Origin of the sequence: Eoetvoesiella caeni (assembly GCF_003315175.1) — a bacterium.
Lineage (GTDB): Bacteria > Pseudomonadota > Gammaproteobacteria > Burkholderiales > Burkholderiaceae_B > Eoetvoesia > Eoetvoesia caeni.
This window is the reverse complement of record NZ_QNRQ01000009.1, coordinates 1-57,671: the sequence shown is the minus strand read 5'-3', so window position 1 is coordinate 57,671 and position 57,671 is coordinate 1. Positions and strand designations below refer to the sequence as shown.

Sequence of the window (57,671 nt, the reverse complement as noted above, 5' to 3'; positions counted from 1 at the left end):
GCAAGCAAGCTGGTGCTGCATATGCAGCAGGCGAAACGGATTTTTGCCGGAGGCGCAAGCGCCACCGTTTAGCAAGCCCGTTGGTAAATTCAGATTGCGCGAGCCCTTAACCCACTCGATGCATGGTACATACAGCGGGGGATATCCCCCAACTTAAAGAGTAAAGAGGCACATTATGGCTTTCTTCAAAAAAGGCAAAGAAAAACGCAAGTTCACTCAACAGAATCCGCTGTTCAAGCGCCGCAAGTTCTGCCGCTTCACGGCAGCCGGCGTCGAGCAGATCGACTACAAGGATCTGGATACTTTGCGTGATTTCATCCAGGAAAACGGCAAGATCATTCCTGCACGTCTGACCGGCACCAAGGCTCATTATCAGCGTCAGCTCGACACAGCTATCAAGCGTGCGCGCTTCCTGGCTCTGTTGCCTTACACCGATAACCATAACTAATTCCGAGGCCTATCGTCATGCAAGTCATTCTGCTTGAAAAAGTCGTCAATTTGGGTAATCTTGGCGAAGTCGTGCGCGTTCGCGACGGCTACGCCCGCAATTACCTGATCCCCCAAAAAATCGCCCGCCGTGCTACCGATGCAGCTCTCAAAGAGTTTGAAGCACGCCGCGCCGAAATCGAAAAGCAGCAAGCTGAAAAGCTGGCCGCCGCGCAAACCGCCGGCGACAAGCTTAACGGCTTTACCCTGAAGCTCAGCCAGAAGGCTGGCGTGGACGGCCGCTTGTTCGGTTCCGTCACTACCATGGACATTGCCGCCGCTCTGGTCAAAGAAGGTTTTGATTCAGTCGTCAAGTCGCATATCCGCTTGCCTGACGGCGCCATCAAGGCCGTTGGCGAGTTCCCCGTGCAAGTTGCCTTGCATGCGGACGTAGTGTCCGACATCAACGTGGTTGTCGTGGGCGAGATGGCTTAAAGGCTGTCCGGCGGCGTGGTACATTGCTAGTTCCTGGCCGTGTTCCACGTCCCGCTATAAAAAAAGCCCCCACGCGTCACCGCTGCGCGGTTCGCTGCCCCCCGAGGGGGCGCTTTTTATCTCGGGGCGCCCATCAGTAAAAAAATGCCGGCACTTGCCGGCATTTTTTATTTTGCTAGACTGGCGGTCCATACGGGCCGCAAGGCGGTCTATTTTGTCTTATACAGCAGGTTCTCAGGGGTACTCATTTTGGACAACAAACAACTATCCGGCGACTCACAACTGGATTATTTGCGTGTTCCTCCGCACTCCATAGAAGCCGAGCAGTCCGTGCTTGGCGGCTTGCTGCTCGACAATGCCGCTTGGGACCGTATTTCCGATGTCCTGGGCGAAGAGGACTTCTACCGCTTCGACCACAAGATCATTTGGCAGCATATTACCCGCCTCATCGGGCTGGCGCGTCCGGCCGACGTGGTAACCGTGAACGAATCGCTTTCCACCGGCGGCAAGGCCGACGAAGTAGGGGGGCTGGCCTATCTGAATGCCCTGGCCCACAACACGCCCTCGGCCGCCAACATCCGACGCTATGCCGAAATCGTGCGCGAGCGCTCCATGCTGCGCAAGCTGGTTTCGGTAGCCGATGAAATTTCAGCCGCCGCATTCAACCCCAAGGGCAAGGAAGCGCGGCAGTTGCTCGACGAGGCGGAATCGCTGGTCTTCCAGATCGCGCAGGAAGGCTCGCGCGGCGTGTCGGGTTTCCAGGACATCCAGCCGCTGCTGACCCAGGTCGTCGAGCGCATCGACGAGCTTTATCACCGCGAAGGCGATTCCGATATTACCGGCGTGCCTACCGGCTTTACCGATCTGGACCGCATGACCTCGGGCTTGCAGGCCGGCGACCTGGTCATTGTGGCCGGGCGTCCGTCCATGGGTAAAACCTCGTTCTCCATGAATATCGGCGAGCATGTGGCGATTGAACAAGGCTTGCCGGTTGCGGTGTTCTCCATGGAAATGGGCGCGGTGCAACTGGCCATGCGGATGGTAGGTTCGGTGGGCATGCTGGACCAGCACCGCATGCGTACCGGCAAGCTGACGGCCGACGATTGGCCGCGGCTGACGCACGCCGTCCAGCAGGTGCAGGAAGCGCAAATTTATATCGACGAGACACCCGCGCTAAGCTCGATGGAAGTGCGTGCGCGCTCGCGCCGGCTGGCGCGCCAATGCGGCCAGTTGGGGTTGATCATTATCGACTACATGCAGCTCATGTCGGCGAACTCTTCCGGCGAGAACCGGGCAACTGAAATCTCCGAGATCAGCCGTTCGCTCAAAGGCTTGGCCAAAGAGCTCAATTGCCCGTTGATTGCCCTGTCGCAGCTTAACCGCAGTCTCGAGCAGCGTCCCAACAAGCGCCCCGTCATGAGCGACCTGCGCGAGTCGGGCGCTATCGAACAAGACGCCGACCTGATTCTTTTCATTTATCGCGACGAAGTCTATAACCCCGATTCGCCTGATAAAGGCACGGCCGAGATCATCATCGGCAAGCAGCGTAACGGCCCGATCGGCAGCGTGCGCCTTACCTTCCAGGGCGCCAGTACCCGTTTCTTGAACTTCTCGTCGGGCATGGGCGGCGGCATGTAGCTGCGTTTGGGCGCGTCCGGCGGTTCAGGCCGCCTCAGGCGTCATGGTCATGGCAAGTTCGTACGCCGCTCGCAGCGAACTGGGGTCCGCAATGCCCTGGCCCGCAATATTGAATGCCGTGCCATGATCGACGCTGGTGCGTACAAACGGCAGTCCGACCGTTACATTGACGCCCTGGTCCACGCCAAGGTACTTGACCGGGATCAGCCCCTGGTCGTGGTACTGGGCTACCACGATATCGAATTCCCCCTGTCGCGCCCGCATGAATATGGTATCGCCCGGCCATGGTCCGCTGGCGTCCATGCCTTGCGCACGGGCTTGCTCGATGGCCGGCGTTATCACTTCGATCTCTTCGCGGCCGAAGCGGCCACTTTCCCCCGCATGCGGGTTCAGCCCCGCCACCGCGATGCGCGGCTGGGCGATGCCGGCCTGCCGGCAGGCCGTATGAGCCAGGCGTATGGTGTTCAGCTCGGCGTCCGGGGTAATGAGCGCGCTTACCTGCGCAAGCGCTACATGGATGGTGACCAGGATGACGCGTAGTTCGGGATTGGCCAGCATCATGGCGTAGTGCTTCGTGTTGCTGCGTTCGGCCAGGATCTCGGTGTGGCCGGGGTAGTCGATGCCGCCCGCCTGCATGGCCTCTTTGTTCAGGGGGGCGGTAACGATGGCGCGCAACTGCATGCTTTGCGCATCGTCGATGGCATGGCACAGGTATTCGTAGGCGCCCCGGCCGGCCAGTGGGTTGAGTCGCCCCAAGGGCAAGTCGGCGGGCAACGGCTCCCAGCGGTTCAATACCTGGATCAGCCCCGGCTCAGCGCTGGCCGCGCGGGGTGAATCGATCTGGGCGGCCTTGAACCGATCGCCTAGCTGCAGGCGCTGGATCGCAGCGTCCAGGATGCCGGCGTCGCCATATACCACTGCAGTGCCGGGCAGCCCCGCGGCAAACAGCTTGACGATGATTTCAGGGCCGATGCCCGCAGCATCGCCCATGGTGATGCCGACAGGTTGGGGGTTGGAGGCTGAGCTTGGATTCATGATGGCAACCGGACGACTGGCTCGAAGAAGAAACGCCCGGGACGAGGTCCCGGGCGGCATGGACGCGGCAGCGGGTTATAGCGCTTCGCTGGCGTAGTCGGCCAGGCGCGAGCGCTCGCCGCGTTGCAGGGTTATGTGGCCGGCGTGCGGCCATCCCTTGAAGCGGTCCACTACGTAAGTCAGCCCCGAACTGCCTTCGGTCAGGTAGGGCGTGTCGATTTGGGCAATATTGCCCAGGCATACGATTTTGGTGCCGGGGCCGGCCCGGGTGACCAGGGTTTTCATTTGCTTGGGCGTGAGGTTTTGCGCCTCGTCAATAATAAGGAACTTGTTCAGGAAAGTGCGGCCGCGCATGAAGTTCAAGGACTTGACCTTGATGCGCGAACGTATGATTTCCATGGTTGGGCTTTTGCCCCATTCCTGGCCGCCGTTGGCCGATGGCATGGCCTCGTTGTTGCCGGTGCCCAGGTGCAGCACTTCCAGGTTGTCCTCCAGGGCACCCATCCAGGGCAGCATTTTTTCTTCTTCGGTACCCGGCAAGAAGCCGATATCGTCGCCCACCGGCACGGTGGCGCGGGTGATGATGATTTCGGTATAGCGCTTGGTCTCCAGGGTTTGCGTCAGCGCCGCGGCCAGGGCCAGCAGCGTCTTGCCGGTACCGGCCTGGCCCAGCAGCGAGACGAAGTCGCAGTCCGGGTTCATCAGCAGATTCAGGGCGAAGTTCTGTTCGCGGTTGCGTGCCGTGATGCCCCAGACGTTGTTTTTGCCGTGGCTGTAGTCGCGCAAGGTGGCAAGCACCGCGCTTTTGCCGGTGACTTCCTTGACCTGGGCATACAGGGGGAGTTCGCCTTCGAAATAGACGAACTCATTGACGATGAATTCCGAGCATAAGGGCCCGGTAACGCGGTAATACGTTGTACCGCCTTGCTGCCAGGATTCTACGTCCTTGCCATGCTTGGCCCAGAAGTTTTCAGGCAGGGGCATGACGCCGTCGTACAGCAGGTCCGAGTCGTCAAGGACATGGTCGTTGAAATAATCTTCTGCGTGCAGGCCCAGCGACAGCGCCTTGAGGCGCATATTGATGTCTTTGGAAACCAGGATGATCTGTCGCTTGGGCAAGGTTTCCTGCAGGGCATGGACGACATTCAGGATGATGTTGTCGGCCTTGCCGTGCGGCAGTTCGATGGGAAGCTGGGAATGCAGCGCCGTGGTCTGGAAGTGCAAGGAGCCCAGGGCTTCCACATTGCCCAGGGCGTCAAGCTCCAGGCCGTTTTGCACCGCGACGGAAGCGCCTACCAGCCCGTCCAGCGAACGGCTGACCTGGCGCGCGTTGCGAGCGACTTCCGACATGCCCTTTTTTTGGTGGTCCAGCTCTTCAAGCACAATCATGGGCAAGAAGATATCGTGCTCTTCGAACTTGAACAGTGAATTGGAGTCGTGCAGCAAGACATTGGTGTCCAGCACGAACAGCTTGCGCCGGGCCACCGGCAGGCGGGCTTTCTTTTTGGGGCGCGCACCGCTGACCACTGAAAGGCGGGGCGATTCGGCCGCCGGGGTCGGAGCGGCCGCGGCAGGGACTACTTGCTTTGCCGCCGGCGTTTTCGGGGCGGGAACTGCTTCACGGGCACGTTCGGCACGGTATTGCGCGTCATCGGCGCGAACAAGGGTTCCCATGCGTGCGGGCAGCTTTGGTAGCGGCATATGGTTTGTGCTCCTGTGCGTATGTTGAGTCGCTGCGAATGAAGGATGGGCTGGCCCGGAACTTACTCGGCGTGGTCGTGCAAGGCTTGCAAGACAGCCTGCACATGGCCGGGCACGCGCAGCTTGCGCCATTCCTGGACCAGCTTGCCTTCAGGGTCGATCAAGAAAGTGCTGCGTTCGATCCCTCTTACCTGTTTACCGTACATGTTTTTCATTTTGATGACGTCAAAGAGCGTACATAAAGTTTCTTCGGGGTCCGCGATAAGCGGGAAGGGCAATTCCTGCTTCTCGGCAAAGCCGATGTGCGATTTGAGCGAATCGCGCGACACGCCAATAACCGTGCATTCCGCCGCCAGGAAATCCTTGTAGTTATCGCGAGAATCCTGCGCTTCGGTCGTGCAGCCGGGGGTATTGTCCTTGGGGTAGAAATACAACACGGCCCAGCGGCCTTTGAGCGCCTGCGGGCTGACCTCGCCCTGGGTGCTGTGGGCGGTGAAGTCGGGGATGGGTTGTCCAACGGAAACTAAGCTCATGGTTTACGGCTCCAGCGGCAAAAGGGCGGCGACCACGCGGCGCCCCTCGGCCATCAAAATATTGTAGGTACGGGCGGCGGCCTGCGTGCTCATGGCTTCGACGCCGATGCCCAGGTCCAGCAGGCCCTGTGCTATGTCGCGAGCCAGGAATCGTTGTGTGCGGCCGGTGCCGATAAGAACGACTTCGGGGGCATCGGCCGGCTTGCCGGCAGGTGCGCCGTCCAGAAATGCCATGGGATCGGCCTTGGCCTGCCCCAGGCCGGCGGCCTGGCGCAGCAGCTCGGCGGTGATGTCTTCGGGTTTTTGAACGTCCCAGCGCTGGATACTGCCTTCCGGGCTGAAAAACACCGCGTACTTGAACGTAACGGCGTTGATTTCAATGTAATCCTGACCGTAGGCGGTCACGGTGTTCATGGCTGGATTCGATTCGGCTTGTAGTTGCACTGAAAAACTCCTGAAGTCGGTTTGATGATAGCGCAATTCCTGCCATCGTTTAAACTACTGGGTTAATTGCCTACCTCCATCCTCCCAAGGATCCATGATGACCAGCTTTCCCCGCATCGAGCGCTTGCCCCCTTATGTTTTCAACATCACAGGCGAGCTCAAAATGGCGGCGCGGCGGCGTGGCGAGGACATCATCGATATGTCCATGGGCAACCCGGACGGCCCTACGCCCAAGCACATCGTCGACAAGCTCATCGAGGTCGCCAGCCGGCCCGATACGCACGGTTATTCAGTGTCCAAGGGTATTCCGCGCCTGCGCAAGGCCATTTCGGGCTGGTACGAGCGGCGCTACGGGGTCAAGATCGATCCCGACACCGAAGCCATAGTCACCATAGGGTCCAAAGAAGGGCTGGCACACCTCATGCTGGCTACGCTGGACCGCGGCGATACCGTCCTGGTGCCCAATCCCAGTTATCCCATTCATATTTACGGCGCGGTCATTGCCGGGGCCAACATCCGTTCGGTCCCAATGGTGCCGGGCCTGGATTTCTTCGAGGAAATCGAGCGCGCGGTGCGCGAAAGTATTCCCAAGCCCAAGATGATGATCCTGGGCTTTCCCAGCAATCCCACGGCGCAGTGTGTCGAACTGTCGTTTTTCGAGCGCGTCGTGGCGCTGGCCAAAGAGCACAACATCCTGGTCGTGCACGACCTGGCCTATGCCGATATCACCTTCGACGGCTATGTGGCGCCGTCCATCATGCAAGTGGAGGGCGCCCGCGACGTCGCGGTGGAGTTCTTCACCATGAGCAAAAGCTATAACATGGCCGGATGGCGCATCGGCTTCATGGTGGGCAACCGCGAACTGGTCAATGCCCTGGCGCGCATCAAAAGCTATCACGACTATGGCACCTTTACGCCCATCCAGGTTGCGGCCATTGCCGCCCTGGAAGGCCCCCAGGAAGGCGTCGCCAAGGTGGTCGAGCAGTACCGCAACCGGCGCGATGTGCTGGCCAAGGGGCTGCATGAAGCCGGCTGGATGGTCGACATCCCCAAGGCCTCCATGTACATCTGGGCGAAAATCCCCGAGCCCTACCTGAAGATGGGCTCGCTGGAGTTCGCCAAGAAGGTGCTGGACGAAGCCAAGGTGGCCGTTTCGCCCGGCATCGGTTTTGGCGAGTACGGCGATGCCTATGTCCGTTTCGCCCTGATCGAAAACGAGCAGCGCACCCGACAGGCGGTGCGCGGCATCAAAGAGATGTTCCGCAAAGATGGCTTGATCAAGCAGAGCGCTTGAAGATATTGGCGAAAATAGTGCGTCCCCTCTATACTTCTTCATAGATTGTCCGTTAGTCGCCTGCGCCGTAAACGAAGAAAAACGAGGTGTCCCCATGTATGATGACTTGAACGAGTCGCTGCTGTTCATTCTTTTCGGAACACGCAGCCCTTTTTGGCAGCTGTCGGCCGATAGCGACGCCTTGCAGCTTGAAGGCGTCAAGGGAACGGCAAACATGGTCGTGGCCCTGCCGCCCGAGCAGGCCGAGCAGATCCGCGCCTTCACAGGCGTTACATCGCATCTGGACGTCGACGTAAACCTGTACGGAGAGCACCAGAAGCTAAGTCTGGTCGGCAAGAAGAACGGCAGCGCCAGCTGGTCCGGAACGGCTTCGGACTACATGGATACGCCGGCAGTGGCCAAAGACCTGACCCATGGCCTGGAATTTGCCGAACAAGTCATCTCGGAAGTCAATTCTCTGGTCGTCATCATCGACCACAACAGCAATATTCTGCGCTTCAACAAGCTGTGCGAAGAAGTCACCGGCCTGCGCGAGCAGGACGTCATCGGCAAGAACGCGCACTCCTTCATGCCCCCGGCCGAGCAAGGCCCGTCGCGCGCCAATATCCACAATTTTTTCCAGACCTCGTCGTCATACGAAGTCGAGCGCGAGATCAACACGCTTAACGGAGTCCGCAAGATTCTTTGGCGCAACAAGTTCGTGCATAGCGGCAGCGGTCCCAACGAACGCTATCTGGTCTGCTCGGGCACCGACGTAACCGAAGAGCGCAAAGCGCAGGCACGCCTGCTCGAGCTTGCCACCGTCGACATGCTGACGCGCCTGCCGAACCGCCACGCCATCTACGAAAAAATCGAGCTCTACCTCGAAGAATCCAAGCAGTTCGGCATCCTGTTCCTGGACCTGGACAACTTCAAGCAGGTCAACGACCATTACGGGCACCTGGTCGGAGACCGGCTGATTCAGGCCGTGGCGCTGACCTTGCGCGATTGCATGCGGCAGGGCGAGACCGTAGGCCGGCTGGGCGGCGACGAATTCCTGGTCCTCATTGAGAACACCACGGGTCCTTTGCTTGAAGAAATGGCTCAGCGCATTACCGAGCGCCTGAAGGCGCCTATCAATCTGGGCCTGATCGAAGTCTATACCGGTTGTTCGATCGGCATAGCAATGTGCCCCCAACACGGCGACACGCTGGAACGGCTCATCCGCAGCGCCGATACCGCCATGTATGTGGCCAAAGACGCCGGCAAGCGCACGTATCGCGTTTTTTCCTCCGAAATGGTCGACAAGGCCGCCGAGCAGGTGTGGCTGGACAGCAATTTGCGCAAGGCTTTGGTGGCCACCGACCAACTAAGCCTTTATTACCAGCCCAAGATTTGCCTGAAAACCGGTGTGGTACGCAGCGTCGAGGCCCTGGTACGGTGGGATTCGCCCGAGCGCGGCAGGTTGTCGCCCATGCAGTTCATTCCCTATGCCGAAGAGTCCGGCCTGATCGTTCCATTGGGCAAATGGGTTATGCAGACCGCGGCAAAACAGGCGGCGCAGTGGCAGGCCCAGGGGCTGGACATCCGCATTGCAGTCAACCTGTCGGCCCGCCAATTGTGCGACTCGACCATAGTCCAGGATTTTGCCGACGCATTGCGCCAGGCCGGCCTGATACGCTGCCTCATCGACCTGGAGCTTACCGAAAGCTGCCTGATCGACGAAACGCTGGCGCATGCTCTTATCCTGCAGTTCCGCACCATGGGCGCCCAGGTGCACCTGGACGACTTCGGTACGGGCTATTCTTCTTTGTCCAAGCTGGCGCGCCTGCCGCTGGACAGCATCAAGCTCGACCAAAGCTTTATCAGCTCCATCAACGAAGACCTGACCTCGCAGGCGGTCGTGCGGTCCATGGTTGCCGTTGCGCAGCAGCTTAATATCCAGGTGGTCGCCGAAGGCGTCGAAGTCGAGGACCAGGCCGACTTTCTCAAAAGCATCGATGTCGATTCGGCACAGGGCTATTTGTATGCCAAGCCCATGCCGGTCAAAGAGTTCGAAGACTGGCTGACCAACCGCAAGAAGCTGCGCCTGGTCGCCTAGGCGCTATCGTACCGGCGGGCGCAGGCGCCGATTCATTCGGCGTTGCTCGTTTCCGTTTCGGGCAGCGGTAGAGGCTTGCTGGTGCGCCGGTTTTGCAGCATAACCAGCCGTTCCATGTAGGCCAGATCCTTTTCTTCCAGCGCAAAGGCCGCTTGCGCCCAGTCTTCGGCAATTTCCATCAATTCCGCCCTATTGACGGGCAGGACGCGGGCTCGCGCGCGGAGCATGGCCCGGATGCCATTCAGCTTGGGCCGGATCACGTCGATGAAAGTGCGTGTCGCTTTATATGCGTTGCCTGGTTCGAACACGCCGTCGATCAGTCCTTTGTCCAGATACCATTCGGCCATATGGGGCTCGCCGGTACTGATAAGCTGCTCGGCCAGCCTCATGTGGGATTTGCGGGCAACCAAAGAATAGGCCCCCATGCCCGGGAATAGGTTGAAGGCAATTTCCGGGAACCCCATCTTGGCATCTTTTTGCGCCAGTACATAGTGATGCGCCAACGCCGCTTCGAAGCCGCCGCCCAGCGCCGTTCCTTCGACCATGGCGATGGAAATTGCCCCGGTTCCAAATCCGGTCATGGCTTCGTATACCGCGTCTATGCAGGCGCGGGCATACGAGACCAGATAATCGCGGTCGCCGGCCCGGATGTGCGAGGCAAAAAGCTCCAGGTCGCCGCCGACATTGTAGATATGGGGCACGGTCGAACCCGTAACCCAGAAGTCGATGCGCAGGCCTGAATCGCGCGCGGCCCGGCCAAGCTTGGCTATGTCATGCAGGAGTGCGGTATTGAAGCAGGGGCGGGGATGCGCATGCAGCATCATCCAAAGGATATTACGTTCTTCTTCGTAATAAGCGGTTATTTGAGATAAGGTGCCCGCCTCGGTAAATGGCCGGCAGGCTGGATGGCCTTTTAAGTGCATGGATCAGCCCAAAGGAATATTACTTTTGCATTGAGGGCCAGGACCACGATGCTCGTAAAGCTCAAGCCAATTAAAAAACCACTCATTATATCTGGCCGTCTTTCATGGGAGGTATCGACCACGAGCCAAAGCGCAAGCCCTGTCCTTTAGGATGAGGTTAAGCGAAGTATCCCTTCAGTGGCCTTAAGGCGGCCCTGGCCTGGCGAAGAGGCTGACGCCGCCACCTGCCTGGAATTCTTCACATGGGTTGTTACCGAAGGGCATTTGTAGCCATTCCGTAACACTGCTAAAAGATTGTGAGTATAAGCATTGACGACGAAATTGGGAATGCATTAGCTTATAAAGCGGTTAATAAGGCCTGCCATGAAGGCGGATCTTCACAAAAGAATTTTTAATGGAACGGTATGCAAAAAGGGTGGGTGTCATTCGCTGCGGCGTGGGCGATTTTTCTGGGCGTGGGGCCGTCTGCGGTATATGCGTCGGGTTTTCAGTTGATCGAACAAAATGCCAGCGGGCTGGGAAACGCCTACGCGGGGTTGGCTGCCGTTGCCGACAACGCCAGCACGATTTTTTATAATCCGGCCGGCATGAGCCGCCTTCCCGGCCTCAATGTTTCGGGCGGGGTGACGCTGATCAAGCCGGCATTCAGGTTCTCGAACGATGGCAGTCGCGGCCCCGCGGGCCTTGCGCTAGGCTCGGGCACGGGCGGCGATGCCGGCTCCTTGGCGCTGTTGCCCAATACATATGTTTCGTGGCAGGTGAACCCCGACTGGCATGTCGGGCTAGGCATCGGAGCGCCTTTTGGGCTCAAGACCGAATACGATGAGACGTGGATCGGCCGTTATCATTCGACTGAGTTCGGCATCGAGACCGTCAACCTCAATCCTTCGGTCGCGTATCGCGTCAGCGACAGCCTTTCCTTGGGCGCGGGCCTTAACTGGCAGTATTTAAGCGCCGACTATCAGCGCAAGGTTCCCGCAGCAGGTCTTGTCCAGCAATTGCCCGGCGGCATGGCCAACGCGCTGGCCGCCACTGTCTTGGGTTCGCCCGACATGGACGGCCGGGTAAAACTGAAGGGCGATGCCTGGGGCTGGAACGCGGGCCTGTTATACCAAATGACGCCGGCCACTCGCGTTGGGCTTTCGTACCGCTCGGCAATGCGCTATGACGCCACAGGAACGACGTCCCTGAAGAACCTCCCGCTTGGCATGCCGGCGCGTAGCGCCGACGCCTCGACGACGGTGAAGCTTCCCGATACGGCCATCCTGAGCGTCGCGCATGATCTCAATAAGAAATGGCAGCTCTTGGCGGACGTGTCATGGACCGGCTGGAGCAGCCTTCCGTCGCTGGACATCGACAGCGGCTCGTTGGGACAGGAAAGCCTCAAGCTTGGCTTTCGAGACACCTGGCGTGTGGCCCTGGGCGCAAATTACCGGCATAGCCAAAAATGGCTCTTCAAGGCTGGCGTATCTTACGACCAGACGCCGGTGCCCGGCTCGGGCCTAAGGCCTACTTCCTTGCCCGATAGCGATCGCATTTGGCTGAGCGTGGGGGTTCAGTACAAGTTCACCGAGCAATCCACGATCGATATCGGCTATGCGCACATTTTCATGCGCAAGCCATATATCGACAATAACAGCGACGCGGCAAAGGGCACCGTAACCGGAAGCTATGCCGCGGCCATCGATATGGTGGGCGTTCAGCTGTCGCATCGTTTTTAACCGGGCAGCGCACTGTCGCCGCCATAGGGCTCCATGGCGGCGACAGTGCCGCCATTGCCCTTGCATGGCCGCCAAGGCGGAAAAGACTTCGTTCGGCGGCAAATGGAATAAGGCTTTGCCCAGTTTAGGTACAATAGCCAGCCTGGATAAGTAACTGTCCCGCCGGCCCTGTTTTGTCCGAAACCCCCTTTGTTTATCTGGTTTTGTCAGGCCGCGCTTGAAAACGAGCAGCGCACCCGCAAGGCGGTGCGCGGCATTAAAAAGATGTTCCGCAAGGATGGATTGGTCAAATGAGTAGTAGCCCTGTAAAAGTTGGCTTGTTGGGTCTTGGCGTTGTGGGCGGAGGCACCTGGAAGGTGCTTGCCCGAAATGCCCAGGAAATTGCGCGCCGCGCCGGCCGGAATATAGAGATTGTGGCGGTTGCCGTACGCGATGTGCCCAAGGCCCGCCAGATGGTGGGCGAAGACGTACTTGTTACTCGCGACGCTTTTGAAGTCGTCCGGCATCCCGATATCGACATTGTGGTCGAACTGATAGGCGGTGACACTCTGGCCCATGACCTGGTCATGGAAGCCATACAGCAGGGCAAGCATGTAGTCACCGCCAACAAGGCCTTGCTGGCCAAGCACGGCAACGAAGTCTTCGCCGCGGCTCATGCCAAGGGCGTGATGGTGGCGTTCGAGGCCGCCGTCGCGGGCGGCATTCCCATCATCAAGGCCATACGCGAAGGGCTTTCCGCCAATCGCATACAGTGGCTGGCCGGCATCATCAACGGCACGACCAACTATATTCTGTCCGAAATGCGCATGAAGGGACTGTCGTTTGCCGAAGCGCTGGCCGACGCCCAGCGCCTGGGCTACGCCGAGGCCGATCCCACTTTCGACATCGAAGGCGTCGACGCGGCCCACAAGCTGACGCTGCTGGCGTCGCTGGCTTTCGGCATTCCTGTGCAATTCGACAAAGCCTACACCGAAGGTATTTCGAACCTGGCCAGCGAAGACATCGATCACGCCGAAAGACTGGGCTATCGCATCAAGCTTCTGGGTATTACCCGCCGGCGAGAAACAGGCATTGAATTGCGGGTACACCCCGCCCTGGTGCCCATGGAACGCCTGTTGGCCAATGTCGAGGGCGCCATGAACGCCGTGCAGGTCTATGGCGACGCCGTAGGCGGCACTTTATATTACGGCCAGGGCGCGGGCGAGCTGCCCACCGCTTCGGCTGTGGTGGCCGACCTGGTCGACGTTACACGGCTGCTGGCTGCCGATCCCGAGCATCGGGTGCCGCATCTGGCATTTCAGCCCGACGCCATGGACGATATTCCCATTTTGCCCATGTCCGAGGTTCTGTCTTCGTACTATCTGCGCCTGCGCGTCGAAGACCGTCCCGGCGTGCTGGCCGATCTGGCCCGTATTCTGGCGGACTGCGAAATTTCCATCGGTTCCATGTTCCAGGAACCGCACAGCGTCAATGACGCCGACATCATCTTTTTGTCGCACCAGGCCCGTGAAGGCGCGGTCGATCTGGCCATGGAAAAAATCCGCACACTGCCGTTCGTCAAATCCGAAGTTACGCGCCTGCGGGTGGAGAACTTGCTATGAAATACCGTTCAACGCGCGGGGGGATGCAACCCCTGCCATTCTCGGAAATCCTGCTCGAGGGGTTGGCGCCCGATGGCGGCCTGGCTTTGCCCGAGTCCCTGCCGCAGATCGACGCGCAAGTGCTCGAATCGTGGCGCACTCTCAGCTACCCAGGCCTGGCCACCGAGGTTCTGGGACTGTTCATCGACGACATCCCCAAGTCAGACCTGAGCAGGCTGGTTCACGAAGCTTATCGGCCAGGCGTGTTCGACGCCGAAGAAATCGTGCCGCTCAAGCCTCTTTCCGACGGCTTGAGCCTGCTGGGGCTGTCGCAAGGTCCTACCTTGGCGTTCAAGGACATGGCCATGCAGTTCCTGGGCCAGGTGTTCGAATACGTGCTGGCCGAGCGCGACACCACGCTGAACATACTTGGGGCAACTTCGGGCGATACCGGTTCCGCCGCCGAATACGCCTTGCGCGGCAAGCGCGGGATTTCTGTGTTCATGCTGTCGCCCCATGGCCGCATGAGCGACTTTCAGCGCGCGCAGATGTACTCGCTGCAAGACGCCAATATTCACAACCTGGCGTTGAAGGGCGTATTCGACGAATGCCAGGACATCGTCAAGACCTTGTCGGGCGACCTGGCTTTCAAGTCCCGCTATCATCTGGGCGCAGTCAATTCCATCAACTGGGCGCGAATTGCGGCCCAGGTCGTGTATTACTTCTGGGGCTGGCTGCGCGCCACCACCGGCCCCGGCCAGCAGGTGTCGTTCGCCGTGCCGTCGGGCAATTTCGGCAATATCCTGGCGGGCCATATTGCCCGCTCCATGGGTTTGCCCGTGCGCCGCCTGGTGCTGGCAACCAACGAAAACAACGTGCTTGAAGAGTTCTTCCGCACAGGCATTTATCGGCCGCGGTCAGCGGCCCAGACACAGGCAACATCCAGCCCCTCCATGGACATTTCGCGCGCGTCCAATTTCGAGCGTTTCGTGTTCGATCTGGTTGGCCAGGATGCCGCCGAGGTCCGCGCCCTGTGGGATGAACTGGCGCGCGACGGCGAATTCGACCTCAGCTATCTTCAGCCCGAGTTCGAGGCCAGCTACGGCTTCGTCGGCGGCGTCAGCACCCACGCCGATCGCCTGCGCACCATCCGTAGCGTTCATGAAAGCACCGGCGTGCTGATCGACCCGCACACGGCCGACGGCGTCAAGGTGGCGCAGCAATATGTCGAGCCCGGCATTCCCATGCTGGTGCTGGAAACCGCGCTGCCCGCCAAGTTCAGCGAGACCATCGAGCAAGCCATCGGCAAGCCGGCCGAGCCGCCCGCCAATTTGCGCGATCTGGCCAGCCTTGAACAAAGAGTGGAAGTCATGGATTGCGACGTCGAACTAGTACGCCGCTATATCGAGCAGCACGCGGCCTGATCCATGCCCGGCGCCAAGCATCTAAGCCTGATAGGCGTTCCCACGGATATTGGCGCAAGCTGCCTGGGTGCCAGCATGGGGCCGCAGGCTTTGCGGGTGGCCGGGCTGCGCCAGGCGCTGGAGCGCATGGGCTTTTCGGTTTCCGATTGCGGAGACCTCAATGGGCCGCCCAATCCCCAGACGCCCGCCGCGAATGGATACCGCCATCTTGCCGAAGTCGTCGCCTGGAACCAACTGGTGCACGATGCGGTTTATCGCGAACTGTCCGCGCAGCGCCTGCCCGTCGTGCTGGGCGGCGATCACAGCATTGGCGTGGGGTCGATCAGCGCGGTTGCGCGCCATTGCCATGAAGCCGGCCGGCGGCTGCGTGTGCTTTGGCTGGACGCGCATGCCGATTTCAATACGGCTGCGCTGACGCCCAGCGGCAATCTGCATGGAATGCCGGTGGCCTGCCTGGTCGGCGCCGGGCCCGAGGCGCTGCTCAATCTGGGTGGACCGGTCCCCGCGCTGCGGGCCGAAGAAATCAGTCATATAGGCGTGCGCAGCGTAGATCCCGGCGAAAAGCAATTGGTGCATGATGCCGGAATCGAAGTGTTCGACATGCGGTACATCGATGAAGTGGGCATGAAGGCCGCCATGCAGGCAGCCTTGCGCGATGTGCGCGAAGGCGTCCATCTGCACGTCAGTTTCGACGTGGACTTTCTCGATCCGGATATCGCTCCGGGCGTGGCCACGACCGTGCGCGGAGGGCCCAGCTACCGCGAAGCCCAGCTTTGCATGGAAATGGTGGCCGACACCGGGTGCCTGGCTTCGCTGGACATCGTCGAGCTCAACCCGGCGCTGGACGTACGCAACGGCACGGCCCAGTTGGCCGTCGACCTGGTTGAAAGCCTGTTCGGCAAAAGCACACTGATGCGCCGGCGTTAGTGCCTGCCGGCTTGGCAGAGCAAATCGATCAGCCGGCATCAGGTTCAGAAGCCAATGCCGCTGTGGTTGCATCCGGTACGGGCGGTGTGCTGAAATAGCGCCAGCCTACTGAAGAACGGATCATATGTTTGCCTTCTCGAATTTTTTTGCCATAGGAATAGGGGCCGCGCTTGGCGCGATCGCGCGCTGGTTGCTGGGGCTTTGGCTGAATCAAGGCGGTGTGCTGTTGCCCTGGGGAACGCTTGCGGCCAACCTGGTCGGCGGCTATCTGATAGGCATTGCGCTGGGCGCATTTTTGTTTTATCCGTCGGCGCCGGAGTGGCTCAAGCTGTTTGCAGCCACCGGCTTCCTGGGCGGCCTGACAACATTCTCGACATTTTCCGCCGAAACCGTGGGGATGCTCGAGCGCGGCTCGTATTTTTCGGCCATGGGCTACGCGGGCATCAGTTTGTTTGGCGCCTTGGCCTTGACGGCGCTTGGGCTGGCTACCATGCACGCGCTAAGGTAGGCTTGGGTTACAGCGCCTGGCTATGCTGGCTGAAGCCTGCCGCCGCAAGCAGTTCGGCTGCGCGTTTTCCGCTGCGCACAGCTCCTTCAAGCACCGCCGGGTAGCCCGTGTCGGTCCAGTCTCCCGCCAGCCAGATGCGCGGCCAGGGCGTGGCGTTGGTGGGCCTGCGCATGGCGGGCAGGGCGGCAAAGGTAGCGCGTTTTTCCACAATCAGCTCGTGGCCGGTGACCTGCGGCATAGGCGAATGGTGCCGGGTTTGGGCACGCACCTGCTCGATCATGGCGTCGACCACTTCATGCGGTGGATGGTTTGCCAGTTGGCCCGCATTGCTGACCACGATGGAAAGCATAGGCGGCAACTGCTGGTCCTGGGCAAACAGGCGGCGTTCGAACAGCCATTGGCCGAAATGCAGTTTTTCGGGGGCATCGTCCAGCATCAGCATGGCTTGCGGCAGGTTCCAATGATGCGCAAGCTTCAGGGTCAGCGTGGCAATGGGGCGATATTCAAAGTCAGCCAAAGGTGCAAGGAATTCTTCCTGTGCAGCCGTCAATGAAGTATGGCGCAGCAAACGCAGCGCCGAGGGCGGGCTGGTGGCCACGATGGCGGCATCGAATGTCTCGTCGTCGATCGCGACATGCACGGCGTCGCTGACCAGGCGGCGTACGGCAGTGCCCGGGCGGATTGCGATGGACGGCGGCAGATGCTCGGGCCAAAGCTGCGACAGGTCGACGCGGGGAATAAGCACTTGCGAGGCCAGCTTCGATCCGCCTAGGCTGTCGCGAAGCACGGTGGCCAGCAGTTGGGCACCGGCCTGCTCGATGGAAGTGTTCAGGGCGGCCAGGCATAGCGGCCGCCAGAAACGGCCGATGGCCCGCTCGGATTGACGCTCTTGCGCAAGCCAGTCGCCGACGGTAGCCTGGGCATCCACCGTCCAGTGTTGGCGCCGCAGGCGCATCATGGCTTTGATAAGCAAAAGTTTTTCACGCCAAGACAGGCCATTGGCCGTCAGCACGGCGGCGGGCAAGTGCAGCGGCGCCGGCAGCGCGGGCGTGCGCAACATGAAACTGCCGTCCGCGCTGCGCAACGCCAGAGGTTCGGCGTGCAGCACGCTGGCCTGGTCCAGGCCCAGAAGTCCGATAAGCTTTAGAGTCTCAGAGTAGGCGCCCAGCAATATGTGTTGGCCGTTGTCGATGTCGGAGTCCAGGCGGGGCGAATGCACGCGGCGGGCGCGCCCGCCCAGCGTACGGGCAGCTTCGAACACGGTGACCCGGTGTCCGGCACGGTCCAGGTAAAAAGCCGCGCTAAGCCCGGCCCAGCCCGCACCGATAACCGCGACCTTCATGCACTTAGCCGTTTTACCAGGCCGCGGCCCCCGCTGACCCAGGTCTTCCAGGCCAGCCAAAATTTGCGTATCGGCGTAAGCGAAATGCGCTGGTCCAGAACTTGCCAATTGTCGCGTTCGATTTCATCAAGCAATGCGTAATAGATGGCCGCCATGGCCAGCCCGGGCCGTTGTGTCCGGCGGTCGGCTTCCGGCAGGGCCAGCACGGCCTCGCGATAATGCTGCCGCGCGCGCTCGGTCTGAAAGCGCATAAGCTGGACGAAGCGTTCTGAGTGCTGGCTATCCAGGATTTCAGACGCCTTGACGTCGAAACGCTGGAGTTCGTCGACAGGGAGGTAAATACGGCCGCGGCGTGCGTCGTCGCCAATGTCGCGAATGATATTGGTAAGCTGGAACGCCAGGCCCAGTTTCTCGGCGTATACCAAGGTGGCGGGATCGGTATAGCCGAAAATACCGGCCGAAAGCTCGCCCACCACGCCGGCTGCGTGCCAGCAGTACTTGCGCAGGCCGGGCCAGTCCAGATAACGGCTTTGGTCCAGGTCCATCTCCATGCCTTCAACTACGGCGTGCAGGCGCGCGGCGGTAATCCGGCAGCTTTCAAGATGAGGCGCCAAGGCCTGCATGACCGGGTGCTCGGCCTTTCCGGCAAAAAGCGCATCGATCTGCTTGCTCCACCAGGCGAGCTTGACGCGGGCCACGGACGGGTCGGAGCATTCATCGACGACGTCGTCGACCTCGCGGCAAAATGCATATAGCGCCGTAATTGCCTGGCGCCGTTCGGGCGGCAGGAAAAGAAAGGCGTAGTAGAAACTGGAACCGCTTTGAACGGCTTTGCTTTGACAGTATTCGTCGGGACTCATGCGTTGTCGGGATCAGGTTGATGGGGAGCGTTTCGGGATTGGTGCAGCGCGCGCCATAAAAGCAAAATCCAGTCCGGCTTGCCGATAGTCGGGCGACGAGTAAACATGTCGTAGTGTAGCTGCTCCAGGCGCTCCAGGATACGCAGCCCACCTTGCACCACCAGCCGCAGCTCCAGGCCCACGCGTCCGCGCAGGCGCAAAGCCAATGGCGCTCCTGCCAACAGACAGTGCCTGGCCTGCTGCACTTGTTCGTGCATCAGGGCTTGCCAGGCCGCATCGGCGCGCCCGGCGGCGATATCGTCTTCGCCGACGGCGTGCCGCGCCATGGTGTCCTGGGGGATGTAGACCCGACCCTTGAGCCAATCGATGGCAACGTCCTGCCAGAAGTTGGTCAATTGCAGACCGGTGCAAATGGCGTCGGAGTCGCGCAGGTTCGCCTCATCGACCGCGTCGTACAGGTGCAGCATAAGCCGACCCACTGGATTGGCCGAGCGCGAACAATAGTCCAGCAGCGCTTCCTGGCTGGGGTAGCGGTGCATGACGACATCCTGCTCGAAAGCCGAAAGCAGATCGAAGAACGGCGCCATTGGCAGGTCCAGGCGCTGGATACTGCGCCCAAGAGGCTCGAAGATCTTGTGCCGAGGGTCGGATGGGGGCAGCAGCAGCTCGCCCTCTTGCAGTTGCCTTAGCGCGGCACGGTATTCGGCCAGCAGCGCCAGCCGTTGGTTGGGCAATGAGTCGCCTTCGTCGGCGATGTCGTCGGCACTGCGCGCAAATTGGTAAATATGCGTTACGGGTTCACGCAGCTCTTTGGGCAGCAGCAGCGAAGCGACGGGAAAATTTTCGTAATGGTCAACGGCCATGAGCTTTTCGGCGGGGCGTTTCGCCCCGCTTTCCGTATTGGGATGAGGCGGTGCGCCACGTGCGGGCAGCCCGGGCGCCTTTACCCCTTGTGGCAAAAATTCCAGTATTCATTTCGCGCACGGGGACGACTTCCGTTAGACTGCTGGCAATTAGGGGAGAGTTATGCCACGTCCGATTTCGGCAATAATTTCATTGCCGTCTTTACGTCACAATCTGGCGGTATGCACCGCGCAATTCAATATCGCAAATAGTTCCGGCCCGCATGCGGCGCCCAAGGTCTGGGCGGTCATAAAGGCCGATGCCTATGGCCACGGAATAGAAAACGCGGTACAGGCTTTCGAGCTTGCCGACGGCCTTGCCATGCTTGACCTGGCCGAGGCGCTGCGTTGCCGCGAGGCGGGCTGGACCAAGCCCATACTGCTGCTCGAAGGGTTTTTCGAACCATCCGACCTTAAGTTAATCGAACATTATAGTTTAACGGCAACTGTGCATAACTCCGAGCAAATAGACATGCTCGAGGCCGCGGCGCCGGCAAGCCCCGTGAATATCTTCGTCAAGCTCAATACCGGCATGAACCGGCTTGGCTTCGAGCCGCGCGACTACCGTGGCGCCTACGCTCGGCTCGAGCGGCTGCAGCAACGCGGCATTGTAGGAAGCCTGGGCAAAATGACCCATTTCGCGCGGGCCGACGACAGCGCCGAAGTCACACGCGAGCAGGTAAGGCTGTTCAATGAAACCACGCTGGGCCTGCCGGGCGAGGTCAGCGCCTGCAATTCCGCAGGCACCTTTACCCCGGGCTGCTGGCAGTCGGTGGCGCCAGGTTCGGCCCAATGGGGCAGGCCGGGTATTTGCCTATATGGGGCGTCGCCGTTTGCCGGTCGTACGGCGCAAAGCATGGGCCTGCTGCCGGCCATGACCTTGCGCAGCCAGCTTATCTGCGTGCGTACTATCCCTGCTGGCGCAGGTGTCGGTTATGGCCATATATTTACGGCAGAACGTGCCATGCGCATTGGCGTCGTGGCCTGCGGCTATGCCGACGGCTATCCGCGCCATGCATCCACAGGCACGCCGGTTGTAGTGGACGGCGTGCGCACGCGGTTGCTGGGGCGGGTGTCGATGGACATGCTCATCGTAGACCTGGACGCCGTTCCGCAGGCGCACGTGGGTTCCGAGGTCGTCCTGTGGGGCGAAGGCGGCCCGTCGGCCGACGAGGTCGCCGCGGCTGCGGGAACCATTGCTTATGAATTATTATGCGCAGTCGCGCCACGGGTGCCTAAAACTGTTATTTAATGGCAAATGCCGAATGTGCCGGGGCCGGGCACTGGCGCCGCTCAAGTGGCAGGCGCGGCCCGGTCGGTCAATAATGGACATACAAAGGATTTATCGTGAAGAACAAGTGTGTGCTGGTTACGGGTGCGACGAAAGGCATAGGCTGGGCCGTCAGCCGGCGGCTGGCCGATCTGGGCTGCCATGTCGTAGGGCTGGCCAGGCATACTCAGGATATTGACTTTCCGGGCTATTTATATTCGTGCGACCTGCAAAATGCCGGTGAAACCGAAGACATCCTGCGGGTCATCCGCGAAAAATATCCGGTCGACGCCATTGTCAACAATGTCGGCCTGGTCAAGCCCGAGCCCCTGGGCGAGGTCGACCTGGCCTCTCTTTACAATGTGTTCGACCTGAATGTGCGGGTGGCCGTGCAGGTAACCCAGGCCTTTGTGCCAGCCATGAAAGCGCGCCAGGAAGGCCGTATCGTCAATATTTGCAGTCGCGCGGCCTCGGGCGCCTTCGAGCGCACCAGCTATTCGGCGGCCAAAAGCGCCCTGATCGGCTGCACCAAAACCTGGGCCCTCGAACTGGCCGAGTTCGGCATTACGGTCAATGCCGTATCGCCCGGCCCCATCGAAACCGAACTTTTTCGCGCCGGCCATCCCGCCGGCAGCGATGCCGAGAAAAAAGCCTTGGCCAGCATTCCCATGCACCGCCTGGGGCAGCCCTCCGATGTCGCCGCGGCGGTAACTTTTTTGCTCTCGCCCGAGGCCGGCTACATTACCGGGCAAGTCCTTGGCGTGGACGGCGGCGGCAGTTTGGCGGGCCGCTAAGGCCAGCCGTTACACTGGCACCATGGCTAAAATTAAAACTTCATACGTTTGCAACGAATGCGGCGGCACCTGCCCCAAATGGGAAGGCAAATGCCCCCACTGCGGGGCCTGGAACACCCTGGTCGAATCGGTTGCGGCCCCGGCCGCGACGGCGCATCGCTTTGCGCCTCTGGCCGGCGCAAGTCCCGTGCGCAGCCTGTCCGAAATCGAAGCGCGCGAACTGCCACGGCAGCCTTCGGGCATTCCTGAATTCGACCGCGTCCTGGGCGGCGGACTGGTTGCGGGGGCCGTGGTGCTTATCGGCGGCGATCCTGGCATAGGCAAGTCCACGCTGCTGTTGCAGGCGCTGGCTTCGCTGTCCAACGCCGTGTCGGTCTTGTATGTCACCGGCGAAGAGTCCGCCGAACAAGTGGCGCTGCGCGCGCGGCGCCTTGAACTCTCCACCGGCGAAGTCAATCTTCTGGCCGAGATCCGCCTTGAAGCCATCGTGGCGGCCCTGGCCGAGCAGCGCCCGGCCGTGGCGGTCATCGACTCGATCCAGACCTTGTATTCCAGCGAACTCAGCGCTGCGCCCGGCTCGGTGTCGCAAGTGCGTGAATGCGCGGCGCAACTGACGCGTTTCGCCAAGCAAACCGGCATCACCATTGTGCTCATCGGCCATGTCACCAAAGACGGCACGCTGGCCGGGCCCCGCGTGCTCGAGCACATTGTCGATACCGTGCTTTATTTCGAAGGCGACACGCATTCGTCCTTCCGCTTGATCCGGGCGTTCAAAAACCGTTTCGGCGCGGTCAACGAACTTGGCGTCTTCGCCATGACCGACCGGGGCCTGCGGGGCGTGGCCAATCCGTCGGCCTTGTTCCTGTCGCAGCACGACACTGATGTGGCAGGTTCCTGCGTGATGGCAACCCAGGAAGGCAGCCGGCCGCTGCTGGTCGAGATCCAGGCGCTGGTCGACAGCGCCCATGTCCCCAATCCCCGGCGCCTGTCGGTGGGGCTGGAAAGCACGCGCCTGGCCATGCTGCTGGCTGTCTTGCACCGCCACGCGGGGGTGGCCACATACGACCAGGACGTCTTCGTCAACGCGGTGGGCGGGGTCAAGATTACCGAACCGGCCGCCGATCTGCCGGTATTGCTGGCGATCATGTCTTCGCTGCGCAACAAGCCTTTGCCCAAAGGGCTTATTGTGTTCGGTGAAGTCGGCCTGGCCGGCGAAATCCGGCCGGCTCCGCGCGGGCAAGAACGCCTGAAAGAGGCCGCAAAGCTGGGTTTCAACCTGGCTCTCATCCCCAAGGCCAATGCGCCTCGCCATCCCATCGAAGGGCTGGAAGTATGGCCGGTCGACCGGGTCGACGCGGCCATCGACCGTTTGCGCTAAAGTTGCTTGTTTCGGTGCTTTATAAGGCGGGGCGGTGCACTTGAGCGGCTTATCCTATTTCTTCAACGGTGTACGGGCATTGCTGCGCGATGCCCGTTCTGGCGAACTGCGCCTGCTGGCGTTGGCGCTGATCATTGCTGTGGCGGCCGTGTCCAGCGTGGGCTTCATTACCGACCGGGTAGGCCGGGCGCTGGAACGCAACTCTGCCCAGATGCTGGGGGGCGACCTGGCGTTGAACAGCGGCGAGCCGCTGCCGGCGCCCTTTATCGAGCGGGCGGCGCAACAGGGACTGACTACGGCTCGTACGATGCAATTCCCGTCGATGGCCGGCTCGGCCGATAGCTCGCAATTGGTTTCGCTAAAGGCTGTCGAGCATGGCTATCCTTTGCGCGGCCGGGTGAAGGTGGCGGCCGCGCCGGGAGGCGACGGCGAACCTGCGCCCGATGTCCCCCGGCGTGGCGGCGTCTGGGTCGACGCCCAGGTACTGGCGCTATTGGGATTGCATGTGGGCGACACGCTGCATGTGGGCGATGCAGCCATGAAGATCGAGCGCGTCATTGTTTTCGAGCCCGACCGCGGGGTGCAGTTTGTCAACGTGGCGCCGCGGGCCATGATCAATATGGACGATCTGCCGGCCACCGGCTTGTTGGGGCCGGGCAGCCGCGTGCGCTATACCCTGCTGGTCGCGGGCACTGCCGAGGCAGTCAACGCCTATAAAAGCTGGTTGACGCCGCGTTTGCAGCGCGGGCAGGAATTAAGCAGCCTGGATTCGGCGCGTCCCGAGATTACGGGTTCGCTTAAGCGTGCCCAGCAGTTCCTGGTCCTGGTGGCTTTGCTGGCCGTCATGATTGCGGCTGTAGCCGTGGCGCTGGCTACCCGCCGCTTTACTTTACGGCATCGCGACGGCATTGCCGTCATGCGTTGCCTTGGCGTCACGCGCCGGCAGCTGGGCCTGATGCTCTGGAGCGAATTTTTCCTGCTGGCCTTGCTGGCCGGGGCTGTGGGCGTTGCTGCCGCCTATGGCGTGCAGCATGCACTGGCTGCGGCGGTGGCTGCCTGGTTCGACACCGTCTTGCCCGCCGCCTCCTGGCGGCCGGTATATCAAGGCATGGCTACCAGCCTGGTATTGCTGCTGGGCTTCTCCTTGCCGGCGCTCATGGCTTTGCGCAATGTGCCGCCGTCGCGTGTCTTGCGCCGCGAATACGCCTTGCCGCGCCGTCATCGGTGGCCGGCGTACGCGATAGCCGCGGCGGCTTTTTACGGCCTGGCCTGGTGGATCTCCGCGGATGCCCGGCTTAGCCTGGTTATATGCGGCGGGTTCCTCGCGGCGCTCGGAGCGTTTGCCTTGCTGGCCTGGCTGATGGTCCAGTTGCTGGACGCGGCTCGCCGCGTAATCGCCGCCCAGCCGGCCTTGCGCTTTGCGCTGGCTGGCCTGGTGCGCCGCAAGGCCCTCACCATCACCCAGATAAGCGCGTTGTCGATCGGCTTGATGGTCCTGCTTTTGCTGGCCTTGGTCCGCACGGACTTGCTGGCGGGCTGGCGCGATACCTTGCCGCCGGACAGCCCCAATACTTTTCTTATCAATATCCAGCCCGATCAGCGTCAGGCAATGCAGGCGCGCCTTGCGGCGGCGGGCCTGAGCTCGCAGCCGCTGGCGCCCATGGTGCGCGGCCGCCTGGTGGCCATCAATGGCAAAGCAATCAGCGGCGATGCCTATAGCGACGAGCGGGCGCAACGGCTGGTCGAGCGCGAATTCAACCTTTCCTATCTGGACGCCTTGCCAAGCAGCAACACGATTATTGCGGGCCGCTGGATCGATCCGGCCAATGACGAGGTCTCGCTCGAGGACGGCCTGGCCAAGACACTGAAGATAAAGTTGGGCGACACACTGACGTTCGACATCGCGGGCCAGGCAACAACGGTGGCGGTAAGCAGCTTGCGTGAAGTCAAGTGGGATTCATTCGATGTCAATTTTTTTGCCGTGATGTCGCCGAGGGCTCTGGAAGGCGCGCCCACCACGTTTATTACGTCGTTTCACTTGCCGGCGGACAAGATTGCCTTCAAGCAGCAATTGGTCCATGACTTTCCCAACCTGACGGTTTTCGATGTGGGGGCGATTCTGGCGCAGGTCAAAAACATACTTGACCAGGTCATCGGCGCGGTGCAATTGTTGTTTCTGTTCACGGTGGCAGCCGGCCTGATCGTGCTGGCCGCCGCGTTTTCGTCCACGCGCGACGAACGCACCCATGAAGCGGCCGTACTGCGTGTGCTGGGCGCGGGCTCTAGCCTGCTGTCCACTTCCTTGCGCATGGAAATGATACTGATCGGCGCCTTGTCCGGCCTGCTGGCCGCGGGCGGAGCGCTGGCCGTTGCTTCGGTGTTGGCCGATCGCGTTTTTGAATTTTCCTTTTCGCTGCCGTGGTGGCCCTGGCCCGTGGGCGCATTCCTGGGCATCGCCGCGGCCTGCGTGGGCGGCAGCCTGGCATTGCGCAACGTATTGAAAGCGCCGCCCCTGGCTTCTCTTCGCGAGGTGGTATGAACGGTCCGTTTGCCGGTCTGGACGAGGCCGATGCCTCAGGCCCGATGCCTTCGGGTAGAGGAACGAATAATTCGTTGCCGCCGCCGCGGGACCTGTTTTTCGCTGGCGGAGCGATGCGTTTCGCACCGGACCGTATCCCGGAGCCTTCCCCAGCGTTGTTCGACCCGGCAACGCCCGGGCTGCGCGCGACGCCGGTCGGCGTCGGCGGACGCCAGGCTGCCTGGTACGTCCATGGTCCGGGGCTGGACAACGCCGTGCTCAGGCAGTATCGGCGCGGAGGCCTGATTGCGCGCCTTAGCCATGACCATTACTTTTGGGCAGGAGCCGGGCGCACGCGTTCGTTTGCCGAGTTCGACCTTATGCACTTTATGGCAGGGCGGGGCTTGCCGGTGCCTCGGCCTCTGGCGGCGGCCTACTGGCGCAGCGGGCCTGTTTACCGGGCCGCCTTGCTGACCGAGTGCATTCCGCAGGCCCGCGCCCTGGCCAAGATGCTCGAAGCCAGCAATCCGCAACGGGTGGCTGGCGCCATTTACGCCATGCACGAGGCCGGGGTGTGGCACGCGGATCTGAATGCCTTTAATATCTTGATCGACCACACAGGAAAAGTCTGGCTTATTGACTTTGACCGTGGACGCAGGCGCACCATGACGTCGGGGCCGCGTACACAGAATTTGCAGCGTCTGCGGCGCTCTTTGGTTAAAGTGGCGGGCGCAGCCGGCGATCGGTATTGGCTTGCCGTCAATCAGGCCTATACCGGGCTGATGGCCGCATAAATCGCCACATTCAAAGCCAAAAGGCATTATCATCACGCCTTTTGGCGTGCAGTTCTTTACCGCTTTCAGGCATTTTCTGCATTTTGTGCAGGCCTTTCTGCGGTTCATGCGGAATTTTCGGCACTACGCGGTTTGTGTACCGCACTTCATGCAGTTTTTTGCTGCGGAAAACTTGTTTCTCAGGAGTTATCCATGGATTTCGGTTTGGCAAGGCGGTTTGTTTGCGGGCTGGGGCTGGTGCTTGCCATGTCGCCGGCCTGGGCTCAGGAAAAAGTTGTGAACGTATACAACTGGGCCGAATACACGGCGCCCGACACGATTTCAGGCTTCGAGAAGGAAACCGGCATCAAGGTGCGCTACGATGTCTACGACAGCAACGATACGCTGCAGGCCAAGCTGCTTACGGGCAAGTCGGGTTATGACGTCGTCGTTCCTTCGACGCACTATGCGGCGCGCCAGCTCCAGGCGGGCTTGTTCCGCAAGCTCGACAAAGCGGCAATGCCCAATCTCAAATATCTTGACCCGGAAATCATGGCCTTGGTCGCGACCGTCGATCCCGGCAATGAGTACCTCGTGCCCTGGGGCTATGGCACCAACGGCCTGGGCTACAACGTCACCAAGGTGCGCGAAATCATGGGCGCCGACGCGCCTTTGGGCGACTGGGGCATGTTGTTCAAGCCCGAAAACGCGGAAAAGCTCAAGTCTTGCGGCATCTCCATACTGGATGAGGCCGCCCAGGTGTTTCCGGCCGTGTTGCATTACTTGGGCAAAGATCCCAACAGCAGCGACCCGGAAGACTACAAGGCTGCGTTGGAGCTCTTGAAGAAGATCCGGCCGTTTGTGCGCCAGTTCAGCTCGTCGGGCTATATCGATGAGCTTACTGCTGGCGATCTGTGCATGGTCTACGGCTTTTCGGGCGACGTCATGATAGCCCGGCACCGAGCGCAATTGGCCAAGAAACCCTATGCCATCGACTATTACCTGCCCAACGGCGGCGCGCCGGTCTGGTTCGACACCATGGCTGTTCCCAAGGACGCGGCCCATCCCGCCGAAGCCATGGCGTTCATCAACTACATAGAAACACCCCAGGTACACGCCGCCATTACCAATACCATGTTCTATCCCAATGCCAACAAGGAAGCGCGCAAGTACGTCAACAAGGAAGTGGCCGACAACCCCATGATTTATCCGCCCGCCGATGTTGCGCGCAGCTTGTTCGTCATCAAGCCGCAGCCCTTGCCCATCCAGCGCCTGCAAACGCGCATGTGGGCCGAGCTTAAGTCGGGCCGTTGACGCCATGCAGGATAATCGCTTGATAGCGCCAGCCTGGTCGGGCGACGCGGAGGAGTTCGTGCGGGTCGAAGAGATCGTCAAGATCTACGGCGATACCGTGGCTGTGCAGTCGGTCAGCCTGTCGGTGCGCCGCCGTGAAATTTTTGCCTTGCTGGGCAGTTCGGGTTGCGGCAAGTCCACTCTGTTGCGCATGCTGGCGGGGTTCGAAGAACCCACCTCGGGCCGTATCTATCTGGACGGCGAGGACATTACCGCCTTGCCTCCTTACCGGCGGCCGGTCAATATGATGTTCCAGTCCTATGCCTTGTTTCCGCATATGTCGGTCCAGGCCAATGTGGCCTTCGGCCTCAAACAGGAAGGGGTCGCTGCCAACGAAATCCACGATCGTGTATTCGAGGCTTTGGACTTGGTGCAGATGGCCGGATTCTCGCGCCGCAAACCGCATCAGTTGTCGGGCGGCCAGCAGCAGCGTGTGGCCCTGGCGCGCAGCCTGGTCAAGCGGCCCAAGCTGTTGCTGCTTGACGAACCCATGTCGGCGCTGGACAAGCAGATTCGCCAGAAGACGCAAATAGAGTTGACCAAAATACTGGAACAGGTGGGGGTGACCTGCATCATGGTCACGCACGACCAGGAAGAGGCCATGACCATGGCCGACCGCCTGGCGGTCATGACCGAAGGCCAGATCGTGCAGTGCGGCACGCCGCATGATGTCTATACTTTTCCCAACTGCCGCTTCGTGGCCGGTTTCATCGGCTCGACCAATTTGTTCGACGGCGCCATTGTCGTGGACGAGGCCGACCACGTGCTGATCGAAACCGACCAGCTTTCGCGTCCTTTGTACGTCAACCATGGCGTCAACGAACCCTTGGGCATGGACGTGCATGTGTCTGTGCGGCCCGAACATATACGCGTTCAGCGCGAACAGCCCGAGGCCGAGCATAATTGGGCGCATGGCATGGTCAGCCACGTCGCCTGGATGGGTGGTTATGTGCGCTATCAAATTCGCCTGGACTCCGGGCTGCTGATCGAAGCCAGTATTCCCGCCATGATGCTGGCTCAGGCCGACGCTCCGGCTGTGGACGAAGAAGTCTACGCCAGCTGGGCCAGCGATGCGGCGACGGTGCTGCCGTCATGAGCAGGCTGTCCCTGGCGCGCCTGGCTCCGTCCGGCCGTTTTCTGGCCATTGCCCCGCCATTCCTGTGGCTGGGCCTGTTCTTGCTGCTGCCTTTTTTGCTGGTCTTGAAAATCAGCTTCGCGGACTTGGCTTTCGGTGTTCCACCGTATACGCCGCTGGTGGAAATCAAGGACCAGGCCATCGCCCTGAGCCTGCATTTGCGCACCTACGCGCTGTTGTTCTCGGACAGCCTGTATATCGCCACGTATTTCAGTTCGGTGAAGATGGCGCTGGTCACCACGGTATGCTGTGCGCTGATAGGCTACCCCATGGCGTACTACATTGCGCGCTCGCGGCCGGCCTTGCGCAACCTGCTGCTGTTTGCGGTCATCTTGCCATTCTGGACCTCGCTGTTGCTGCGCGTCTATGCATGGGTGGGCATTTTGCGCAACGATGGGCTGCTGAACAACGCGCTGATCTGGCTCGGCCTTATCAAGACTCCCCTTGAAATCTATCGTACTGACCTGGCAGTCTATATTGGCCTGGTCTACGCTTACTTGCCGTTTTTCATTTTGCCGTTGTACGCCACTTTGGTGAAGATGGACTTGCGCCTGCTGGAAGCGGCCTACGACCTGGGCTGCAGGCCATGGCGCGCATTTTTGTCGGTAACCTTGCCCTTGTCCATGCCGGGCGTGGTGGCCGGCGCCATGCTGGTCTTTATTCCCACCGTGGGCGAATATGTTGTCCCCGAGATGCTGGGCGGCGCCAATACGCTGATGATGGGGCGGGTCATGTGGACCGAATTCTTCAATAACGCCGACTGGCCCATGGCTTCGGCGGTGACGGTCGTGATGGTGCTGTTTCTGCTGATACCCATGATTATCTTTCAGCACAACCAGGTTCGCCAGTTCGAGCGCGAAGGGCGGGGAGCGCGATGATCCAGCCCAACCGTACCCTGCGTGCCATCGTTTTATTCCTGGGCTACGCATTTTTATACGTGCCTATCGTATGCCTGATGGCGTATTCGTTCAACGATTCGCCCTTGATGACATCCTGGACCGGGTTCTCGCTGCGCTGGTACCACGCCCTGTTCGACGATCAGGCGCTGTTGAGCGCGGCGCTCTTGTCGCTGCAAATAGCAGCCATGACAGCCACGGCCGCGGCTGTCATCGGCACTTGGGCGGGCTATGTGCTGGTTCGCTCGGGCCGTTTTCGCGGCTTTACCTTGTACGTCGGCATGCTCAGCGCGCCGCTGGTGATTCCCGAGGTGGTATTGGGAATTTCGCTGCTGCTGATGTTCGTCGAGTTCGGCAAGGTATTCGGCTGGCCTTCCGGCAACGGCGTGTTCACCATCTGGGTGGGCCACGTCATCCTTTGCATGGCCTATGTGGCCGTGGTGATCCAGTCGCGCATACGCGATCTGGATCGCTCGCTCGAAGAGGCGGCGCTGGACCTGGGCGCGACGCCGCTCAAGGTATTCTTTACGATTACGCTGCCGTTGATAGCGCCGGCGCTTGCCGCGGCTTGGCTGCTGGCATTCACGTTGTCGCTGGACGATGTCGTGATCGCCTCCTTCCTGTCGGGGCCGGGGTACACCACTTTGCCGCTCGAGGTGTTTTCGCGGGTCCGCCTGGGTCTTAAACCCGAGATCAACGCGCTGGCCACGCTTTTTATTTTGGTCGTGGGAATATGCGTTCTCGTTGCAAACCGCATACAGCGGCGCAAAGAATCCGTCTAGCGTGCGATGCGCGGCAGGCGGCGCCCACGCCATCCTGTTGCCATGTGGGCGTTGCCCGCGAGAGCATTGCCCGACGGATACAATATAGGAATCACTATGACACAAGCTCTTGAACTTTACGGACTGAAGCGATGCAGTACTTGCGTCAAAGCCATGCGCTGGCTTGACGAGCACGGCATTGCCTATACATTCACCGACTACCGCGACCAGCCCATCAATCCCAAGCTCTTGTCGCAATGGTCGCAGGCACTGGGCGGCTGGGACAAGCTCGCGAATCGGGCCTCCATGACCTGGCGCAACTTGCCCCCAGAGCGCAAGACGCCGGGCTCGGACGCCGAATGGCTGGCGCTTGCCTCCGAGTTTCCAACCTTGATCAAGCGGCCCCTCATGGTGCGTGCGGGCCAGATTGCCGCCCTGGGATTTTCCGAAAAAAAATACAGCGAACTGATAGGTTGAACATATGCTGACACAGCAAGAGCTCAAGCAAAACGCGGCGCAGGCGGCGGTCGATTACATTTTGCCCATGTTGCGCACGGACGTCATTGTCGGGGTAGGCACGGGGTCCACCGCCGATTTGTTCATCGATGGCCTGGCCATGCACAAAGAGCGCTTTCGCGGCGCAGTCTCAAGCTCGGACCGCAGTTCGGCGCGCTTGTCTGCTCTAGGCGTGCGGGTGTTCGACCTGAACGATGTGCAGACGATGCCCGTCTATGTAGACGGTGCGGACGAAATCGATGCAGGCCTGCATATGATAAAAGGCGGCGGGGGAGCGCTTACCCGGGAAAAAATCGTTGCTTCGGTGGCTGAGCGCTTTGTTTGCATCGTCGACGAATCCAAGCTGGTGCAAAAACTGGGCAGGTTTCCCTTGCCCGTCGAGGTCATTCCGATGGCCAGGGCGGCGGTTGCCCGCGAACTCGTCCGGCTGGGCGGCCAGCCTGTTCTACGCGAAGGCTTCGTCACAGACAACGGATGCGAAATCCTGGACGTGGCCGGACTTGCCATCGCCCAGCCCGAGCAACTGGAGGCCGCCATCAATAATATTCCCGGCGTTGTCACTTGCGGCCTGTTTGCCATTGCCGGTGCCGATATTGCGCTTATGTCCACCCAGGACGGCGTGCGCGAGCTGCGGGCGCCGCGGTAATAATCCTGTCATGAAAATGCGTTAGTCTTGGACTATCCAACACTTCGGTTGCGCTTGCGGGATTTTTGCGGGGCAAATAACAGCCTGCCAAGGGGCGGCTGCGTAATTTCAGTGTACCCTTTGGGCTATTGGATTTATTATTTCCGTATCGGCTCCGTATGGCGCCATTTGATTCATATTGCGATGACTGAAGGCTGATATGTCCGAGCACACAAATAAACAATTCTCCAACGATCTCGAGACCACGCGCTCTTTGTTCTTGCAAATGGGCGGGCTGGTCGAATCCATGGTCCGGGACGGCATGGAGGCCCTTATCGTAGGCGACCTCTCGCTGGTCGAGCAAGTGCGCGAACGCGAAAAAGAAGTCAACCGTTTCGAAGTCGAAATCGACGAACGCATCGGCTTCCTGATAGCCCGTAACCAGCCCACGGCCGTCGACCTGCGCCTGCTGCTGTCCATTTCCAAAATGCTGACCGACATGGAACGCTGCGGTGACGAGGCCGAGAAAATCGCCAAGATGGCGCGCAGGCTGCACGAAACAGAAGGGCGCTACACCCCCATTGTCGAATTGCGGCACATGACCAACTATGTAGTAGGCATGATCCACGATGCGCTGGACTCTTTCGCGCGCGAAGATCCCGTGCAGGCGGCGCAAGTCGTGCGCAACGATAAAGAAGTCGACAAAGAATGGAAGGCGTCGTTGCGCCATATCATTACTTATATGATCGAAGATCCGCGCATCATTACGCGCGCCATCGACCTTATCTTCATTGCACGTTCGCTTGAACGCATCGGCGATCATGCCAAGAACATGGCCGAGCGCGTCATTTACATGGTGCGCGGCGACGACGTGCGCCATACCGGCGTCAAGGCCACCGAGCGCACCGCGCGCGGCGAAACCGCCTACGAAGAAGACAACGACGTTTGATTCGTGGTGGCCAGGCCTGATACAGGCCCGCTCCGGCGCTGCGCGTCAGGCAGCCGGTGGAACGTAGCCTTGGGCTTCGACGTCGGCGTCGTGGAACAGGAAGTTTTCCATCTGCTGGGCCAGATACTTGCGTGCGCGGGCATCGGCCAGATTAAGGCGGTTTTCGTTGACCAGGCGGGTTTGGGTGTCCACCCATTGCGCCCAGGCTTCTTTGGAAATGCTTTGCCAGATGCGGGTGCCAAGCTCGCCCGGATAGGGAGGGAAATCCAGCCCTTCGGCCTCGCGCTTGAGCTTTACGCAGTGAACCATACGTGCCATGAGAGTATTACCTCGAACTAGTTGAACGAATAGGCCCATTGTACCCAATCCATCCTTGCGGCCCATGCATGCTTGTGGCCGCGCGTTCCGTGCTTGCGCAGACTATGTCCGCGCCTGGTCCCGTGTCAAGGCTTTGCCCGGCAATGGGTGGGGACCGCCGCTGCGATACGCAAATAAAGCGGTCGGCACGGCGTCTACAGCCGCTTGATGAATACCAGGCTGTTGCGCGAGCGGTTGTAGTGGGCCTGGCGCTCTTTGGGCAGGTCCGAGACGCCGCCTTGCGCAAAGCCGCGCTTGATGAACCAGTGCGACGTGCGTGTCGTAAGCACGAACAGGCGCCGGGCTCCCAGGGCGCGGGCGCGTGATTCGGCATGGCGCAGCAGTATCTCGCCTTCGCCCGAGCCCTGCCATTCAGGGTGGACGATCAGGCAGGCCATTTCGGCCATGCCTTCGCCAAGGTAAGGGTTGATCGCAACACAGCCGTAAATGACGCCGTCGTGCTCGAGAACCGTAAATTGTTCGACATCGCGCTCGATGACCGCGCGTCCGCGCGGCACCAGCGTGCCGTCGGCCTCCAGCGGCTCGATAAGCTGCACAATGGCGCCGACGTCGTCGACCGTGGCCGAGCGCAGGTCGTCCAGGGTATCTTCCACCACCATGGTACCAACGCCATCATGAGTGAAGATTTCAAGCAGGACGCTGCCGTCCAGGTTGTACGGAATCAGGTGGGCGCGCGCCACCCCGCGCTTGACCGCGCGCGACGCGTGGCTTAGAAACGATGCGGTGTCTTCGTCCAGTGTGCCGGCGGCCAGCAGGGCGTCGGCGTCTTCGCGGGCCAGTTCGGTGTCGACCGAGCCGTCTTCGTCATGCACGGTGCGGTCCTGGGTCAGGAAGATCAATTTTTCTGCCCGCAAGGCTACGGCGGCGCTGGTTGCCAGGTCTTCCATTGCCAGATTGAACGCTTCGCCGGTGGGCGAGAATCCCAGCGGAGAAAGGAGTACGATGGCACCCTGGTTCATGACCGCATTCAGGGCGTTGACGTCCAGCTTGCGCACCGCGCCTGTATGCTTGTAGTCGACGCCGTCGATAATGCCCACCGGCCGGGCGGTCACAAAATTGCCCGATATCACGCGGATGTGCGCATGCGACATGGGCGTATTGGGCAGACCCTGGCTGAACGAGGCTTCGATGTCCAGGCGGATTTCGCCGGCGGCTTCCTTGGCGCATTCCAGCGCTTCGGCGCTGGTCGGCTCGGTGCCTCGTCCAAAACGGGTGGCGTAGCCTTTAAGCTGCAGCTGCTCGTTGACCTGGGGGCGCGACCCATGCACCAGAACCAGCTTTACGCCCAAGGCCGACAACAGCGAAATGTCCTGGATCAGCGTATTGAGCACGCCGTCGTTGACCAGTTCGCCGCCGAACGCCACGACAAAGGTCTTGCCCCGGAAATCGTGTACATAAGGGGCAACCTCACGGAACCAGCGCACGAATTGGGCCGGAGCGAACTCCGGAGCGTCTTGGGCTGATAGCGTGTCGACTTCGTTGGTGGCCATGGCGGTGTCTGGGAATCCATAATAATTAGGTCAATTCAAAATTATAATGACCAGCTAACCATTTATCAGAAAATACATGCCAGAGCACGTTGATTTGTCGGTAAACACACACACTGTAGCGCCTTTGGGCGAAACGGGTGGGCGTTTGCCGCCGCTTATCGAATACCCCGAGGACCTGCCCGTCAGTGGCCGGCGGGGCGATATTGCCGCGGCGATCAAGGCCAACCAGGTTGTGATCGTATGCGGCGAAACCGGCTCGGGCAAGACCACGCAGTTGCCCAAGATCTGCCTGGAGCTGGGACGCGGCCTGGATAAAATGATAGGCCATACGCAGCCGCGCCGGCTGGCCGCGACCTCGGTGGCCAAGCGCATTGCCGAAGAGCTTAAAACGCCGCTGGGCGAATGGGTGGGGTATCAAATCCGCTTCAGCGACAGGACCGGTCCGCGTGCCGCCATCAAGTTGATGACCGACGGTATCTTGCTGGCCGAGTCGCAGCGGGATCCCTTGCTGCGCCGCTACGACACCATCATTATCGACGAGGCCCACGAACGCAGCCTGAATATCGATTTCCTGCTGGGCTTTCTGCGCCAGTTGCTGCCCAAGCGACGCGACCTGAAACTGATCATCACGTCGGCGACCATCGACGCCAGCCGCTTTGCCGAACATTTCGCCCAGCGCGGCAAGCCGGCCCCGGTCATCGAAGTTTCGGGGCGCCTGTATCCCGTTGAAATGCTTTATCGTCCGGTGCTGCAAGATATCGAGTCCGCCGATACTGGCGGCCGCCGTGCAACGTCCGATGAAGAGCGCGACCTTGTCGATGCGGTGGTGGACGGCGTAGCCGACTGCGCCCGCCACGGCACTGGCGATGTGTTGGTGTTTCTGCCGGGCGAACGTGAAATCCGCGAAACCGCCGAAGCCCTGCGCAAGCACCATCCGCAAGGCGCTGAAGTACTGCCGCTGTTTGCCCGCCTGTCGCAAGAAGAGCAAGAGCGCATATTTCGCCCTAAAGGCAATGCGCGCCGCATTGTGCTGGCCACCAACGTGGCTGAAACCTCGCTGACCGTGCCCGGCATCCGGTATGTGGTCGATACCGGCCTGGCGCGCGTCAAGCGCTATTCATGGCGCAACAAAGTAGAGCAGTTGCGTATAGAGCCCATCAGCCAGGCGTCCGCCAACCAGCGCGCCGGCCGTTGCGGGCGTATTGGCCCAGGCGTTTGCATACGCCTGTATGCGGAAGACGATTTCAAGCAGCGGGCCGCGTTTACCGATCCGGAAATCCTGCGTTCATCGCTGGCCTCGGTCATCTTGCGCATGCGGGCGCTCAAGCTGGAAGATATCGAAACCTTTCCGTTTGTCGATGCGCCAACCGGCCGGGCGATTGCCGACGGCTATCACTTGTTGCAAGAACTGGGGGCGCTGGACGAAGCGAATCGGCTGACTGAAACCGGCAAGGCGTTGGCCAAATTGCCTGTGGACCCCCGTCTGGCGCGCATGATCCTCGAAGCCAAAGATCAGCAGTGCCTGGCCGAGATGCTGATTATTGCCTCGGCCTTGTCGGTGCAGGACCCGCGCGACCGGCCCATGAGCGAGCGCGAGGCTTCCGAGGCAGCGCACGCCAAGTTCGGCGACGATAAGTCTGAATTCCTGTCCTGGCTGAAGCTATGGCGCTGGTACGAAGAGCAAGTGGCGCACAAGGCCTCGCAGCGCAAGCTGGTGGCCCTGCTGCGGCAAAATTTTCTATCGCCGCTGCGTTTGCGCGAATGGCGCGACGTGCACAGCCAGTTGGCCGCGCTGGTGGGCGAGCAGGGCTGGCGCGTCAATACCTTGGACGCCACCTACGAGCAGGTTCATATGGCCTTGCTGTCGGGTCTGCTGGGCAATATCGGGCTTAAAAGCGACGAGGGCGCGGGCTATCAGGGCGCGCGCGACATTCGTTTCCAGATTCATCCCGGCTCTCGTCTTGTCAAAAAGGCGGGCCGGTGGATCGTGGCGGCCGAACTGGTCGAGACGACCCGTTTGTATGCGCGCTGCGTGGCCCGCATCGATCCGGTCTGGCTGGAGCGGGCCGGGGCGCATTTGATCCGCCGCACCTGGTCCGACCCGCGCTGGGAAAAAAAGGCTGGGCAGGTGGTGGCCAACGAGAAGGCTACGCTGTATGGCTTGCCGGTGTATTCGGGGCGCCGCATACATTTTGCCAAGGTCGATCCCGTCCAGGCGCGCGAGCTATTCATACGGCAAGCCTTGGTGCCGGGAGAGATCGATACGCATTTGCCGTTCGTCAGCCATAACCGCCAGTTGATCGCCAAGATCGAAAAGCTCGAGCACCAGACCCGCCGCCCCGACATCCTGGTGGATGATGCGCTGATCTATGCGTTCTACGATGAACAGATACCGGCCGATGTCTGCCAGACGGCAACCTTGGAAAAATGGGTCAAGGGGCTTAGCAAGGAAGCGGCCCAGGCCTTGCTGCTCAAGCGCGACGACCTGATGCGGCACGAGGCCGCCGGCGTGACCACCGATGTGTTTCCGCGCAAAGTATCCTGGCAGGGCGTGGACATGGCGCTGGACTATCACTTCGAGCCCGGTTCGGTGCGCGACGGGGTCACTCTTAGCGTACCGCTGTTCGCCCTCAATACGATCGACCCCGCGCGTTGCGAATGGCTGGTGCCCGGCATGCTGAAGGAAAAAGTGCATTTGCTGCTGAAGTCCCTGCCGCAAAAAATGCGGCGCCATTGCGTACCATTGCCCGACTACGCCGCCGGCTTCTATGAGCGCTGGTTCGAGCGTGCGGCAGATCCCGGGCAAGGCTTGCTGGAGGCCATTAGCGCGGACATGTGGGAGCAAGTCAAGGTCAGGCCGGTGCGCGGCGACTTCAAGTTGGAGACCTTGCCCGCGCATTTGTTCATGAACTTCAAGGTCGTCGACGAACATGGGCGCATGCTGTCGGGGGGGCGCAACCTGGACCAGCTCAAGGCCGAGCATGGACGCCAGGCGCAGGCCTCGTTCCAGAAACTGGCGGCACGCGACGAACATGTGGCTCAGGCGCTGGCGCACGAACAGTTGACCGGCTGGACCTTCGGTCCCTTGCCCGAGCTCATGGAAATCAAGCGCAAGGGGCAGTCGTTTGTGGGCTATCCGGCGCTGATCGACCACGGTACATACTGCGACCTGGACGTATTCGACGATCCCGCCCAGGCGCAGTTGCAGCACCGGGCCGGCTTGCTGCGGCTATTTCGACTGGGATTGCGCGAACAGGTCAAGTTCCTCGAGAAAAACCTGAACGACCTGACCCGCATGAGCATGTTGTACATGAGCCTGGGCACCCAGGAAGAACTGCGGGATCAGATTATCGACTGTGCGATCGAGCGGGCTTGCCTGGGCGACCCCTGGCCCACGGACCAGGAAAGCTTCGAGCTGCGCCGCGCCGAAGGCAAGACCCGCCTGGGCCTGCTGGCTCAAGAGGTCGCCCGCCTGGTGGGACAGATACTGACTGAATGGTCTGCGCTGCAAAAGAAATTGCCGCAAGCCAAGCCGCAGCAGGCCGCGTATGTCGACTTGCAAAAGCAGGCGGGCGGATTAATGGGCAAAAAATTCATTCGCGATACGCCATACAACCAGTTGGTCCATTATCCACGCTATCTCAAGGCGGCCCAGGCGCGGATCGACAAGCTCAGGGCCGATCCCGCGCGCGATGCGCGCCAGATGGCCGACATGGCCCCCTTGCTGGTACAGTATCAGCGCGCTTACGCAGCGCTCAAGGGCGCGCCCGACGCGCAAATGGATGAATTTCGCTGGCTGCTCGAAGAGCTGCGTGTTGCCCTGTTTGCCCAAGAGTTGCGTACGCCTATGCCGGTGTCTGTCAAGCGCTTGTTGAAGACCTGGTCGGCGCTGCAACGCTGAAGCTGTGTCGCAATATAAGCTTGCCTTTCAGACCTCTCTCTTAAGTACAATTCATTAATGACCGATCTGAATACTTCATTACCCTTTGTGCATCTGCGCGTTCATTCCGAATTTTCGGTGGTGGACGGCATTGTGCAGATTCCCGCGCTGATAAAGAAAGTGGCCGAATACGGGCAGCCCGCTGTGGCGCTGACCGATTTGTCCAATATTTTTGGCCTTATCAAGTTTTATAAATCTGCCCGCAAGGGCGGTGTCAAACCGATTGCCGGCTGCGATATCTGGGTGCAAAACGAGACCGAGCCGAATAAGCCCCATCGTTTGTTGCTGCTGGTCAGCACGCATCAGGGTTATTTGAACTTGTGCGATATCCTGACTCGTTCGTGGCTGGACAACCAGCATATGGGCCGGGCCGAAGTGCGCAGCGAATGGTTGCAGGGTCGGCAGGGGCTTATCGTTCTTTCGGGCGGCCGTGGCGGCGACGTAGGCCAGGCGCTAGAATCGGGCCGCGACGACGAAGCCAGGATGCTGGCACGCCGATGGGCCGGGCTTTTCCCGGGCAGCTACTATATCGAGCTGCAGCGTTCGGGTGCCGAGGGCGACGAAGCCTATGTGCAGGCGGCCCTGCGGCTGGCCGGCGAACTTGATTTGCCGGTGGTGGCCACGCATCCGGTGCAGTTCATCGATGCCGGCGACTTTCGCGCGCATGAGGCGCGCGTGTGCATTTCCGAGGGCGAGCAACTGGCCAACCCCAAAAGGGTGCGGCGTTTTACGCAAGAACAATACCTGCTGAACTCGCAGGAAATGACCCAGCGGTTTGCCGACGTCCCGTCGGCGCTGGCCAACACGGTGGAAATCGCCCGGCGCTGCAACCTGACGCTGCACCTGGGCACCCCGTACCTGCCGAACTTCCCGACGCCGGAAGGCGTGACACTGGATGATTATCTGGTCCAGTTGTCCGAGGCGGGGCTGGAAAAGCGCATGCTGCAGCTCTTTCCCGACGAAGGCGCGCGCAGCGCCCGCCAGGCCGAATATAAAGAGCGCCTGGCCTGGGAGTGCAAGACCATTATAGAAATGGGCTTTCCCGGCTACTTCCTGATCGTGGCCGACTTCATCAACTGGGGCAAGAACAACGGCGTTCCGGTTGGTCCGGGACGGGGGTCGGGCGCGGGTTCACTGGTGGCGTATTCGCTGGGCATTACCGACCTCGACCCCATCCAGTACGACTTGCTGTTCGAGCGCTTTCTTAACCCCGAACGGGTATCCATGCCCGACTTCGATATTGACTTTTGCCAGGATAACCGCGAACGCGTCATCGACTATGTAAAGCAAAAATACGGTAAAGAAGCCGTCAGTCAGATTGCCACTTTTGGTACGTTGGGGGCCAAGGCCGTCGTGCGCGACGTGGGCCGGGTACTTGAAATGCCGTATTCGCTGTGCGATAGCCTGTCCAAGCTTATTCCGTTCAGCCCGGCGGACCCCTGGACCCTGGAACGTACTTTGGCCGACGAGCCGGCTTTCAAAGAGCGCTACGAGCAGGACGAAGAAGTGCGCGCCCTTATCGATCTGGCGCGCCCGCTTGAAGGCCTGACCCGCAACATCGGCATGCACGCCGGGGGCGTGCTCATTGCGCCGGGCAAGCTTACTGATTTCTGCCCGCTGTATTGCCAGCCGGGCGTGGACAGCAATGCGGTGTCCCAGTTCGACAAAGACGACGTCGAGGCCGCCGGCCTGGTCAAGTTCGACTTTCTGGGTTTGCGCAACCTGACCATCCTGGACTGGGCGGTGCGTTATGTGCGCCGCTTCAACGAGGACAAGCGCGATTTCGACATCATGTCGCTGCCGCTCAACGACCTGGGCACCTATCGGCTGCTCAGCGAAGGCAACACCACGGCGGTGTTTCAGCTAGAGTCGCGCGGCATGAAAGAGCTGCTCAAGAATCTGCAGCCCAATACATTTGAAGACGTCATTGCCGTGCTGGCGCTTTTCCGCCCGGGCCCGCTCGAGTCGGGCATGGTGCTGGACTTCGTCAATCGCAAGCACGGCCGCGCCGAGGTCGATTATTTCCACCCCGACCTGGAACCCGTGCTTAAAAGCACGTACGGCGTCATCGTCTATCAAGAACAGGTGATGCTGATCTCCCAGATCATCGGGGGCTATACCTTGGGCGGCGCCGACATGCTGCGGCGGGCCATGGGCAAGAAAAAGCCAGAAGAAATGGCCAAGCACCGGGCTATTTTCGAAGAGGGCGCGGTAAAGAAAGGCTACGACGCCGCACTGGCGGTCAAACTGTTCGATCTGATGGAAAAGTTCGCGGGCTACGGCTTCAATAAAAGCCATTCGGCCGCTTACGCACTTATCGCCTACCAGACTGCATGGCTCAAGGCTTATCATCCTGCCGAGTTCTTGGCGGGCACACTGTCGTCCGACATGGACGACACCGACAAGGTGCAAATTTTCTGGAAGGATGCACTGGCAAACGGCGTGGAGGTCTTGCCGCCCGATGTCAACGAATCCAATTATCGCTTCGAGCCTGTCGCCGATCGATACACGGCCAAGGGCCAGCCGCCGCGCACCATGCGTTACGGCCTGGGCGCCGTCAAGGGCGCGGGGCAGGCCGCTGTCGAAGAGATCATTCGCGTACGCGAGCAGGACGGCCCGTATACCAGTCTGTTCGATTTTTGCCGCCGGGTCGATCGCCACATGGTCAACCGCCGCACCATCGAGGCCTTGATCCGTGCCGGCGCTTTCGACCGCATCGATGAAAACCGCGCAGCGGTACTGGCAACCATCAGTACGGCAATCGAAGCGGCCGAGCAGGCCGAGCGCAGCGCTAACCAGGTTTCTCTGTTCGCCGACGATAGCAACGATATTGTCGAAGGCGTGCTGGCCAATGTGGCTCCATGGGATCTTCATACGCGGCTCACACAAGAAAAAGCCGCGCTGGGGTTCTTCTTCAGTGCGCATTTGTTCGACTCCTGGCGCGACGAAGTGCGCCGCTTCGCGCCCAAGCCGCTGGCCCGCCTGGAACCGGCGCGCGGTTTGCAGTGGTTTGCCGGCGTGCTTTCATCGGTCAGGGTAAAAATGACAAGGCGCGGCAAAATGCTTTATGCCTTGCTGGACGACGGCTCGGCCCAGGTCGAGGTCGCCATTTTCAACGAGCTTTACGAACAACACCGCAACCGCCTCAAAGAAGACAAGCTTGTCATCATTCACGGCAAGGTCAGCAACGACGACTATTCCGGCGGCCTGAGGGTGTCGGCCGACCAGGTGTATGACCTTCAACTGGCGCGCGAAGAGCGTGCCAGGGCCTTGTCCATCACCCTGAACGGCAGCACCGATGCGGCGCGCTTGCGCCAATTGCTCAATCCTTTCCGTGCTGAACCAGAAAACGGCGTGCCGGGAGTGCCGGTCGAAGTCCGGCTCAAGCAGGATGGGTTCTTGTGCACGGTGCGCCTGGGTGAAGAATGGCGGGTGCGCATGGCCGACGTCATGCTCGATCAATTAGGAGAATGGGTCAAACCCGAAGGCGTGGAGATCCGGTATACATGACCAAAGAGCCGCGCCCGTTGCGCATTGTCCATTCCGAGGCCGCAACCAGCTTCGGCGGGCAAGAGCAGTATATCTATCGGATGATGCATGCCATGCGCGACCGCGGCCATCATCTAGAGGCAATTTGCCAGCCGCACGCCATATTGGCCCAGCGCCTGAGCGATGACGGCTTTACCGTGCACACGCTGTTAATGGACGGCCCTGCCAATTTCGTCAAAGGCGTGATCAAACTGCGCAAGGTATTGAAGGCCGGACGGTTCGACGTGCTCAACACCCATAGCCGGCGCGACACGATGCTGGCCGGCTGCGCGGGCCGCCTGGCCGGTACGCCGCTCATCGTGCGTACCCGCCATCTTGCCAAGCGTGTTGGGTCCCTGTTGTCGTTTACCGTGATTCCTCATCGGGTGACGACATCCAGCGACTATGTGCGCAAGCTTCTTATCGAACGGGGTGTGCGGCCGTCCGACGTCGCTACGGTCTATCCGTCGATCGACTTGCGGCAAGGCGTTGATCCCCAGGCGCTAAGGCAGGAGCTCAGGCTCGCCCAGAACGACATCGTCATCGGCTGCGTCGCGGTCATGCGGGCAGAAAAAGGCCATCGCGCCTTGGTCGACGCCGTCGAGCCTTTGATACGCCAGCGCCCCAACCTTCATTTGGTGCTGGTGGGCGGCGGATCGCCGGTTTTTGAGCAGGTTCAAGAGCAGGTCCAGGCCAAGGGCTTGAACAAACGAGTGCATTTGCTTGGCGCTCGCAAGGATGTTCCCGAGTTGCTTGCGGGATTCGATATTTTTGCATTGGCAACCGAAATGGAGGCCGCCGGAATGGTATTTGCCGAAGCCGCCTCGGCAGGCTTGCCGATTGTGGGCACAAAGGTTGGCGGCGTGCCCGAAATGGTGCAAGATGGCGTGACTGGCTTGTTGGTGCCGCTGCACGATCAACCCGCCTTGACGGCCGCACTAGAGAGATTGATCAGCGACCCCGCATTGCGCATCCAAATGGGGGAAGCCGGTCGGCGCATGATCCGCGTCGATGGCAAGTTCAGCGGGCAGGCCATGGCTGAAAGCATCGAGTCCTGTTATGAACGTTGGCTAGGCGAGTTGCGAAAATGAAGACGGCAGTTACCGTTCCAGTCTTGATGTACCACCACGTGTCTCCGTCTGGCGGAATGATCGCCGCCAGCCCGGAGAACTTCGAGAACCAGCTTGCCTGGTTGGCCCGGCATGGTTACCGTTCAATCACCGCGGCCCAGTTTGCCGGGCACCTGGCGGGCAGCCCGGTACCGGCCAGGTCGGTGCTCATTACTTTTGACGACGGATACCTGGACAACTGGATCTACGCATATCCGCTGCTCAAGAAACATGGCTTCCATGCTGTGATTTTTTTGGTGACATCCTGGGTAGGCAATGGGCCTGTGCGCAATGTCCTGGGGCAGGGACCGCTGGCTCCCACTCCCGAGCATCGGGAGTGCGAACGCCTTATCGAACAAGGTCGCAGCGATGAAGTCATATTGCGCTGGAGCGAGATCCAGGCCATGCAGGCCGACGGTGCCATCGAATTCCATAGCCATACACATACTCATACGCGCTGGGACAAAATCCGGCCCGCTGAAAAGAACGCACTGATGGCGCAGGAACTGGCCGACTCCAAAGCGGCGTTGCAAGAAAACCTGGGCCATGTCTCGGAACATTTTTGCTGGCCGCAAGGGTATTTCGACGATGACTACATCAAGCTCGCCCAGCAGGCGGGATTCCGCTATCTGTATACGACGCAGGCGTTCGGGCAAAACCGGGCCGGCACGGATCCGGCCCGCATACATCGCTTTGCCGTGCGCAATACAACCGGCGCTTCGGTGGGGCGGCGCGTGAAGATTGCCGTCGATCCCATCGTGGGGCCGCTGTTCAACCGCTGGAAGCTATGGAAGCGCTCACTAGGGAAGCGATCATGACCACAACCCGCGGAGCAGACTCCGCCCTTGATGGCGAAGCCGCGGAGGCTGGGTCCACGCGGTTGCGGCAGCTTCAAAATGATGCGGCCCCTTTTACGGCGGCAAAAGCCACGCTGTCGGTCATCGTCATTACCAAGGACGAAGCGCGGCACATTGGGGACTGCCTTGATTCTGTTTCGTTCGCCGATGAGATCATCGTGGTGGACTCGGGCAGTACCGACGGCACACGCGATATTGCTCAAGCCAAGGGCGCCAAAGTGCATATTACCGAAGACTGGCCGGGGTTTGGTCCCCAGAAAAATCGCGCGCTTGACTTGGCAACCTGCGACTGGGTGTTGTCCATCGATGCCGACGAGCGCGTCACGCCGGAGTTGAAGCAGGCGATCTTGCGCGAACTGGCCGCGCCGCGGGCGCAGGCCTACAAAATTGCGCGGCTTTCCAATTTTTGCGGGCGCTGGATCCGCCATAGTGGCTGGTGGCCCGACCATGTGCTAAGGCTGTTCAAGCGCACAACGGCGCGTTTTACCGATGCGGCGGTTCACGAAAGCGTGAAAGCCCAGGGCCAGGGCGCTGTCCTTGAAGGCCATTTCCTGCATTATCCTTATGCCGATATGGACGCCATGATCGGCAAGGTAAATCGTTATTCGACTGATGCGGCGCAAATGATGCACGCCCGTGGAAAAACCACTTCCATCCCGGGCGTGCTGGGACATGCGTTCTGGACTTTTGTGCGCATCTATATTATTCGGCGGGGCTTTCTGGACGGCAAGGAAGGCTTGATTCTCGCCATCACCGCGGCCACGGGCAGTTTCTTTCGCTACAGCAAGCTGTGGTTTCTGAACAAGAGCAAGTAACTATGAGGGCCATGATTCCTATACTCATGTACCACCAGGTAGGGCTGCCGGCCGCGAAGGGCTCGCCTTACCGCAGCTTGACGGTGCATCCCGCCGACTTCAAGCGGCAAATGGTCTGGATGAGCCGGCTGGGCTACCGCGGCTTGTCCATGCGCGACCTCATGCCGTATTTGAACGGCCAGCGCCGCGGCAAGGTGTTCGGCATTACCTTCGACGACGGCTATCGCAATGTTTACCAGAACGCGCTGCCAGTGTTGAGGCAACTGCATTTCACGTCCACCAATTATTTCGTGGCGCGCCAGTTCGATGGCGGCAACGTGTGGGATTACGACATAGGCATACCGCATTCCGATTTAATGTCGCTCGAGGAAATGCGGCAATGGGCTTTTGCCGGCCAGGAAGTGGGCTCGCACACCCTGGAGCATGTCCATTTGCCGCAGATCTCGCCGCAAATCGCCAACTACCAGATCAGCCAGTCCAAGCTGGAGCTAGAGCAGGCGCTGGGTACCGAGGTTACGGCTTTCTGCTACCCCTACGGGGACGAAAGCCCCCAGATACGACAGATGGTTCGCAACGCCGGCTACACCAACGCAACCACGACAATCCGCGGCTTGGTCCGGCCCGGCGACGATCCGTTCGGCCTGCCGCGCGTGACCATAGCGCGCTCGACCAATATTGTCCGTTTTCTGCAAAAGTGCCTGACCAGGCTGGAGGATAAACGCCGCCGTGACTGAATCGCGATTGAAGATAGCATTTGTGGTCGACCGGTTCGGAGCCCGTTTTGGTGGGGCTGAAGCGTATGGCGTCGCACTGATGCGCGAGCTGGCCGTCGATCACGACATCACCGTTTTTGCCCGCGAATACGATGAGGCCTGCGATCTGCGTTTACCTTACGTCAGCCTGCGCTCATGGGCCGGTTGGCCCAGCTGGGTGCGTGTATTGCTGTTCGCGGTAAGGGCCAGGGCCGCCACGCGGCATGGCTTCGATATTGTGCATTCACACATGAACGGCTACTGCGGCAATGTCGAAGTCGTGCATGTCACGCCGGTCCGCTACAACTGGCGTGTACGCAAGCTGCCTTTTTTAAAGCTTGCCCTGTCGTATATCAGCCCGCGTGTACAAACTTATCTTGGTCTGGAAAGGCGGCGGGTCGCGGTAAAAAACTCGCATCGCACCGTGGCTGTCTCGGACCTGATCGCCAATCAATTAAGGCAAGCCTACGGCAGCGGTTTGCAGGCCCCGGTAATTCCGCCCGGCGTCACACGCCCGCCGGACAGTATTGCGGCCGAACGCGATGCAACGCGCACAGCGCTGGGCTGGTCGGATGCCGACCGCGTCTGCCTGCTCGTGGCCCGCAACCCATTGCGCAAAGGGCTTCCAACAGCGCTCAAGGCGCTGGCTGTCCTGCCTGCTCACGTCAAGCTTCTAATCGTGGGCGGTAATGCGGGAACACGCGAATTTGTGCTCAAGTTCAACGGCGGAGAGCTGTTCGACCGTGTACGCGTCATCGACGCGACGCCCGATGTAGGCAAGTATTACGCGGCGGCCGATGTCTATGTACATCCAACCTTGAACGACAGTTTCGGCATGGCTCCGCTGGAGGCGATGTCTTTCAGTCTGCCCGTCGTGTTAAGCCCCCAGCCATGGTGCGGCTTTGCCCAGTATGTTAGCCACGGCACCGAAGCGCTGGTTTTATCTGATCCTGAAAACGCCAGCCAATTGGCCGAGTATTTGCGTGCCATCGACGGCGACGCGGACTTGCGCGCGCGGCTGGTGCGCGGCGGAAGCGATGTGGTCGATCGTCATAGCTGGGACGAGGTGGCGCGCAGGTATCTTGAGCTTTATCGCGAAGTGCTGGCCGAGCGATAAGGCGCCGCGGCAGCGGCAGCTTTCTCAGGCTGTGTCAATCAAATAATAAAGACCTTGGAAATAGCGAAGGCTTCGCGGGCCATTGCAGAAAAATAACGACTGGATCGGCCGGCCTTCTGCTAGAATCCGGCCACATAAAATGGAAGGGGACCATGGCCATGACGACTACAACAAATTATCCGAATTACCCGAATTTTCCGTACTATCCGGTGGTGCTTTCGATTTTGCACGAACGCAATGCGCGAACGGTTCTGGATGCGCCTTGCGGCGATGGCTGGCTTGGCTACGCCCTGAAAGACAAAAATTCGGGCGTGGTCGTGGACGGGGCCTGCTTGTGGGAATTCCCGCCCGCGGATGGCGGCTACCGCAATATTATCGAGCACGATCTGAACAAGCCCATGTCCGAAACAAGGCAATACGACGCCGTGGTCTGCTGCGAAGCCATTCACTCGCTTGCCAATCCGGGCTGTGCCGTGGCCAGCTTTGCGGACAACCTGCGTCCGGGCGGCACTGTCATCATCACCACGCCAAATACCTGGTACATGCGTTCGCGACTGCAATTCTTTCTCCGCGGCTTTCACTCGGGATTCCGGCCGGCCGTCACCAGAAAACCGGGCGAAGGCTATGTTACGTATTTCCCGTTTACCTTCAGCCTGCTGCATCAGTTGCTGTCCCATCATGGGTATGGCGATATTACCTTGCACGAAGTAAGCGAACGCAAGCCCATGCGCTGGATCGAACATGTGCTGGCCTTGCCCGGCCGCCTGTACTACCGACTGAAGCACCGTCAGTCCAAAACTCCGGACGAGGCCAATTTTTGGGGCCAGGCGGGCTCGCGCCAGTCGGTGCACGGCCGCTGGCTGGTGGTGTCCGCCACCTACGGAGCGGCTACGGCTGAATAGGGCGGGCGTGGCGAGACGTTCAAGCGGTCTCGTTTCAGGTGCGTCCCGCCAAGCCGTCACTATTTTCCGGAGCCGTGATTTCTTCCATGTGCCCGAGCCAGCGTAATGCGTGCTCGCGATCGTTGCCGCACATCGAAGGCTCTGGTTGCAAGGACGAGCAAACGGCAGGCCGCTGCGGATGGCCAAAAATCAAGCATTGATTGCTGTCGTTCAGCTGGACACATCGGGTACCGGCGGGCTTTCCGAAGGGCATTCCGGGGATAGGGCTTGAAATGGAGGGCGCTATGCAGCAGGCGCCGCAAGATGGGCGGCATGCCATGCTCATATCCAGCCGCGCACCCAGTAGACCAGCAAGCCTGCATATTCCTTGATAATGGAGCGGGCCGCATCGAAGGCACGCTCGTTGGGCAGCCAGAAAGAAAAGTCGGGATCTTCGGGAACGACAATCTGTGGGGGGGCGGGCGCGGCAACGGCGGTAATGCCCAGTTTCTTGAAAACAGCCATGGCGCGCGGCATATGCAGGGCCGAAGTCACCAGCAGTACCCGTGAAAGCCCAAGCTCCTTGAGCTTCTTTGCGGTGTACAAGCCGTTTTCGCGGGTGTTGCCGCTGTCGGTTTCAAGAACCAGCGCTTGCGCCGGAATACCGCGTTTTTCCAGTGCATTGGCCATGGTTTGCGCTTCGCTGGTCTTGCCTTCCAGGGCGGCGCCCGACAAAACCAGCAGGGGCGCGCGATTGGCGTCGTACAGGACGGCGGCGTTGTCCGTGCGAGTGGCCGCGCTGGCGCGGTCATAGGGCTCGAACCAATTCAGCCGCCCGCCTGCCGTATTGCCTCCCAGCACCACAATCGCTTGCGCCGCGGGCAGGTCTTCGGGAGGGGTATAGGGGTATAGCTGCTCCAGCCGTCCGCCGGCCCATAGCGACGAGGCGGGCAAGGACCAGAACAGCCCCCAGCACAAAGCCAGCGCGCTCAGCAACAAAGCCGTCCGACGCCACCGTACGATGAAGCACAGCGCCGCCAGCACGAGCAGCGTTATGCAAAGATTCAGGGGAATAATCAGGTTGGTGAAGAAATTGGAAAAATTCATGCAAGCCGATTTGTTGGTGATGCAAGCAATAACGCTTGTTGCAGCACTTCGTCCAATGTGGGCCAATTGCCTTCCGAACCCAAGCACGTGGCCTGTTGCGACCATGGCCCCGTGCGTTCGCGCCGGGTGACTCCAAATAACGTAAGCTGCTTTGCCTGCGCGGCCGCCGCGATATGCGACACGCCCGAATCATTGCATATGACCAATGACGAGGACTGAGCCAGTGTAGCAAAAGCCCCCAGCTTCATGGGCGGCAGGCACAGGGCGCTGGGCGCGTTGCGCCGGGCTTCGTCGGCTTCCGCGGGGGGCGGGCACATCGCGACAATATGGCCATGCTGCTTCAGCGCCTGGGTCAAGGCCTCGAAGTGCGGCCATACTTTTACCAGGCCCCGGTGCAGGCCGGTGGCCGTGGGAGCGATTAGAACGAACTTGCCGGGTTCGATGCCTGCATCGTCCATTGCCAGCTTTCCTTCTTCGGCATGGCGGGCGGCCAGGCGCAGGCCCAGCGAACTGGGCGCGCGTGCGGGGATGGGAGGGCGATCCCAACGCTGCAACGCTTGTGCGGTCAGGTGATACCAGGATTGCACGGCATGTGTCGAGGCAGGGGGCTTCTTTATCGGCCAGCGCAGGATCAGGCTGCGTCCATCGTCGCGATAGCCGCAGCTTGGAAGGCCCGCAAAGCGGAACACCATCGCACTGGACAGCGAGTCGGGCAGCAGCAGCCCGTTGGCCCGCGCATAGCGCGCGCCCTTCTTATGCGCCGCGACGCGGGCCCGGTCTTCGCGCCAGCGGCCTTTCATTTCAAGGAATCCGGCCAGCTGGTAGCCCGCCAGCAGGTCCCTGGCCCATGGGCGGGCGCACACTACGACGGGCAGGCCGGTGTTCAGCAACGCATGCAGGCTTGGCAAGCTCATGCAGACGTCTCCGATCCAATTCGGCAAGCGTACATATATGGCTGAAATATCTGACATTAATAGGGATTCCGCAACAACGCTAAAATGGTGCACCCAATTGTATAAGAGCGAGTCGATTCTTGAATTCTGTCCCATCTTCCGGTGCTGCTCACTCCGAGCCCGTCAAGTTCGACCTGTGGCGCCGAATCTATTCGCGCCTGGGGCCTTATTGGAAGGCGGCCATTGTCGCGGCCATCCTGCTCAGCATCAGCGCTGCCACCCAGCCTACGCTCGCGGTCATCATGAAGCCGTTGCTGGACGAAGGCTTTGGCGGTTCGCAGCCCTCCCTGATCTGGTCGATCCCATTGGCTGTGGTCGGACTGATGCTGTTGCGCGGCATCTGCACCTTCGGCAGCAGCTATGTGCTGGCCTGGATAGCCAACAATATGCTGCTGGGCATCCGCCGCGAAATGTTCGAGCGTTTGCTCGGCCTGCCCGATGAAGAGTTCAGGCGCGGCGATACCGGGCGTTTATTGAATCGCTTTACCATCGACGCCAACAATGTAACCAACCTGGCGACCGAAGTCATTACGGTGCTGGTGCGCGAAACCCTGATCGTTGTGGCTCTGCTGGCTGTATTGCTTTATATGTCGTGGCAGTTGACGCTGATCGTGGTGGTGATGCTGCCGCTGTCGGTGTTCGTTTCGCGTATCTTCATCAAGAGGCTGCGGCGCATCAACCGCGATACCATCAGCATGAATGCGGAACTCACGCGCGTGGTTGGCGAAGCCATAGACGGGCAGCGCGTAGTCAAGCTGTTCGACGGCTACGAGCGCGAGTCGGGCCGATTCCAGTATGTGAATGGCCGCTTGCGGCGTTTTGCCATGCGCGCGGTATCGGCCGACGCAGCCATGTCGCCGCTCACGCAGTTCTTTGTTGCCCTGTCGGTGGCCGCCGTTATTGCGGTGGCGCTGTACCAGGCCAACCACGGCGGCCTGACAGTAGGCAGTTTTGCCGCTTTCATGGCGGCGCTGGGCCAGATCTTCGACCCTTTGAAGCGCCTGACGAATATCGCGGCCGCCATGCAGCGCATGCTGGTTTCCGCCGAAAGTGTGTTCGCCTTGGTCGACCACCTTCCCGAAGACGACAGCGGAACCTTCGAATTTACCGAACCGGTCAAGGGCAAAGTCGAATTCAGGAACATCGTCCATCGCTTTGCCGAGGCGCAAAGCGACACCATTTCCGATGTTTCCTTTACGGTAGAACCGGGGCAGACGGTGGCCCTGGTGGGCCGTTCGGGCAGCGGCAAAACCACCTTGGTCAACATGCTGCCGCGTTTTATTGTGCCCACCAGCGGCCAGGTGCTGATCGACGGCCATCCCGTGCTTGATTGCACCTTGCGCAGCCTGCGCGCCCAGCTTTCCCTGGTAAGCCAGGACGTCGTGCTGTTTGACGGAACCATAGGCGAAAACGTCGGGTACGGGGCCTTGCATCAAGCCAGCCAGGACGATATACATCAGGCGCTTGAAGCCGCCAACCTGCATCATTTTGTTGCCGACCTGCCGCAAGGCCTGGAGACGCAAGTCGGCGAAAATGCCAATACTCTGTCGGGTGGTCAGCGCCAGCGCCTGGCCATTGCGCGGGCGCTTATCAAGAACGCGCCCATACTCATACTGGACGAGGCCACGTCGGCATTGGACAATGAGTCCGAAGCCCAGGTACAGGCATCGCTCGAGCGCTTGATGGCCGGCCGCACCACCTTGGTCATTGCTCATCGCTTGTCCACTGTGCAAAAGGCCGACAAAATCGTTGTTCTGGATGCCGGTAGAATCGTCGAGCAGGGGCGTCACGAAGACTTGCTGGCCAGCGATGGCCTGTATGCTTCGCTGTACAACATGCAATTCAAGGACTAAGGCCGCATCCATTGGGTCCAGCAAGCCGAATAAAGTGTGACTAAGGAAAAGCAATGAAAAAATTCGTGGTGTTATTCAGTCTGGGCCTGCTGGCCGGATGCGCGGCATCGGGTGGGGGCGGGCTCGGGCCGGCAGTTCTCGAAACTCCGACGTACTTGCGTGCAGAGCGCTGGGTACCCAAGTCCTTCGTGCAGATCCAGCGCGGAGTGTTCAAGCACCAGGCTGCTTGCCATTCCAATGTGAAGTTCGCCGTCGACGAACTTCACCCCAGCTACGCCCGTATCCTGCTGCCGCTTGACCCCACGCCTGGGCAAAACAGCACCGACATGAACCGCAGCATGGTGCTGGGCCTGCAATTGATCGAAGGCAAGGCGGCACGCGGGCGCCTTTATAGCTATTACACGCCCACCGACGCCCAGATACAGGCAGCCTACGACATCGTCCTGAATCCGGGCCTATGCCCCGGCGACCCGCGGCCGGCCGAGCCGGCCAAAGAGAAGGAATAAAGAGGGCGGGAGTCGTTGCGGTGATTCTCCGGCTGGAACGGTCGGAGGCGGCCCACCAGTTCGGCCGTGCAGCGCGAAAGGTGTCGCAGTGACCTATGCGCTGCTATCATGCCTACGTTGGGGAGATGCTTACCGGCCACGTCCCCGTAACCGGAGAAGCATCGATGCAAGCACTGTCTGCCCCAAGCCCTATCTGTCCTGTATCTTCCAGCCGCCGGCAATTCCTGGGTTACGGCGCTGCCGGCATGCTGGCAGCGGTTCTGCCTGGCTGCAGCGCAGACGGCGGCCTGCCGCACGCCGCTTACTCGCAGACAATAGCGTGGGGCAGCAACGAAATCAGGCGGGCCTTGGCTGGCGATCCCGACAACGTGGCCGCAGTCTCGATAGCCCTGCTCAAGAACGACACCGTGGTCTGGCAGCAGGCCTTCGGACGCGCCTCGGTACGGGACAACGTCGCTGCCACCATCCAGACACGCTTCAACATCGGCTCGGTCAGTAAGGTGCTGGCGGCGTTGGCCGCCATGATCCTGCGGGACCGCGGACTGCTGGACCTGGATGTGCCGGTGGCGCGCTACCTTCCCGGCTTCACCATGCTGTCGCCCGAGTATGAGCGGATCACGACCAGGCATCTGCTTTCGCATTCCTCGGGCCTGCCCGGTACCAGCATGCGCAACGCCTTCACCTTCGAACCCATACCGGGCTACGCGGTCAACGCCGAAGCGGCATTGGCCGACCAGCACCTGAAGCACCTGCCCGGGATGCTGGCTGTCTATTGCAATGACGGCTTCACGATGATCGAACGGGTGGTGGCGGCCCTAGCCAAGCAGGACTACGTCTCCTTCATCCAGGCCAACGTGCTGGATCCCCTGGGCATGGCCGATTCTGGTTTTCTGACAAAGGAGCCGGCGGGCGGCTTATTTGCGCTGCCTTATTCTGGCGGCCGGCAATACCCTCAGGAGTTCGTCAGTCCGTTGGCCACCGGAGGCCTGACTGCCACGCCGGACGACATGATGAAACTGGCGCGTCTGTTCCTCGAGCAAGGCACTTACCAGTCGCGTCGCATTGTGTCGGCCGACGGCATCGCGCAGATGGGAACCGACCAGACCAAGAACCTGATCGTCAATCCTTCGCCGCAATGGGTGTGGGGGCTTGGCTGGGACAGCGTGCGGCATCCCGGCCTGGCAGCGGCCGGCGTTCAGGCCTGGCAGAAGAACGGCGGCACAGCGTTTTTTTCGAGCGACTTCTACGTGCTGCCGGACCAGCGGCTGGCTCTGATGGTGACCGGCAACACGGGCAATGCGCAACGCTCCGACACCTATCGCGCCGGCGCGCTGGCCGAAGGCGTGCTGCTGCGTGCGCTGGTCGAGGAAGGTTCGATACCTGCCTTGCCGCCGTTGGTCGCCTATACTGCGCCGCCTAAGGCGGCATCCCCCGACCTGACTGACGCCGTGGGCGTTTATGCCAACTATAACCAGCCCATGCGCGTCACCGCCAACCGGGACGGCAGCTTCTCGCTCTCATCCTGGAACGGCAGCGCTTGGCAGTCGATGAACGGCGACGCCAGCTACAGCTACCGTAACGACGGCTGGTGGTGGAGCAACGATGCCCCCATCAGCTACCGCTTCGAGGTCGTGTCTGGCACTGACGCGAACGGACAACCCTACCGCTACCGCTACCTGATGCTCCGTGGCCCCCTGTTCGGTGCCGGCTACAACGAGACCACTCTGCCCATGGGGCAACAACTGCTTCCGCTGGCCCCGTTGAGCGCCGCCTGGCAGACACGGATGGGCAAGACCTGGACCGTCACCAACGAATCCCCCGCGACGGTTCCGTCCACACTGAAAGGCGCACCCTATGCCAAGCTGGGCAGCCTGCCCGAGCTGCCTGGCTACGTCCTGGTGCGTAACAGCAGCTACGACGACGGCTCGCCTGAGTACCAGTTGCTAGCCCCGCTGACCGACGACCGCGCCGGCATGACAGTCAAGATTCCAGCCAACGCCGGACGCGACCTGTACGAACTGCACTTCACCATGGTGGGTGGCAACGAGATGCTGACCATAGGCAGCTGGATCTACAAGGCGTCGGTGGCTTGAGGGCGGACAAATAGCCAGAAACGCCCAGAACCTCAGATCAAAACAATATCGTATTGCTCTTGCGAATACCCGCCCTCGACCTCCAGCGATATCGGCTTGCCGATGAAGTCGCCCAGCATGGCCAGGTGCGGGCTTTCTTCTTCCAGGAACAGGTCGACGATGGCCTGCGAGGCCAGGATGCGGAACTCCTTGGGGTTGAACTGGCGCGACTCCCGCAAAATTTCACGCAGGATTTCGTAGCACAGCGTGCGCGCCGTCCTGACGTTGCCGCGCCCCGCGCATGTGGGGCAGGGTTCGCATAATTGGTGAGCCAGCGAATCGCGCGTGCGCTTGCGTGTCATTTCGACCAGGCCCAATTGGCTGAAACCGCTGACCGTCATGCGGGTGCGGTCTTTGCTTAGCGCCTTGTTCAGTTCCGTCAGCACGGACTCGCGGTGTTCTGCGTCGTCCATGTCGATGAAGTCCAGGATGATGATGCCGCCCAGGTTGCGCAGCCGCAATTGGCGCGATAGCGCCACCGCGGCTTCCAGGTTGGTCTTGAAGATGGTGTCGTCGAAATTCCGCCCACCCACAAAGCCGCCGGTATTGACGTCCACTGTGGTCAGGGCTTCGGTCTGATCGATAATCAGGTAGCCGCCCGACTTCAGGTCGACGCGGCGCGACAGCGCGCGGGCGATTTCTTCGTCCACATTGGCCGTATCGAACAAGGGCCGCTCACCGCTGTAATGGCGGATGCGGTCGAGCACCGAAGGCGTGTATATCTTGGCCCATTCGATAAGCTCTTGGGCGGTGCTGCGCGAGTCGACCACGATAGAGCCCGTATGCGGGCCGACCATGTCGCGCAGGACCCGTTGGGCCAAAGTCAGGTCGGCATGCAGCAAAGAGGGCGCGGGCAGCGATTTGATTTTGCTTTGCAAGCTGTCCCACAGGATTCGCAAATACGATTGGTCGGCCGCGAGCTCTTCATCGGTGGCATCCTCGGCCTGGGTGCGCACAATAAAGCCGCCGGTCTCGTCCTTGGCCATCAGGCGCTCGACCCGTTCGCGCAGCGCAATGCGCTCTTGTTCCGATTCGATTTTTTGGGATATGCCCAGATGCGGGTCATAGGGCAGGTAAACCAGCATGCGTCCCGCAATGCTGATCTGCGTGGACAAACGCGCGCCTTTGGTGCCCAACGGGTCTTTGATGACCTGCACCAGCAAGGACTGGCCTTCAAAAAGCAGTTTTTCGATAGGAGTGGCCGGGTTGCCGTTGCTGCGTTCGCTGCGGTTCTGGCGCAGGTCGGCAACATGGATGAATGCGGCTTTTTCAAGGCCAATGTCCACAAAGGCGCTTTGCATGCCGGGCAGCACGCGCACGACTTTGCCCAGATATAAATTGCCGACATGGCCGCGCTGTATGCTGCGCTCTACATGGAGCTCTTGCACAGAGCCCTGTTCGACGATGGCAACCCGTGTTTCGAAAGGCGTTACGTTGATAAGAATATCTTCGGTCATGGCGTATGTTCTATAAAAGATGCGATGTTGCAGGTGGGCAAAGCCGTGTCCGTGTGATTGCGCCGCGAGATTCAGCGGTAAACGTACTGGCTGACGCAAGGCAGCTTTTCACGAGGTACCAGCAAAATACTGTCTACCTGAGTCTGATGGCCGACCGGATCGAACTGGGCCAGCCTTTTGTGCCGGCGGGTAAAGATGCGGGCCAGATGCCGGCGCAACGAGCCCAAACGCTTGGACGTCCAGTAGTGCTTGTTGGAATTCCAGACCAGGGCAAAGACCTGGTAATTGGGAAACAGGGTTTGCGTAATTTCTTTGTCCATTATCCACGAGCCCGCGGAGCTTTTATCGCTCCACTCTACCAGGACCAGTGGGCGGCATTGCCGCAGAGTCGACTTCAAGCCTTCGAAAACGCTTTGTTCGCGGCCCTGCGCGTCAATCTTGATGAAGTCGACATCGTTGATCAGTTGCGACTTCAGATAGGCGTCGCCGGATTTCAGATTTGAGGCATCGGCAGCTTCGGAAACGGGCAAGCTGCTGCCTGCGCCCGGTTGGCCAATGTCGGTTTGCCCAACATTGGCTTCGCTTTGAGGGCTATCGATGCTTGCTTTGGTATCTTCCCACGTGGCCTTGCTGCCGGCTTCAGTGGCTGCCGTGCCCAAGGCTTCATTGTTTACGGCTTCCGCGCCTAAAGCTTCTTTGCCTGCGGCTTGCGTCGCGTTCGCACTAAAGGCGTCGGTGTCCAAGACGTGAGTCGCTTCGGTATTCAAGGCTTCCCGCACTACGGCTTCCCCAGTTGCCACGTTTATGGCAGCGGCTGGCTTTATGTCGGTACAGGCGTCGCGGTCTTTGTTTGAGAGTCCGAAGTTCAGGGCCCTGATATTTCGCAGATTATTGTCATCGACATTCTTCTTTAGTATTTCGAAGGCTCGCGTGCTGGGCTCGAAAGCCAGCAGGCGGGCGCACAGTTGGCTGAATGCCAATGAGTGATTGCCGATGTTGGCGCCGATGTCCAGGACTGTCCGGCAGCGCTGCACGCTTAATATATTGCGGAGCAGGTCTATGGAAGGATGGTCGTAAATCCCTTTGCGCACGGCTTCCCGGCCGATAGCGCTGCCGGGGTCCACCAGCATTTTGTGTCCATATAGTGTGGTGATTGCCTGAAGCTGCGCAGAGGTGTTGGTTTGCATTGGGTAGAGCTCTGTTTTGTTATTAGTGTCGCATGCGCGGCGCCAGGGCCGCGGCATGGTTTTGTTCTGTTGATAAAGCAGCGGTACGTGGTCTCGGCGCTTGTCTGCATAGTATAGCGATAGAGGACAGTGGCTTTGGGCGTTTCTACTGAATAAGGATCAGCCATCGGAAACGCTTCAAAGCAAGACGCTTATAGGAATCCTATAAAGGAGGTTCCATATAGGAAGTTTTGCGCGGGGCTCCGCACAGACCTTTGCAAAGGAAGCTCAATAAAGGGATATTTATAAAGGCGGCTCAATAAAGGGAATTCTATAAAGGAGGTTCTATAAAGTGGCTTTTATAAAGCAGCTTCTATAAGGAAGGCCTCGATATATAGGCCGGTATAGAGGAGGGGGGACTATATAAAGGGCGCGCCGCGATAAAGGAGACATGAAAACGCCACGCCTTGATGATGGCATCTGCATGAAGGCACTTTAAGCCAGCCTTTGTAGGTCTCTAGACAGATTTCGGCCTCGTCCGCTCCAGAACCCGTCTTCTAAGGCGCCTGTAATGGGGAATTAACTGATCACTTTTTAACCAATTTATCCCGATTTCCCCGCTGTCACACTGATTTCATGCAAACGTCGAATTATTTTCATATTTCGGTCAAAATAATTTCCTGATTTGGGTCAAGGGCTTAGGGTAAAAGTGGTCAAACGCTAGCCAATTTCAAGGGGTTTTTGGGCTGCGTTGAGTTGCACGGGTGAAAAAGGCTTGCTATAGTTACGTTCTTTCGCAGCACACACATCAGGGTTTGCCCGGATGGCG

At 60.2% G+C, this 57,671-nt stretch carries 49 protein-coding genes (1 of these 49 running past the window's edge); 34 read left to right on the top strand and 15 right to left on the bottom strand.

Annotated features, from left to right (window positions below):
- The 4 genes from priB to DFR37_RS15420 form a co-directional block, all read left to right on the top strand.
- Nucleotides 1–72, top strand: the 3' portion of a protein-coding gene (gene priB / locus DFR37_RS15435; protein ID WP_113934182.1) for a primosomal replication protein N. Its footprint begins 246 nt before the window's first position; 72 of the gene's 318 nt are visible here — the last part of the coding sequence; the start codon falls outside the window, past its left edge; the stop codon is at nt 70–72.
- A gap of 103 nt (nt 73–175) precedes the next feature.
- Nucleotides 176–448 carry a 30S ribosomal protein S18 gene (rpsR, locus tag DFR37_RS15430; RefSeq protein ID WP_113934181.1) on the top strand — a complete coding sequence of 91 codons (273 nt, stop codon included), beginning with the start codon at nt 176–178 and terminating at the stop codon, nt 446–448.
- A 17-nt stretch (nt 449–465) separates the two neighbouring features.
- Complete coding sequence (gene rplI, locus DFR37_RS15425; RefSeq protein ID WP_113934180.1) at nt 466–921, top strand: 50S ribosomal protein L9; 456 nt, start codon at nt 466–468, stop codon at nt 919–921.
- 246 nt (nt 922–1,167) lie between these two features.
- The gene (locus DFR37_RS15420; RefSeq protein WP_379881354.1) at nt 1,168–2,559 is read left to right on the top strand and encodes a replicative DNA helicase; all 1,392 of its coding nucleotides are present in this window, start codon (nt 1,168–1,170) and stop codon (nt 2,557–2,559) included.
- A gap of 24 nt (nt 2,560–2,583) precedes the next feature.
- On the opposite strand, the gene pdxA is transcribed toward DFR37_RS15420, so the two are convergent.
- From pdxA to DFR37_RS15400, 4 genes are all read right to left on the bottom strand, one after another.
- Nucleotides 2,584–3,594: a 4-hydroxythreonine-4-phosphate dehydrogenase PdxA gene (gene pdxA, locus DFR37_RS15415; protein WP_113934179.1), complete on the bottom strand. Its 1,011-nt coding sequence runs from the start codon at nt 3,592–3,594 to the stop codon at nt 2,584–2,586.
- 75 nt (nt 3,595–3,669) lie between these two features.
- Nucleotides 3,670–5,295, bottom strand: a complete 1,626-nt coding sequence (locus tag DFR37_RS15410; protein WP_113934178.1) for a PhoH family protein — start codon at nt 5,293–5,295, stop codon at nt 3,670–3,672.
- 62 nt (nt 5,296–5,357) lie between these two features.
- Nucleotides 5,358–5,828 carry a peroxiredoxin gene (locus DFR37_RS15405; protein WP_113934177.1) on the bottom strand — a complete coding sequence of 157 codons (471 nt, stop codon included), beginning with the start codon at nt 5,826–5,828 and terminating at the stop codon, nt 5,358–5,360.
- 3 nt (nt 5,829–5,831) lie between these two features.
- The gene (locus DFR37_RS15400; protein WP_379881346.1) at nt 5,832–6,272 is read right to left on the bottom strand and encodes an Mth938-like domain-containing protein; all 441 of its coding nucleotides are present in this window, start codon (nt 6,270–6,272) and stop codon (nt 5,832–5,834) included.
- A gap of 97 nt (nt 6,273–6,369) precedes the next feature.
- On the opposite strand from DFR37_RS15400, the gene alaC reads away from it, so the two are divergent.
- Nucleotides 6,370–7,566 (top strand): alanine transaminase, encoded by a 1,197-nt coding sequence (alaC, locus tag DFR37_RS15395; RefSeq protein ID WP_113934176.1) that lies wholly within the window; start codon nt 6,370–6,372, stop codon nt 7,564–7,566.
- A gap of 94 nt (nt 7,567–7,660) precedes the next feature.
- Nucleotides 7,661–9,646 carry a cyclic di-GMP phosphodiesterase gene (gene pdeR / locus DFR37_RS15390; protein WP_113934175.1) on the top strand — a complete coding sequence of 662 codons (1,986 nt, stop codon included), beginning with the start codon at nt 7,661–7,663 and terminating at the stop codon, nt 9,644–9,646.
- Nucleotides 9,647–9,678: 32 nt separating this feature from the next.
- Here pdeR and DFR37_RS15385 read toward each other — a convergent pair whose 3' ends face one another.
- Complete coding sequence (locus tag DFR37_RS15385; RefSeq protein ID WP_113934174.1) at nt 9,679–10,569, bottom strand: crotonase/enoyl-CoA hydratase family protein; 891 nt, start codon at nt 10,567–10,569, stop codon at nt 9,679–9,681.
- A gap of 404 nt (nt 10,570–10,973) precedes the next feature.
- Between DFR37_RS15385 and DFR37_RS15380 the strand changes: the two genes are divergently transcribed.
- The 5 genes from DFR37_RS15380 (at nt 10,974) to crcB (ending at nt 16,729) form a co-directional block, all read left to right on the top strand.
- Nucleotides 10,974–12,290, top strand: coding sequence for an OmpP1/FadL family transporter (locus DFR37_RS15380; RefSeq protein WP_113934173.1), 1,317 nt, complete (start codon nt 10,974–10,976; stop codon nt 12,288–12,290).
- A 290-nt stretch (nt 12,291–12,580) separates the two neighbouring features.
- Nucleotides 12,581–13,891, top strand: coding sequence for a homoserine dehydrogenase (locus DFR37_RS15375; protein ID WP_113934172.1), 1,311 nt, complete (start codon nt 12,581–12,583; stop codon nt 13,889–13,891).
- Nucleotides 13,888–15,294 carry a threonine synthase gene (gene thrC, locus DFR37_RS15370; RefSeq protein WP_113934171.1) on the top strand — a complete coding sequence of 469 codons (1,407 nt, stop codon included), beginning with the start codon at nt 13,888–13,890 and terminating at the stop codon, nt 15,292–15,294. Before DFR37_RS15375 ends, thrC begins: the two co-directional genes overlap by 4 nt.
- Before the next feature lie 3 nt (nt 15,295–15,297).
- Complete coding sequence (gene rocF / locus DFR37_RS15365; RefSeq protein WP_113934170.1) at nt 15,298–16,221, top strand: arginase; 924 nt, start codon at nt 15,298–15,300, stop codon at nt 16,219–16,221.
- Between the two features lie 124 nt (nt 16,222–16,345).
- A complete protein-coding gene (gene crcB / locus DFR37_RS15360) occupies nt 16,346–16,729 on the top strand; it encodes a fluoride efflux transporter CrcB (protein WP_113934169.1) in 384 nt (127 codons plus the stop codon).
- Nucleotides 16,730–16,736: 7 nt separating this feature from the next.
- Here the strand turns inward: crcB and hpnE are convergent, their stop codons facing one another.
- Genes hpnE through hpnC form a run of 3 tightly spaced genes read right to left on the bottom strand, consistent with a single transcriptional unit; the run spans nt 16,737 to nt 19,794 of the window.
- On the bottom strand, nt 16,737–18,071 hold the full coding sequence (gene hpnE / locus DFR37_RS15355) for a hydroxysqualene dehydroxylase HpnE (RefSeq protein ID WP_113934168.1): 1,335 nt from the start codon (nt 18,069–18,071) through the stop codon (nt 16,737–16,739).
- Nucleotides 18,068–18,931, bottom strand: a complete 864-nt coding sequence (hpnD, locus tag DFR37_RS15350; RefSeq protein ID WP_113934167.1) for a presqualene diphosphate synthase HpnD — start codon at nt 18,929–18,931, stop codon at nt 18,068–18,070. The genes hpnE and hpnD overlap by 4 nt, the downstream gene beginning before the upstream one ends.
- The gene (gene hpnC / locus DFR37_RS15345) at nt 18,928–19,794 is read right to left on the bottom strand and encodes a squalene synthase HpnC (RefSeq protein ID WP_113934166.1); all 867 of its coding nucleotides are present in this window, start codon (nt 19,792–19,794) and stop codon (nt 18,928–18,930) included. The genes hpnD and hpnC overlap by 4 nt, the downstream gene beginning before the upstream one ends.
- Before the next feature lie 163 nt (nt 19,795–19,957).
- On the opposite strand from hpnC, the gene alr reads away from it, so the two are divergent.
- The 12 genes from alr (at nt 19,958) to phoU (ending at nt 32,801) form a co-directional block, all read left to right on the top strand.
- Nucleotides 19,958–21,085, top strand: coding sequence for an alanine racemase (gene alr, locus DFR37_RS15340; protein WP_113934165.1), 1,128 nt, complete (start codon nt 19,958–19,960; stop codon nt 21,083–21,085).
- 95 nt (nt 21,086–21,180) lie between these two features.
- Nucleotides 21,181–21,897, top strand: a complete 717-nt coding sequence (locus DFR37_RS15335; protein ID WP_113934164.1) for an SDR family oxidoreductase — start codon at nt 21,181–21,183, stop codon at nt 21,895–21,897.
- A gap of 22 nt (nt 21,898–21,919) precedes the next feature.
- Nucleotides 21,920–23,275, top strand: a complete 1,356-nt coding sequence (gene radA, locus DFR37_RS15330; RefSeq protein WP_113934163.1) for a DNA repair protein RadA — start codon at nt 21,920–21,922, stop codon at nt 23,273–23,275.
- A 40-nt stretch (nt 23,276–23,315) separates the two neighbouring features.
- Complete coding sequence (locus tag DFR37_RS15325; protein ID WP_180148069.1) at nt 23,316–25,814, top strand: ABC transporter permease; 2,499 nt, start codon at nt 23,316–23,318, stop codon at nt 25,812–25,814.
- Between the two features lie 113 nt (nt 25,815–25,927).
- Nucleotides 25,928–26,587, top strand: coding sequence for a 3-deoxy-D-manno-octulosonic acid kinase (locus DFR37_RS15320; RefSeq protein ID WP_379881352.1), 660 nt, complete (start codon nt 25,928–25,930; stop codon nt 26,585–26,587).
- A 192-nt stretch (nt 26,588–26,779) separates the two neighbouring features.
- Nucleotides 26,780–27,880, top strand: a complete 1,101-nt coding sequence (locus tag DFR37_RS15315) for a polyamine ABC transporter substrate-binding protein (RefSeq protein ID WP_113934161.1) — start codon at nt 26,780–26,782, stop codon at nt 27,878–27,880.
- 4 nt (nt 27,881–27,884) lie between these two features.
- Nucleotides 27,885–29,015: an ABC transporter ATP-binding protein gene (locus tag DFR37_RS15310; RefSeq protein ID WP_113934160.1), complete on the top strand. Its 1,131-nt coding sequence runs from the start codon at nt 27,885–27,887 to the stop codon at nt 29,013–29,015.
- Nucleotides 29,012–29,932 (top strand): ABC transporter permease subunit, encoded by a 921-nt coding sequence (locus DFR37_RS15305; protein ID WP_113934159.1) that lies wholly within the window; start codon nt 29,012–29,014, stop codon nt 29,930–29,932. Before DFR37_RS15310 ends, DFR37_RS15305 begins: the two co-directional genes overlap by 4 nt.
- Entirely contained in the window at nt 29,929–30,732 is an 804-nt protein-coding gene (locus DFR37_RS15300) for an ABC transporter permease subunit (RefSeq protein WP_113934158.1), read from the top strand. The genes DFR37_RS15305 and DFR37_RS15300 overlap by 4 nt, the downstream gene beginning before the upstream one ends.
- Nucleotides 30,733–30,828: 96 nt before the next feature.
- Complete coding sequence (locus DFR37_RS15295) at nt 30,829–31,188, top strand: Spx/MgsR family RNA polymerase-binding regulatory protein (RefSeq protein ID WP_113934157.1); 360 nt, start codon at nt 30,829–30,831, stop codon at nt 31,186–31,188.
- A 4-nt stretch (nt 31,189–31,192) separates the two neighbouring features.
- On the top strand, nt 31,193–31,873 hold the full coding sequence (gene rpiA, locus DFR37_RS15290; RefSeq protein WP_113934156.1) for a ribose-5-phosphate isomerase RpiA: 681 nt from the start codon (nt 31,193–31,195) through the stop codon (nt 31,871–31,873).
- A gap of 199 nt (nt 31,874–32,072) precedes the next feature.
- Nucleotides 32,073–32,801 carry a phosphate signaling complex protein PhoU gene (phoU, locus tag DFR37_RS15285; protein ID WP_113934155.1) on the top strand — a complete coding sequence of 243 codons (729 nt, stop codon included), beginning with the start codon at nt 32,073–32,075 and terminating at the stop codon, nt 32,799–32,801.
- Between the two features lie 45 nt (nt 32,802–32,846).
- Here phoU and DFR37_RS15280 read toward each other — a convergent pair whose 3' ends face one another.
- Nucleotides 32,847–33,119: an oxidative damage protection protein gene (locus tag DFR37_RS15280; protein ID WP_113934154.1), complete on the bottom strand. Its 273-nt coding sequence runs from the start codon at nt 33,117–33,119 to the stop codon at nt 32,847–32,849.
- Between the two features lie 194 nt (nt 33,120–33,313).
- Nucleotides 33,314–34,669, bottom strand: a complete 1,356-nt coding sequence (gene argA, locus DFR37_RS15275; protein WP_113934153.1) for an amino-acid N-acetyltransferase — start codon at nt 34,667–34,669, stop codon at nt 33,314–33,316.
- A 76-nt stretch (nt 34,670–34,745) separates the two neighbouring features.
- Here argA and hrpA point away from each other — a divergent pair, with 76 nt between their 5' ends.
- From hrpA to DFR37_RS15235, 8 genes are all read left to right on the top strand, one after another.
- Nucleotides 34,746–38,570 (top strand): ATP-dependent RNA helicase HrpA, encoded by a 3,825-nt coding sequence (hrpA, locus tag DFR37_RS15270; RefSeq protein ID WP_113934152.1) that lies wholly within the window; start codon nt 34,746–34,748, stop codon nt 38,568–38,570.
- A gap of 57 nt (nt 38,571–38,627) precedes the next feature.
- Nucleotides 38,628–42,119, top strand: a complete 3,492-nt coding sequence (dnaE, locus tag DFR37_RS15265) for a DNA polymerase III subunit alpha (RefSeq protein ID WP_113934151.1) — start codon at nt 38,628–38,630, stop codon at nt 42,117–42,119.
- Entirely contained in the window at nt 42,116–43,228 is a 1,113-nt protein-coding gene (locus DFR37_RS15260; protein ID WP_113934150.1) for a glycosyltransferase family 4 protein, read from the top strand. Before dnaE ends, DFR37_RS15260 begins: the two co-directional genes overlap by 4 nt.
- On the top strand, nt 43,225–44,064 hold the full coding sequence (locus DFR37_RS15255; protein ID WP_113934149.1) for a polysaccharide deacetylase family protein: 840 nt from the start codon (nt 43,225–43,227) through the stop codon (nt 44,062–44,064). Before DFR37_RS15260 ends, DFR37_RS15255 begins: the two co-directional genes overlap by 4 nt.
- Nucleotides 44,061–44,918 carry a glycosyltransferase family 2 protein gene (locus DFR37_RS15250; protein ID WP_113934148.1) on the top strand — a complete coding sequence of 286 codons (858 nt, stop codon included), beginning with the start codon at nt 44,061–44,063 and terminating at the stop codon, nt 44,916–44,918. Before DFR37_RS15255 ends, DFR37_RS15250 begins: the two co-directional genes overlap by 4 nt.
- 11 nt (nt 44,919–44,929) lie before the next feature.
- Nucleotides 44,930–45,652: a polysaccharide deacetylase family protein gene (locus tag DFR37_RS15245; RefSeq protein ID WP_242341868.1), complete on the top strand. Its 723-nt coding sequence runs from the start codon at nt 44,930–44,932 to the stop codon at nt 45,650–45,652.
- A gap of 7 nt (nt 45,653–45,659) precedes the next feature.
- Nucleotides 45,660–46,787 carry a glycosyltransferase family 4 protein gene (locus DFR37_RS15240; protein WP_113934147.1) on the top strand — a complete coding sequence of 376 codons (1,128 nt, stop codon included), beginning with the start codon at nt 45,660–45,662 and terminating at the stop codon, nt 46,785–46,787.
- 158 nt (nt 46,788–46,945) lie between these two features.
- Nucleotides 46,946–47,689, top strand: coding sequence for a class I SAM-dependent methyltransferase (locus tag DFR37_RS15235; protein ID WP_242341869.1), 744 nt, complete (start codon nt 46,946–46,948; stop codon nt 47,687–47,689).
- Nucleotides 47,690–47,723: 34 nt separating this feature from the next.
- On the opposite strand, the gene DFR37_RS23325 is transcribed toward DFR37_RS15235, so the two are convergent.
- The 3 genes from DFR37_RS23325 to DFR37_RS15225 are packed head-to-tail and all read right to left on the bottom strand — an operon-like array spanning nt 47,724 to nt 49,746.
- Complete coding sequence (locus DFR37_RS23325; protein WP_147251633.1) at nt 47,724–48,008, bottom strand: YkgJ family cysteine cluster protein; 285 nt, start codon at nt 48,006–48,008, stop codon at nt 47,724–47,726.
- Between the two features lie 2 nt (nt 48,009–48,010).
- The gene (locus DFR37_RS15230; protein ID WP_113934145.1) at nt 48,011–48,775 is read right to left on the bottom strand and encodes a YdcF family protein; all 765 of its coding nucleotides are present in this window, start codon (nt 48,773–48,775) and stop codon (nt 48,011–48,013) included.
- Nucleotides 48,772–49,746, bottom strand: a complete 975-nt coding sequence (locus tag DFR37_RS15225; RefSeq protein ID WP_113934144.1) for a glycosyltransferase family 9 protein — start codon at nt 49,744–49,746, stop codon at nt 48,772–48,774. The genes DFR37_RS15230 and DFR37_RS15225 overlap by 4 nt, the downstream gene beginning before the upstream one ends.
- Before the next feature lie 62 nt (nt 49,747–49,808).
- Here DFR37_RS15225 and msbA point away from each other — a divergent pair, with 62 nt between their 5' ends.
- The 3 genes from msbA (at nt 49,809) to DFR37_RS15210 (ending at nt 54,180) form a co-directional block, all read left to right on the top strand.
- On the top strand, nt 49,809–51,581 hold the full coding sequence (gene msbA, locus DFR37_RS15220; RefSeq protein WP_113934143.1) for a lipid A export permease/ATP-binding protein MsbA: 1,773 nt from the start codon (nt 49,809–49,811) through the stop codon (nt 51,579–51,581).
- Between the two features lie 53 nt (nt 51,582–51,634).
- Nucleotides 51,635–52,087 carry a hypothetical protein gene (locus DFR37_RS15215; protein ID WP_113934142.1) on the top strand — a complete coding sequence of 151 codons (453 nt, stop codon included), beginning with the start codon at nt 51,635–51,637 and terminating at the stop codon, nt 52,085–52,087.
- A gap of 164 nt (nt 52,088–52,251) precedes the next feature.
- Complete coding sequence (locus DFR37_RS15210; protein WP_113934141.1) at nt 52,252–54,180, top strand: serine hydrolase domain-containing protein; 1,929 nt, start codon at nt 52,252–52,254, stop codon at nt 54,178–54,180.
- A gap of 32 nt (nt 54,181–54,212) precedes the next feature.
- Here DFR37_RS15210 and rng read toward each other — a convergent pair whose 3' ends face one another.
- Entirely contained in the window at nt 54,213–55,676 is a 1,464-nt protein-coding gene (gene rng, locus DFR37_RS15205; RefSeq protein ID WP_113934140.1) for a ribonuclease G, read from the bottom strand.
- Nucleotides 55,677–55,747: 71 nt separating this feature from the next.
- Nucleotides 55,748–56,863, bottom strand: coding sequence for an FkbM family methyltransferase (locus DFR37_RS15200; protein WP_170139937.1), 1,116 nt, complete (start codon nt 56,861–56,863; stop codon nt 55,748–55,750).
- Between the last annotated feature and the right edge of the window lie 808 nt (nt 56,864–57,671).

Coding starts and splice junctions, on each gene's coding strand:
- DFR37_RS15250 (WP_113934148.1), top strand. CDS start 44,061: ATGACCACAACCCGCGGAGCAGACTCCGCCCTTGATGGCGAAGCCGCG.
- DFR37_RS15295 (WP_113934157.1), top strand. CDS start 30,829: ATGACACAAGCTCTTGAACTTTACGGACTGAAGCGATGCAGTACTTGC.
- DFR37_RS15225 (WP_113934144.1), bottom strand. CDS start 49,746: ATGTCAGATATTTCAGCCATATATGTACGCTTGCCGAATTGGATCGGA.
- phoU (WP_113934155.1), top strand. CDS start 32,073: ATGTCCGAGCACACAAATAAACAATTCTCCAACGATCTCGAGACCACG.
- thrC (WP_113934171.1), top strand. CDS start 13,888: ATGAAATACCGTTCAACGCGCGGGGGGATGCAACCCCTGCCATTCTCG.
- DFR37_RS15380 (WP_113934173.1), top strand. CDS start 10,974: ATGCAAAAAGGGTGGGTGTCATTCGCTGCGGCGTGGGCGATTTTTCTG.
- DFR37_RS15215 (WP_113934142.1), top strand. CDS start 51,635: ATGAAAAAATTCGTGGTGTTATTCAGTCTGGGCCTGCTGGCCGGATGC.
- DFR37_RS23325 (WP_147251633.1), bottom strand. CDS start 48,008: ATGGCATGCCGCCCATCTTGCGGCGCCTGCTGCATAGCGCCCTCCATT.
- DFR37_RS15320 (WP_379881352.1), top strand. CDS start 25,928: ATGCGTTTCGCACCGGACCGTATCCCGGAGCCTTCCCCAGCGTTGTTC.
- DFR37_RS15210 (WP_113934141.1), top strand. CDS start 52,252: ATGCAAGCACTGTCTGCCCCAAGCCCTATCTGTCCTGTATCTTCCAGC.
- rocF (WP_113934170.1), top strand. CDS start 15,298: ATGCCCGGCGCCAAGCATCTAAGCCTGATAGGCGTTCCCACGGATATT.
- DFR37_RS15310 (WP_113934160.1), top strand. CDS start 27,885: ATGCAGGATAATCGCTTGATAGCGCCAGCCTGGTCGGGCGACGCGGAG.
- hpnD (WP_113934167.1), bottom strand. CDS start 18,931: ATGAGTCCCGACGAATACTGTCAAAGCAAAGCCGTTCAAAGCGGTTCC.
- DFR37_RS15200 (WP_170139937.1), bottom strand. CDS start 56,863: ATGCAAACCAACACCTCTGCGCAGCTTCAGGCAATCACCACACTATAT.
- DFR37_RS15230 (WP_113934145.1), bottom strand. CDS start 48,775: ATGAATTTTTCCAATTTCTTCACCAACCTGATTATTCCCCTGAATCTT.
- DFR37_RS15410 (WP_113934178.1), bottom strand. CDS start 5,295: ATGCCGCTACCAAAGCTGCCCGCACGCATGGGAACCCTTGTTCGCGCC.
- DFR37_RS15300 (WP_113934158.1), top strand. CDS start 29,929: ATGATCCAGCCCAACCGTACCCTGCGTGCCATCGTTTTATTCCTGGGC.
- crcB (WP_113934169.1), top strand. CDS start 16,346: ATGTTTGCCTTCTCGAATTTTTTTGCCATAGGAATAGGGGCCGCGCTT.
- DFR37_RS15405 (WP_113934177.1), bottom strand. CDS start 5,828: ATGAGCTTAGTTTCCGTTGGACAACCCATCCCCGACTTCACCGCCCAC.
- DFR37_RS15315 (WP_113934161.1), top strand. CDS start 26,780: ATGGATTTCGGTTTGGCAAGGCGGTTTGTTTGCGGGCTGGGGCTGGTG.
- rpsR (WP_113934181.1), top strand. CDS start 176: ATGGCTTTCTTCAAAAAAGGCAAAGAAAAACGCAAGTTCACTCAACAG.
- dnaE (WP_113934151.1), top strand. CDS start 38,628: ATGACCGATCTGAATACTTCATTACCCTTTGTGCATCTGCGCGTTCAT.
- rplI (WP_113934180.1), top strand. CDS start 466: ATGCAAGTCATTCTGCTTGAAAAAGTCGTCAATTTGGGTAATCTTGGC.
- pdeR (WP_113934175.1), top strand. CDS start 7,661: ATGTATGATGACTTGAACGAGTCGCTGCTGTTCATTCTTTTCGGAACA.
- DFR37_RS15235 (WP_242341869.1), top strand. CDS start 46,946: ATGACGACTACAACAAATTATCCGAATTACCCGAATTTTCCGTACTAT.
- DFR37_RS15255 (WP_113934149.1), top strand. CDS start 43,225: ATGAAGACGGCAGTTACCGTTCCAGTCTTGATGTACCACCACGTGTCT.
- DFR37_RS15385 (WP_113934174.1), bottom strand. CDS start 10,569: ATGCACTTAAAAGGCCATCCAGCCTGCCGGCCATTTACCGAGGCGGGC.
- DFR37_RS15375 (WP_113934172.1), top strand. CDS start 12,581: ATGAGTAGTAGCCCTGTAAAAGTTGGCTTGTTGGGTCTTGGCGTTGTG.
- alr (WP_113934165.1), top strand. CDS start 19,958: ATGCCACGTCCGATTTCGGCAATAATTTCATTGCCGTCTTTACGTCAC.
- hpnC (WP_113934166.1), bottom strand. CDS start 19,794: ATGGCCGTTGACCATTACGAAAATTTTCCCGTCGCTTCGCTGCTGCTG.
- radA (WP_113934163.1), top strand. CDS start 21,920: ATGGCTAAAATTAAAACTTCATACGTTTGCAACGAATGCGGCGGCACC.
- alaC (WP_113934176.1), top strand. CDS start 6,370: ATGACCAGCTTTCCCCGCATCGAGCGCTTGCCCCCTTATGTTTTCAAC.
- DFR37_RS15305 (WP_113934159.1), top strand. CDS start 29,012: ATGAGCAGGCTGTCCCTGGCGCGCCTGGCTCCGTCCGGCCGTTTTCTG.
- DFR37_RS15245 (WP_242341868.1), top strand. CDS start 44,930: ATGATTCCTATACTCATGTACCACCAGGTAGGGCTGCCGGCCGCGAAG.
- DFR37_RS15280 (WP_113934154.1), bottom strand. CDS start 33,119: ATGGCACGTATGGTTCACTGCGTAAAGCTCAAGCGCGAGGCCGAAGGG.
- argA (WP_113934153.1), bottom strand. CDS start 34,669: ATGGCCACCAACGAAGTCGACACGCTATCAGCCCAAGACGCTCCGGAG.
- hpnE (WP_113934168.1), bottom strand. CDS start 18,071: ATGAAGGTCGCGGTTATCGGTGCGGGCTGGGCCGGGCTTAGCGCGGCT.
- rpiA (WP_113934156.1), top strand. CDS start 31,193: ATGCTGACACAGCAAGAGCTCAAGCAAAACGCGGCGCAGGCGGCGGTC.
- DFR37_RS15260 (WP_113934150.1), top strand. CDS start 42,116: ATGACCAAAGAGCCGCGCCCGTTGCGCATTGTCCATTCCGAGGCCGCA.
- hrpA (WP_113934152.1), top strand. CDS start 34,746: ATGCCAGAGCACGTTGATTTGTCGGTAAACACACACACTGTAGCGCCT.
- pdxA (WP_113934179.1), bottom strand. CDS start 3,594: ATGAATCCAAGCTCAGCCTCCAACCCCCAACCTGTCGGCATCACCATG.
- rng (WP_113934140.1), bottom strand. CDS start 55,676: ATGACCGAAGATATTCTTATCAACGTAACGCCTTTCGAAACACGGGTT.